The following is a 57,671-nucleotide window of genomic DNA, read 5'->3' on the forward strand; positions in this document are numbered from 1 at the left end:
GCGTACAAAAATAGAGTGCCAGATATACTGGTGTTATAAGGGTACCGAGAAAAACTTGACACAAACCATATGCAATGTATTGTATTCGTTTTCATGTTTTAATAATAAAAGGTTTTCTAAAAACGCTTTGAATAAAGCATGATAGCGATAATAATTCCCTTCCCCTTCTTCAATAAACAAATTCTGTTTAACGAGGCCTGCGAGTATCTCCTCTGAGCCATTAATTTGCAATACATGGTCACAAACCTCGGGTGATAATACTTCCATAATACTGGACTGCATTAAGAATTGTTGAATGATTAGAGATTGCTTTGATAGAACTTCATGAGCCAAGTAGTCGAACAAATCCTCTAAAGACTTCTGACGATTCAGAAATATTGTTTCAACTGAAGTCTCCGTATGTAATTGTTGTACTAGCATATTAAACGCTATCGTCCATCCCTCTGTAAGTGTATGAATTTTAGCTACATCCTCGTCACTCATGTTTAACTGATGCATATCTTCTAAAATGAAATTCATTTCAGCAGGGGATAAAGTTAAGTCTCTTTGTGTTATTTCCAATAAATCTCCTTTTATTTTATATTTAGACATTACATCCCATTCAGGCCTATTCCTACTAGATACAACCATATGCAAATTAGAAGGAATATGTTGTAATACAAATAACATCCATTTTTCAATTTCGGTGGAATGTTTAACATGGTGAAAATCATCTAAAATCAAAATAACTGATTCCTCTAGCGACATAATCTCATTAATAAAAGAAGATGCAAGTGAATAGACTTTCTCTATTGTTATATAGTTATCCAGTTCCTCCAACTCTTCTTGAATTTTGTTCCCAAAAAAGGAATGATTTTGTTTAATAGATTGAATTAATTTTGTTAAAAAGGGGAGAATGTCATCATCATTTTGTGAAAGCGTATACCAACATATATCTGTATTCAAATCATGGGCAAACAAGGATAAAGCAGTACTTTTTCCATAACCTGCACCAGCATATAATAATGTTAGAGGATATTTTGGTATATGTATTAATTTTTTATTTAATTTACTGCGTCGAACAAACTGTTCTTTAATAGGCGGTGGCCTCAGCTGACTTTGGGTTATTGGAATAGTACTCATTTCTTCATCCTCCCTTTTTATTGATGGAATCTTCCGTTAATTAAAAATATAACTTCTTTTTCTCTTCATTCTATATGATAATCTCCTGTTTAACAAAAAATGAATAGATCATTTAGAAGAAGATCTATTCATTTTTATCCTGTTCCCTGTTAAAATCCGAAATAGTTGGTTCTACTTTCGCTTGGGCTTTAGACTGCTGTGCTGTTGTCTTTGCCGTAGCCTCATTGCTATTCTTATGATTAAATAATTTCCCTCTACGAACTTGCTTGACCCAGAACCCTCCATTAATTTGCTTCGGTTCATATGAGATAATGAATGCCTTTGGATCAATTATTTTTAGTGTCTCATAAAGTTTTAACTCATATTTTCTAGGTGTTAGAATTTGCATCGCCAAACGATCACCTTCCATACCATAGGCAAACCAGCTTGTTACACCATAACCTTTATCACGCAATTTACGAGTAAATTCGATATCTGGATTGGAAGAAATAACATTCACAGTTATATATCCCAATGCAAGTTTCTCTTCAATTTTCGTACCAATTACCACTCCAGTACCGAACCCTACAGCATATGCCACCAGATTCTGTATTTGATCTAGATTATCCAGTACTAATCCAAGACCTACTACGTAAATAACAACTTCAAACATACTGACAGTTGCAGCTATATATCGTCGTCCTTTTAGAGTTAAGATCATACGCACTGTAGATAGAGATACATATACAATATTTATCAAAAGAATGATTGCGACCATTATGAATGCGTTACTAAGCAAAACAAACCCTCCTACATATCCTATCTTTTAAGAATACCTTATTTTTAATTCTTATGAAACTATTTGGATAGCATGTACACTTTTTTAAAACTTGGCTTTATACAGTAGATAAGTTTTTCTATCTCTAGAAAAATGATGAAATCACCTATAATAGTTATAGCGCATATAGTATTTCATATTCTATATATAACAAATGGGGTGTTATGATGGATCCATTTAAACAAATGGGTGATTGGAAGAAAAACATGGATCATTTTATGGGCGATAACTTTTGGAATGAATTTGAAGGAATTATTAAACCCACTATTCCACAACTAAACATATATCAATCTGACCATGAACTTTTTTGCATTGTAAATGTTCCCGGATTAGATGATATTAATAAGCTCGATATCTACGTCGATTATGCCACTCTCGAACTTAAAGGTGTAATAGATATTAGTCACATAGGTGGTACAGTAATTAAGGAAGAAATTTTACAGGGTGCTTTTGAAAGAAGCATTACCTTACCTTTTCCAGTTAGGGCCGATAAAATTAAGGCAACCTATAGAAACGGGCTTGTTTTCATTCAACTTCATCGTTTGATATCAGAAACCAGTAAAAGAAATAAAGTAAACGTACGAATGTTGGAAGATGATTAAATTTCACAAACGTAATGCCACCTTTCTACAACTACAATCGATTGTACTTATGAGAAGGTGGCAATAAGACTGAAAAAGATTATTTATTTGGTCCAAATACCCGCTTTTCCACATTAGATTCCTGACCACGTAACCGTTTATGTAATGTACGCTTCCAACTATCAGCTAATAAGTGACATGAAGCAAGATCGTCTGAACGACGTAGATCTTCTTTGTCTATGTGCATGACTTCATTGCATGCGGCGATAGACCACTCTGGATATGGTCGTTCTATCAATTGCATGTCAGAACCAGCTTTAATATGTGCTTCTTGCAACACACGGAAGTACCAGCCTGTGCGTCCACTGTGTTGAATTCGTAAGGCAAAGTCCATCACACGGAAACGACGTGCTGGTTTCCAGCACGGTTGACGCGGTTGGGAAACTTGAACAATTGCCTCTCCAAGCTTGTAGGTGTCACCAATGCAAACTGAGAACTCATCCATTTCAAGCACTGCAAAGTTTTCACCCATAGCTCCTATGTCGACAAAGTCTGAATGCAGATCGTCTTTCCAGTATGTATAATGTTTTATCGGATATGCAAATACGGCTTTCTCGGGACCACCATGGTTCTTTTTATCGGCAACCTCATCTTCTGCAAGTCCAGACTTACCTAGCCAGACCTTTCCATTGACCTCCCGTTTAAACATACCACTTTCCCAACGCTTGTCCATATGACTTGCTCCATTTGAACTTCCGATCTGTTGTACTTTCCCCGTAAGAATTTTATGTACATATGGTTCGTTCATTGTTTCACCTGCATTCTATAATATGGTATAGTAATAAAATATCTATCTTTAATTCTACTTGAAAAATCATTATTTCACCAGCAACTGGAGGATGAATTATGACTACAAACTATAAAAAAGCAACATTTGCGGGCGGGTGCTTCTGGTGTATGGTAAAACCATTCGATCAGTGGGACGGGGTTATCCGTGTAGTTTCAGGTTATACGGGTGGACACCTAGAAAACCCTACATATGAAGAAGTGAAAACAGGTAACACAGGCCATTATGAAGCAGTTGAGATTACGTATGACCCGAGTATCATATCTTACGAAATTATAGTAGATTTATACTGGCGTCAAATTGACCCAACAGATGATGGAGGCCAGTTCCAAGACCGTGGTAACTCCTATCGAACTGCTATTTTTTATCATGATCATAAGCAAAAGTCGTTGGCAGAAACATCAAAGCAAAAGTTGGATAATAGCGGAAAATTTTCAAAGCCGGTTGTCACTCAAGTGTTACAGGCTGATACATTTTATCCTGCAGAAGAATATCATCAAGAATATTATAAAAAAAATGAAAAAGCTTACCAAGAAGACCGCAAAAAATCCGGACGCGATGAATTTATAGTAGAAACTTGGAAGTAATTAGAAAACTTGGCATTCGTTAAAGGGATTCTTGGTAAGCGTACTTTGCTTTCTTAGAAGCCCTTATGCTTTGGAGTGCAATCCTTTATGGCGAAATGACCTAGTTGCACTTATGCAGATAAGAAAGTTTTATACTTTCTTATCTACCTATATAAACTATCATCTTCTAATTCTTCTTGCGCGAGGAATGGTTCTGCTTTGGTTCGGATATAGACTTCTCTCGCATCCGAGCTATCTGGTAAGTCCTTATAGTTAATAGTATACGTCGCTTCTTTATATTCCTTCCCAAACACAATAGATTGCTTTATTTCGCCATTCCCACTCCATCCAACCAAGATAATTAAACTGATAAGTAGTACCAACAAGACTTTCTTCACCAGACTCTCCCTTAACTGATTTATTAGAATAATCCCATATATCTTTACCAAGTATATCGGTTTCCGTTTTGTCATGCAAAGTAGTATAATCATTTTTTAGAGAGTTTTATGGTAGTTAGGGGCGTCGATTATTTTGTCAAATAGTGAATCTTTAGTACCACTGAAAATGCTTTTATTCAGTTTTCATGCTACAAACACCATTATCATTAGTTTCCTACCTTTGTATTTAGAGTATAAAGGGTTAAACGGTACTGAAATAGGATGGGTACTTGCAATCGGACCGCTTGCTTCCATTTTTGCACAGCCATTTTGGGGTTATATGAGTGATAAATATAAAACCGTAAAACGTATGTTATTAATTTGTATCGTAGGACTTTTAATCAGTAGTGTTTTATTTTTTCAAATGAACACACTTATTGCCATTCTGTTAATGGGAGCTGTTTTCTACTTTTTCACATCGCCAATTGGAGCACTAAGTGACAGTTTGGCTCAGCGACGTGCAGACGATTTACGTGTATCCTTCGGGACAATTCGAACATGGGGGTCAATTGGTTTTGCTACCTCATCGCTTATTGTAGGTGAGATCCTTGATAAATTTGGCATTCAATTTATGATCTGGCCTTATTTACTTTTTGGCACAATCGCATTACTAGTTATTTTCCGACTAACTGATGTGAAAGTTGATTCAGAGCCAATTAAATTAAGAGATGTTAGTGTATTGGTTAAAAATAAACCATTTATTATCTTTTTACTATTTATTTTATTCATAACGATTTCGCACCGTACAAATGATAGTTTTATGGGGTTATATATTACACAACTTGGTGGTAGTGAAAGATTAGTTGGACTGGCATGGTTTGTTGGCGTAGCAAGTGAAGCCGCGGTATTTGCGTTTGCAGGATTTTGGTTCAGGAAATTTCATTCTTTAGTATTTATAATCATTGCTGGGATATTGTATAGTATCCGCTGGTTTATATACTCCTCAGTGGAGGATCCTATGTATATAATTGCACTTCAAGGTTTGCATGGGTTAACCTTTGGTGTATTTTATCTAGCAGCATTTGATTATGTGACGCGGTTGATACCAAAATTATTACAAGCAACAGGCCACCTTGTATTTTTTGCGACATTCTTTGGAATATCAGGTATCGTCGGATCATTAATGGGTGGAGCTTTGATTGATTCATTTGGTGGTGGGGTACTTTACTTTGTTATGGGTTGTTTTGCATTACTCGGTACAATTAGTATGACGATCTATCACGTACTTCCATATGGAAAGGAAAAAGTACGCGGTTAATTTATATGAGCTCGATTGTGTTGAGGGATAGTTCCATTCATCTTCTGTTAAAAATGGTTCAACTTTCTCCTCAGCATGCTTCACCAATCTACGTATTTCCTCAGGAACACTCTGATATTCAACGGTGTAAAGAAAACTTGGGCTTATCATTCAAGCCTTAGTTGCTATGTAGATAAATGTACAAAACTTCCAAGTTATATACTTTTTAGAAAACTTGGCTTATCGCCAAGCCTTAATGGCGAAAGCCTTAGTTGAACTTATGTAGATAAGAAAAGTTTTATACTTTCTTATCTACCAAAAAAAGGCTAGTGCAATTTTCTGCACTAGCCTTTTTACTCCTATTCAATTCTAACTTAAGAAAATGAAATACAAGATAAATATTACAAACAAGAAGTACATAATCGGATTAATTTCTTTTATGCGTCCTTTTAAAATCATGGTGATGGGATAAAAGATAAATCCAATTGCAATACCTGTGGCAATACTATACGTTAATGGCATCATAATAATGGTTAAGAATGCCGGAACTGCAATCTCAAATTTATCCCAGTCAATATTTTTCAATGTTGATGACATTAACACACCTACGATAATTAATGCTGGGGCTGTCACTTCTGCTGTTACAATACTTAATAATGGCGAGAAAAATAATGCTAGAAGAAAGAATCCTGCTGTAACAACTGCTGTAAATCCAGAACGCCCACCAGCTGCAACACCAGCGGTTGATTCAATATAAGATGTCGTTGTTGATGTACCTACAATTGAACCTGCTACGGTTGCTGTAGAATCAGCAAACAACGCTTTACCAGCACGTGGTAATTTATTATCCTTCATCAATCCAGCCTGCGTTGCAACTGCAACCAACGTTCCTGCTGTATCAAAGAAATCAACGAATAAAAATGTCAGTATAACAACGAGCATTTCTATCGTGAAAATATCACCAAAGTGTAAGATTGCTTGACCAAATGTAGGTGAAAGACTTGGAACTTCTCCTACAATGCCACCAAGTCCTGCAGGTGGATCAATTAATCCAACAATTATACCTAGAACTGCTGTTATAATCATCCCGTAAAAAATTCCGCCTTTTAAATTAAGGCTTAGTAAAATAACAGAAATAACAATCCCAAAAATTGCTAATAACACGGTTGGAGATGTTAAATCACCAATTGCTACCATTGTCGCTTCATTACCAATGATAATCCCTGCATTTTGGAAACCAATAAAAGCGATAAATAAACCAATACCTGCTCCAACTGCCAATTTTAAATTAGCGGGAATTGCATTAATTATTTTTTGGCGTAAACCGGTTAACGTTAAAACAATAAAAATAAGTCCAGATGCTAATACGCCAGCTAATGCTGTTTCCCATGGAATACCATACCCTAGTACAACGGTATAAGCAAAAAACGCGTTCAAACCCATACCTGGAGCAAGGGCAATCGGATACTTCGCGAGAACCCCCATAACTAAAGTACCAATTGCTGCTGCGATTGCAGTTGCAGTAAATACAGCACCTTGATCGATTCGAGTCACTCCGTCTGGAAGTTCCTCAATTCCTACCAGCGCTAGAGTTGCAGGATTCACAAATAATATATATGCCATTGCTAAGAACGTGGTTAACCCTGCCATGAATTCCCTTTTATAATTTGTCCCTAATTCTTCAAAACGAAAATAATTTTTCATTACCTCTCCTCCTTCTATTTCTTATATATTAAAAACACTCTTGATCTAGAACCAAGAGTGCTACCTTCTATGCAGGAAGAGTAATAAAAAAGAGAATAGGGCATCTACTTTATAGTAAATGTGCTATCTTTAACTTTACTTAAACCTGCGTAGTCAGGCCATTTACGGTAGCCTGGTAGAAACCCTGAGCCTTATTCTCTTAATTATACGCAAATGATTATTTAGTTATTCATGAATTTCTATAAATACAATACTATCATACTCTATTTTTGTCAACAAAATACGAACGATTAATAAACTATAGTAATTTAATGTTCGTTTTATTCCCACTCAATTGTTGCAGGTGGTTTACTTGTAATATCATATACAACACGATTTATATGCTGAACATCGTTAACGATTCTAGTTGATATTTTTTCTAACACGTCCCATGGAATCCGTGCCCAATCTGAAGTCATGCCATCAATCGACGTAACTGCTCGTATCCCGATTGTATAATCATATGTGCGCGCATCTCCCATTACACCAACACTTCGAATATCAGGTAAAACGGTAAAATATTGCCAAATATCACGATCCAAACCCGCTTTCGCTATTTCCTCACGTAAGACCGAATCTGATTCTCGAACAATGGTCAACTTTTCTTCCGTTACTTCACCTAGCACACGAATTGCAAGTCCTGGTCCTGGGAAAGGCTGACGCCACACAATTCGATCTGGAAGACCTAATTGAGTACCAAGTTCCCTAACTTCATCTTTAAACAGAGCATTTAAAGGTTCAATTAGTTCAAACTGCATGTTTTCAGGAAGTCCACCAACATTATGATGTGACTTTATCGTTTGGGCAGTTTCCGTTCCGCTTTCGATGATGTCTGTATAAAGTGTTCCTTGAGCAAGAAAGTCAATATCCGTTAATTTAGCAGCTTCGTCATCAAATACATAGATGAACTCATTTCCAATAATCTTGCGTTTCTTTTCCGGATCGCTAACTCCTTTTAACTTCGACAAAAAACGCTCCTGGGCGTCAATCTTTAGTATATTCATTTGCATGTCATCAGCAAAAACATCCATCACTTCACTTGCCTCATTTTTTCGAAGTAAACCATGATCAACAAAAATACATGTCAGCTGATCACCAATTGCTTTGTGAATTAATGCTGCTACAACAGATGAATCTACTCCACCACTAAGTGCACACAATACATTACGATTGCCTACTTGTTCTTGAATTTTTTCAACTTCCATATCGATGAAGTTCTCAATCGTCCATTCACCCACACAATGACACGCGTCATAAACAAATTGCTTCAAGATGTGATTACCATATTCAGAATGGCGTACTTCAGGATGAAATTGAACACCGTAAAGATTACGCGTAGTATCACTCATTGCAGCAATTGGAGTAGATGGACTTGTTGCATCAATTTGAAAGGAAGATGGCATCTCCAATACTTTATCCCCGTGACTCATCCAAACGGTTTGATGTTCTGGTGTGTCTTTAAATAATAGTGTATCATCGTTAAGGTCAATTAACGCTTTACCATATTCCCGATTTTTTGCTTTAGCAACGTGCCCTCCATAATGAAGAGCCATTAGTTGCATACCATAGCAGATACCTAAAATAGGAATGTCGAGCTCAAATATCTCTTTATCACAACTAAAACTATTTTCGTCATATACGCTATGTGGACCTCCAGATAAAATAATACCTTTTGGATTCATGCGCTTGATCTCCTCGGCGGTGAGCTTATGTGAATGCAGTTCACTATAGACCCCCTGCTCGCGTATACGTCTGGTGATTAATTGATTGTATTGGCTTCCGAAATCTAACACTAAAATCATTTCATTGGTATCCATATTTATGCTCCTAACTGTTTATCTTTGTGAGTAGGTTAAACTTAATTAACAACTCCAATTTGTATTTTGTCCATAAAAAAAACCTGAATTCCTTTCTTTTTGCATACTACAATTTACATAGCTACAAAAAGGCAGAAATCCAGGTTGAAAATTCATAAATCTATCGGATATATTCTGCCTTCATAGTCAGAGCATTTATGGTGCTCCGGTAGAAACTTTCGAACCATATTATCGAGGATATACGAACGGCAACATTATTCAATTTGAATTCAATATCTTACTATTTTACTAATCAGCTATAACAAGGTCAAGCCATTATTTCTTTAATTAAATTTTTCCATATTTGTGTTAATTGTTGGGCTTCTTTGTCATCCACTTCATTTTTATATAATATTCGCTCATAGTAATTTGTTAGATGACTCATAGCATCAGTACGATAGCGTAAATCAATTCGTTTTGAATACTCACGTAAAGTCTGATCCGTATCTTTTGGCATTCCTCTATAAGATAAAAGCTTTAATAAGTGATGATATGCTTGCTGGTACGTTTTTCCATCACTCTTATTCCTGAATTTCATAGCTACAAGCAGTGTACTCCAGCGAAAACGTGTTTTATATAGAACCAATAGTAAGATCAGCAAAGCTACTATACCAAATGTTACAAACCACCAGTTGACGTTAGGGTTATTGTTTTCTGATGCAACTGCTGCTGCATCTGTATCTTCATCTTCTTCTGATAGATTTGGCTGTTCTTCTGGAACCTCTGTTTCTGGCTGTTCCAGTGGGTCTTGTTCATTATTATCTAAGTCCATATGAAAATCTGATAAATTCGAAAAGCCTTGTGTAGGTTCAAAAGGTACCCACCCTACCTCTGGAAAATATACTTCCACCCATGAGTGTGCATTTGCATTCGTTACTTCATATACATCAAAAGAGCTATCTGCTCCCCCAACATCATCACCAATTACTTCTCCACTGGTAAAACCTTTTGCCCATCTTGCAGGAATATCTAATGTTCGCAGCAAAACAACCATGGAAGTAGAATAGTTGTCACAATATCCAGCTTGAGAGTCGAACAAAAATTGATCTACATAGTCTTCACCTGAGCCCGGAACAGGTACATTACTTATTTGATAAGCAAAACCACTTCTACCAAAATACCCCTCGACAGCACGTGCTTGGTCATAACGATTGTCTTCTGAATCTACTATTTCTTCAGCTAGTTCACTTACACGTTCAGGTAATTGAGATGGTAGCTGCGTGTATCTTTCTTTTATTTCTTGGGGATCTTCATTCCTTTCTGCTGCTTGTCGTAATTCATTAATCTCAAACGATGGATTTCCATAAGTAATCGTATAGTTTGATAAACTAGCATCATTACTATCTATTTGGGTGTGAATAGCTTCTGAATGTACATCTAATTGGTATTGAGCCTCCACTGGTGAACTTACGTGCTCAATCCCATACGGATAAACCAATTTGTTTATTTCCGTATTTCCTTGGAAATCAATCATTGTCTCTAATTCTTCGGTTTCTACACTCCCAGAAAAAGTATCAAGTGAGATATCCCCATTAGATTGTTGACTAAATTCAGGGTCAGATGAAGTTTCCCAGCCTTTTCCGGTGTATACATCCTTCGTTTCAATCCGCCAATAATGCTCTTCTGTGGCTGCAGCTTGAAATACTGGCGTATAATCCTGAACAAATGAACCACCCAATCGTGAATCATCTTCTCCGTAACCAACTTTTTGGATAGATCCGCCACCCCTGGAACTCCCGGCATTTTCAGCTGTACTTGTCAAAAAGGGTACAGGGTCAGGCCATTGCGCTTCATATTTTGGAGATGCATACCCTACAAGGGATGAAAATAACACAACAGAAATCATTGGCATCACCCAAACTGGTGTTTTCTTGATCCATGAAAACCGTACCGATTCCCGTGTTATTTCCTTTAAAAAGTTTGTAACTCCTAAGGCAACAAATGAGAGTATAAATGTTCTAATTATCGACATGTCTGCTTCATACATTGTAAACGTGTCTAAAACAGCTATATAAATAAACGTAAGAAAAACGAAAAGGAAAATCTGCTTCATCGTGACAAACCAATAATATAATAAGTAGCTCATTAACCAGATTAATAACAAGAACAATATACTGCGAAATAACGGTGTTAAATCATACCATTGCTGAAATATAATTGCGTTAAGATTAAATGACAGATCCATATACAGTTGTTCAAACCAGAGACTGCTTAAAAATGTCTGAGAGAAAAATATTCCATCTATGATGAACAATAATCCAAACCCTTTTAACAAGAAAGACAGAATCCAATTTATCTGTAGCATAGAAATAAAGAAACAAAACAATGTATATATAATAAAAACATTGATATTACTTGTTTCTGTAATTTGTTGAACAGGATATAACCATTCCAAAAATAAAAGAAATGCACAAACATATAAAATGGAGGTGTAGAGTGCAGGTATTCTGTTGTTGTCTATGACTCTTTTGCTCACGATACACTCACCTCAATGGTATTCTGAATTAATTGTTGTTCCGTTAACACGTTGATTACAACACCTTCATATCGAAGTTGTTCCACGATCGTATGCTCATGTTTAGTAATTAAGCGATTGGATTGGATAAATATGACGATAACTTGCTTCGTTCGTTGTTTAACTTGTTTAATAGATTGTCTAAATGCTTCATCCATATTCGTTGTAATAACAATTATGATGTTGCCTCCAGACATCTTCATTGCTTCTTCTTTTAATTTTACCGGAAAAGAGTATTCTCCACTTGGCTGAACTCGTGTTAAATGCTGGCGAATCCATTCCATTTTAGTTGGGTCATGATGAAGTGGGAAGAATACCGTTTTTTCTCCAATAGATAAGAAGCCTACTTGTGATGATTTTTTACGAATGACTTCCATTAATGAAACTGTGATTTCAACAGCTGCTTCAAAAGCTAATACATTTAAACCTTTGTGATTAATGCCATTTAGAATTAGAATTATATCCGTACTTTTTTCTTGCTCGAACTCTTTAGTCATCATGCTATTTTTTTTCGCTGTTTGTTTCCAGTCAATCCATGAGAATTTATCACCAGGCATATATTCCCGAATACCTGTAGCCACATTCGTATTTTTTAAATTCAAGCTGTAGGATGAAGTCGGACCTTGTTCAAAACTGCTAATCCGTTCCGTGAATTTTACTGGGCGCTCAACTGGGTATGCCACCACAAGATCTTCAACTGGAAATATATACTCCTTTTTAACGAATCCAAATACATCTCCAGTTTTAATTCGAATAGCCTGTAACACATGTTCCCCACGTGCTATCTGCTCTATATAATAAGGCATCTCAATATCACGACGGAATCCGGGGAATATGATTTTTTTTATTTTTCGATTTATCTTTAACTTCTCTGGTTGACCCATATAGCGGAACTTATCTTTCTGATTATCTACTTTATTTAACGTATCGGGGAAAATTTCCTCACAGATACAATAGTATAAAGGATATGGAATAGATCTTTTAATTTTAACAGTCACTTTGACACTATCTCCCGCTCGTATTACGTGATGCGAAAGCTGCCGTGTTACCTCCCACTTACTAATGGGATATAAAAGTAATCCTAAATGATATAGGAAAATGGGAAGAAAACTATAAAATAGAAACCAACTAACAAAGCCACCTTGAAACATCGCAAAAGAAAATAAAACTAAAAACAGAAAAACAATGAAGATGAACTTGCCTAAAAATCGCATTGTTCCAGTCATTAACGAAATTCCTTTCGAATAGGAATATGCGTGTTTTTCACAATAGAGACTATAATTTGTTCACTGGTCATCCCATCGTATTTCGCCTCTGAATTTAAGATAACCCGGTGCGGGAGAACATAAGGTGCTAGATATTTAACATCATCTGGCAATACATAATCACGACCATGAATATAAGCATACGCTTTTGCAGCTTTCATCAAAGATATCGAGCCACGAGGACTAACTCCAAGGTAGATTGCCGAATGCTTTCTGGTTCCAGTTACTAGATTGATAATATAACGTTGCACATTTTGGTCAATATACACATCTTTAACTGCTTCTTGAATGGAAATTAATTCTTCTTTGTTGATGACGGAAGTGATTTGCTCAATTGGATGATCTTTTGATGTTCGTTCGAGTATTTCCAATTCTTGTTCATACGTTGGATAACCCATCTTTAGCTTTAAAATGAAACGATCAAGCTGTGCTTCAGGTAGTGGATAAGTTCCTTCATATTCAATTGGGTTCTGTGTTGCCATAACAAAGAAGGGTTGTTTTAGCGGAATTGTGCTCCCGTCAACAGTAACACTTTTTTCTTCCATTCCTTCTAGAAGGGATGATTGCGTTTTTGGAGAGGTACGATTAATTTCGTCGGCTAAAACAATATTCCCAAGTATTGGGCCGCCACGAAACTCAAATTCTAGTTCTTTGGGATTATAGATAGATATACCTGTTACATCAGAAGGTAATAAATCTGGAGTAAATTGTATTCTTCTAAAATCACAATCTAATGATTTGGCCAATGTACGAACTAGCATTGTTTTTCCAACACCAGGTACATCTTCAAGCAGCACATGACCTTGTGCTAATAGTGCAACAAGACTCAGTGTAGCCACATCCTCCTTACCAATCATTACTTTATTTATATTTGCTAACACTTTTTCAATCTTTTCATTGAATATAGTTGTTTCCTGCATCATATAATAGACCCCTTTCTCCACTTCCGCTAATTTTTCTGCTACTATTGCTACTATAACTATACTAAAAATGACCTATGAAGTAAAAATAAAATATTACATTAGAATTAGGATATACAAGCATATATTGTTTTATACGTAACAAAAGTACAAACCCGGGCGTGACCGCTCCTTTTGTTCAAGAAATAAAAAAGAACCTTCCATAGCAAGAGATGGATTGACGAAAAAGGGAACCAAATTGAATGGAACCGCTATAATCATGCAGTTATTATAACAGGCCTAGTTGAAGAAGATGTCATCGTAAATGACCCATACACAGGTGAAAAAGAATATTACGACCGGGAATTATACTAACAGAAACGCGGAATAAATGCATGAAAGCACGGAATTCGAGTACACAATCGCGGAATAACAAACAAAACCGCGGAATTATTATATAAATCACGGAATTACAGGATAAAACCGCGGAATCAACCGTGCAGGCTATCGCCAGTGCTTAGAAAACTTGGCTTATCGTTAAAGGAATTCTTAGTAAGCGTACTTTGCTTTCTTAGAAGCCCTTATGCTCTGGAGTGCAAGCCTTAATGGCGGAATCCTTAGTTGCATTTATGCAGATAAGAAAGATTTATGCTTTCTTATCTGCTAAAAAAATCCTTTCACTTCTAAAATAGAAGCAAAAGGATTTCAGTAAAACATTAATTAGTTATTATAAAGGATCGGTGAACCAGGACCTAAGTCAATTCCTAAGAACATCCAAACGATTAGAACTACCGTCCATCCAACTAAGAAATAAATTGTATAAGGGAACATAACAGAGATCAACGTTCCGATTCCCATCTTCTTGTCATACTTTTGAGCAAACGCAATAATGATTGCAAAGTATGTCATTAATGGCGTAATAATATTAGTAGTCGAGTCAGCTACACGGTAAGCCATTTGCGTTAGCTCTGGTGCATATCCCAACTGCATCATAATCGGTACAAATACAGGAGCCATCATAGCCCATTTGGCTGATGCACTACCAATGAATAAGTTAATAAATGCCGCAATCAGGATAAACAGCAAAATTAATGGAATTCCAGAGAGATTGATGCTTTGTAGGAATTCAGCACCATAAACACCTAGAACTAATCCCATATTTGTCTCTGCGAAAAACGCTACGAATTGACCCGCTGTAAATGCTAACACAATGAACATTCCCATGGAAGCCATCGTATCGGATAACTGATTTGCAACATCTTTGTCATTTCGAATATTTTTCGTTACTTTCCCATAAACGAGGCCGGGAACAAAGAATAGTAATGTTATTACTGGAACTAGTGAACTCATGAATGGGGATTGAATAATCGCCCCGTTTTCTCCACGCATTGGCGCATTTTCAGGAACAATTAGTAATGCCACTAAAGCTACCGCAACTCCAACTGCAACTCCTGCCCAGATAAGTCCTTTTTTCTCAATAGCCTTAAGACCTTCTAGCTTCTCACGATATTCACCTTTATACTCACCTAAACGAGGTTCAACAACACGTTCTGTTACCCATGCGCCAATAAAAGTAAGCACAAATACAGAAACGATTATAAAGTAATAGTTCATTGCAATGTTCATGGTATCCGCATATGCTGGATCAATAATCGCTGCAGCAGCTATAGTCATCTCACCTAGCATAGCATCTGTTGCGGATAAAAATAGGTTTGCACTAAATCCTGCTGACACACCGGCAAATGCTGCAGCCAGTCCTGCTAATGGATGTCGTCCAAGGGCAGCAAATATAACTGCACCAAGTGGTGGTAAGACTACATATCCAGCATCAGAAGCAACACTAGACATAATACCCGCAAAAACTAAACCTGCTGTAATTAAACGATTTGGTACCGATAATACAAAGCCACGTAACATAGCACTAATTAGCCCTGTACGTTCTGCAACACCTATACCAAGCATTGTTACAAGCACAACTCCAAGTGGTGCGAAACCAATAAAGTTGTCTGTCATACTTGTGAAAATATATTGAATACCCTCTGAACTCAATAAATTAGTAATTTCAACGGTTTCGCCTTCTTCTCCTGGATGGTCTACACTAATCCCCAATGGAGCTAAAATAGCCGAAAGAGCAACCACTAATAATGCTAAAATTGCGAATAATGTTACCGGGTGAGGCAATTTATTCCCTAACGACTCAATTCCATCCAAAAACCGTTGGAAAAGCCCCTTCCTTTGCTTGTCCATATATGAAACCCCTCTCTAGTTGTATGATTCGACAATATAGTTACGCTATACCTTGTCAAATAATTGGTTGATAAATAATATTCTGACAATAATGCTGGTAGCTTTAAACCATATTTTATTATAAAGGGGGTTAGTAAATTTTTAAATACGAAATCAATAAGTAATAATAATGAAATTATTCATAAGGTTTACGCTAGGTAAATATCTGTTTAATAGTAATTTTACCAACTTTTAATTATTCGTTTACGATTCAAATAGTGTTTGAATTTTCCACATGCATTATGTTTTCCAAAAGGTAAAAAGCAACCCATTTTAAAAATGGATTGCTTTTTAAACCTTCCCATATATCACTTTGTTCCAGTTGATAAGCAAGCTTCAGTAACCGATCTTCTTCACCCTTTGAAGCCATTACTTGAACACCTAAAGGAAGGCCTGTTTTGGACATGTAAATAGGTACTGACATGGCAGGTTGTCCTGTTAGATTAGCGAGTTGAGTAAATGGCGTATAGGTTAAGCTTGGTAAAAACATGTCATAAACCAATGCCTGTTGTCTATCTTTATCTAACTCATTCACCTCATATCGAAGTCGTTCTTGCGCTGACTTAGAATGAGTTAACTCACCTACTTTTGGAGCGGTGTAGGCTGTTGCTGGTGTAATGTAAAAATCATAGGATTGATGAAATGCAGCCATCTTAGCAGAAGCAACATCCCATGAAGAAAGACTAGCTGAAAATTCTGCCGCCGAAATGGATTTACCAGCCTGATTCAATACCCACGTTTCTATTTCTACATCATCCGCCTTTATAGATCTGCCGATTGTCTTTTCCAATTTTTGAACGACAGAAGAAATCTCTCCACTGTTCATCACATAATAGTCCTTCATTAATTGTACGCCGTCTACACCATTTTCCTTTTCTTCAACGAAGTGACCTTCTTTTTCTAACCATTTTACCAGTTTCATTACCGCTGATTTTGCGTCCTCCGAAACGGTGGTATCTACTGGAGATTTAGTTGTGTATGCGATCCTCAAAGGTTTATGAAATGTTTGCCTCATTTCATCTCTATACCGACCTTGGAATAATGGAGTTTGAAATGCCGCTTCTGGTTGGACAACCTGTAACCTGTCCAACATAGACGCACTATCCCGTACACTACGGCTTAAAACAAAATCAATGGAAGCACCTTGCCATTGTCTTCCTGTCCCTGGTCCTACTGGAGTCCGGCCTCGTGTTGGCTTCAATCCAAATAAACCAGAAAATGAAGCAGGGATACGAATCGATCCGCCCCCATCACTTGCTCCCGCGATAGGTATTATACCTGAAGCTATTGCTGCTGCAGCTCCCCCACTGGAACCACCAGGTGAATAGTCCGTATTCCATGGGTTTCTTGTAGGTCCGTGAAATACGGGTTCTGTAATATTTTTCAATCCAAATTCAGGTGCATTTGTATGTCCCATAAATATAAACCCTGATTCCCGGATCTTTTTAACAAGGTTTGAATCTTCACTTGCCACAAACGATTTCAAAAGTTTAGACCCGGATGTAAGGTGTGATCCTTTTAGTGCTTGTGATATATTTTTCAATAAAAAAGGTACTCCTGCAAATGGAGTCTCATCGACGTTAATGCGTTTTGCCTCTTCCAAAGCATGCCTTTTTCTACTATCTATAACAGCGTTTAATGAGGAATTTACTTTTTCTAATTGTTGAAAGCTCATTTCCATTAGTTCTACTGGTTTAACCTGTTTCCTTTTCATAAGATCTTTCATTTCAGTAGCGTCCATTGACAAGTATGTTTCTATATTCATTCGTTCACCTCATGTATCCATCATTGTCCATCAGTTTATCATTTATGCCAAACGAATCAATCATTATGGGCTCGTACCTTCTAAACTTCAAACATATCCATCCATTAACATGAATATAATACTACCATTGCTATACCTTGTTCAAGAATTAGAAGAAGCTACCTGAAAAGTATTGCAAATATTTTAAATTATGATATAATTTCGATAGTAATTTAGGCCGTACATGTCATACATACAATTTAATTGGGGTGAAGCGAATGACGCAAAAACCAGTATTAAGTGTTGAAGGCTTAAAAACTTACTTCTACCTAGACGATAACTTAGTTGCAAAAGCCGTAGATGGCGTTGATTTCACGGTCAATCCAGGAGAAACATTGGCAATTGTAGGAGAATCAGGTAGTGGCAAAAGCATCACATCCTTGTCCATTATGCAATTAATTAATAAGCCAGGAAAAATTGTTGATGGCACGATAAACCTAGAAGAAGAAAACCTCTTGGATAAGACTGGAAAACAAATGACAAAAATCCGTGGTAACGACATCGCAATGATTTTCCAAGAACCTATGACAGCTCTAAACCCCGTATATACAATTGGTAATCAGATTATGGAAACCATAATTAAACATAAAAAACTTTCGAAAAAAAATGCGCGAGAAAAAGCAATAGAATTATTAAATTTCGTTGGATTCCCAAGAGCAAAAGATGTAATGAATGAATACCCTCACCAATTATCAGGAGGCATGAGGCAGCGGGCAATGATTGCCATGTCCATCTCATGTGAACCAAAACTCTTAATTGCAGACGAACCCTCCACCGCATTAGATGTCACCATTCAAGCTCAAATATTAGATTTGTTGGCAGATATGAAAAAAGAATTAAACATGGCTATCCTCCTCATTACACATGATTTAGGTGTTGTTGCCGAGTATGCTGATCGCGTATTGGTCATGTATGGTGGGCAAATTGTTGAGGAAACTTCTGTTGAGCAAATCTTTGAAGACACAAAGCACCCGTATACTACAGGTTTACTTAATAGTTTACCTAGTCTTGAAAAAGATATGACAAGATTAGGCGCTATAAAAGGCACCGTTCCACCAGCACATAACTTTCCCAAAGGCTGTCGTTTTTCGACACGTTGCCCTCATGTAATGGATCGTTGCTACACTGCTAATCCAGAATTACTAGAAATTGGATCAGATCATAAGGTTCGTTGTTATCTCTACGAATAAGGAGGGACTACATAACATGGCACTTTCTGAGCAAAAAGTACGCAATGATAAATCTGAAAATACAGAAAATGAAGTACTTGTTAAAGTAAGTCATATAAAAAAATACTTTCCAATCAAAGGCGGGGTATTGAAACGTACGATAGGACACATAAAAGCAGTTGATGACGTGTCTCTTGAAGTTAAAAAAGGTGAAACTCTTGGTGTTGTTGGTGAATCAGGATCAGGGAAATCGACACTTGGTCGAGTGATTCTCAGGCTACTAGAACCAACAGAGGGTGAAATCATCTTTGAAAACAATAACATATCTCATTTAAGTAATCGCAAACTTCGGGATTACCGTAAAAATATGCAAATCGTCTTTCAGGACCCCTTCGCCTCACTTAATTCAAAAATGAGTGTCGGTGAACTGATTGAAGAACCATTACTCGTTCAAACATCTCAAACCAAGACAGAGCGCAGAAAAAAGGCTATTAATCTACTAGAAAAAGTAGGCTTGCGGGAAAGTGATCGTTCCAAGTATCCACATGAATTTTCAGGTGGCCAACGCCAACGAATAAGTATTGCAAGAGCTTTAGCACTTAATCCTAAATTTATTATTTGTGATGAGCCAGTATCAGCTCTTGATGTATCGATTCAAGCTCAAGTACTTAACTTAATGGCCGATTTGCAAGACGAATTTAATTTGACATATCTTTTTATTGCCCATGACTTAAGTGTTGTTAAACATATTTGTGATCGAGTTGCTGTTATGTATCTTGGGCGCATCGCTGAGATCGCACCGAAAAAATCTCTTTATGATAACCCGCTTCACCCATATACACAAGCGTTACTTTCGTCAGTTCCTTCAACGGACGTTCGTCATCGTCGTGAAAAGATTCATTTAACTGGGGATTTACCAAGTCCAGCCAGTCCACCATCTGGGTGTGTCTTTCGAACACGATGTCCTCAAGTACATGATCGTTGTTCGGTGGAACGTCCAGAGTTAACCGACATGGGGGACGGTCATTATGTGGCTTGTCACCTATATGATTAACCTAGCATTTAAAAGGCGGGTATTTTTAAACTATTGGAGGTGATCAAGGGTTAAATAATTGTCTCTCGTATTGTCGTCATGGTGAAAAAATAAAAGGGGTGATAGTTTGAAAGCAAGAAAACATTGGTTACTATTGTTCATGATTGTTTTAACTATTGGCATCGTGTTGGCTGCTTGTAGCAGTGATACAACAAACGAAGAGGATCCTGATGAACCTGAAGACACAGAAGAACCAGCTGAGGATGATTCTGAAGATGAAGCTGAGGATGAACCCAGTTCCGATGAACCGCAAATGGGCGGCACATTAACTGGTGCAATGGATACAGCTCCTTCTGGTGTATTTAACCCGATATTTTATGAAGAAGCATATGAAGCAAATATTTTAGATTTTACACACGAATCACTTGTTAGCCAGAATGAAAACCTAGAATTCGAAGGGAACTTGGCAAGTGAATGGGAAATAAACGACGACCAAACTGAAATCACATTCACGTTAGAGGAAGGTGTAACGTGGCATGACGGGGAACAGTTTACCGCCGATGATGTTGTCTATACTTACAAGGCAATTGCCAGTCCTGGCTATGTTGAAGCAGGAGGGGTTCGTACAGATTACGTTGTTAGATTAGTTGGATATGAAGCATTCAATAGCGGGGAAACAGAAGAATTCGAGGGTGTTGTCGCTGAAGACGATTACACCGTTACGTTTAAGTTTGCTGAGTCAAACGTTACAATCCTAAAAGATGTGGCATTCCCAATTATACCGGAGCATATCTTCGGTGAAATACCGATAGCAGAAATACCGGAGCATTCAGCAACACTTGATGCTGGAGCAGTTATCGGTACTGGACCATTTCAATTTACAGAAATGCTTGAACGTGAACAGTACGTTCTTTCAAAAAACGCAGACTATTGGAAAGGTGAACCATATCTAGATCAAATCGTCTGGCGCATTGTCGACCAGTCCGTCATGCTTGGTTTATTAGAAAATGGGGAAATCGATTTTATCTCTGACCCTAACGGTGTTCCAGCAGCAGACTATGAGACAGTAGCAGGGCTTGATCATATTGAGATCATCGAACAAACCGATTTCGGCTATCAGCTTATGGGCTATAAAGTTAACCATAGACCAGATGCTGACGTTGAAAGTGGCGCGATTGAACCAGATAACTGGATACCTAATGAAGATGTAGGTGAACAACTAGTGCGACAAGCAATGGCATACGCTATTGACCGTCAAGCAATTGTTGATAACCTATTATACGGACATGGCTCTGTAATTAATGCACCGATCGCTCAACAGTTCTGGGCATATGACGAGAGTGCTGTAACAGCCTATGAATATGACCCAGCACAAGCAGGAGCACTACTTGATGAAGCAGGCTATGTTGATACAAATGATGATGGTTTTAGGGAAACACCTGAGGGCGAAGAATGGGTCGTGAACCTTAACTACCCAACAGGTAACCAACTTCGTGAGAATTCAGCACCCATTCTTGCTCAATTCCTTGAAGAAGTCGGTATTAAAATTGACTTAAGACAACCAAAAGAAATGTCGGCATATGTGGAAGATTTAACAAATGATAACTCTGATTGGGACCTTTATTTACTTGGTTGGAGCTTAGGAAGCGGGGATCCAGATCCATCTGGTCTGTGGCAATCAAGTGCAGCCTACAACTTCTCGCGCTGGAACAACCCAGATTCTGATCAATTAATGTTAGATGCCATGCAAGCACCAGAAGCATTTGAACAAGAGTACCGTGAAGAGAAATATAGCGAATGGCAGTCTGTCTTCTCTGAAGACTTACCAGCCCTTCTACTATACGCACAAAACAAGATTTACGGTTTCAATGAACGCCTAAATGGTGTTGACCCAATGCCATATTCATTTAATAACGATCCTGAGTTATGGTGGGTATCTGAGTAAGAAGTTAGTTAGAGCGTGCGGATTACGCCGCATGCTCTTTCTTTTAATCATTTTTTAAGTACAAGTCTGATCACACTCGAGAATAACAATAAGCAATTATTTTAAACCTTATAAAATGTCCTGGTTTAATCAGGGGGGAGATTTATGTATAAATATATTATCCGCCGTGTACTTGTCTTTATTCCAATGCTTTTTGCCCTGACCATTATTGTATTTGGTCTTGCTCAATTAGCACCTGGTGATGCATTAACAGGTCAATCACTCGCTGACCCGGACGTTGATCCAGAAGTATATGAGCAGCAACGAGAGGCATTAGGATTAAATGATTCTATTCCTGTTCAATATGGCCGCTGGATTAGCGCTGCTGCACAGGGTGATTTTGGGAAATCCTTAGTTTTTAATGGGCGATCAGTAGCTGAGTTAATAGAAGCTCGCTTTCTAAACACACTATATTTAGGCCTCTTTTCACTGGGGATTACCATTATCGTAGGGATCCCAATAGGAATTTATTCTGCAAGACGCCCCTATTCGTTACTGGATTACGGTGCAACAGGTTTTGGCTTTCTCGGCCTTGCGATTCCAAACTTCTTTTTTGGCCTAATCGCTATTTATGTGTTGTCGATTAACTTAGGGTGGTTCCCAGCACAAGGCACACTTTCAGCACCAGGAATCACTGGTTTTGAAGCATTCGTAGACCGCATTCACCACATGATATTACCTGGAATTACACTTGGCCTAGCGGGGACGGCAACATACATGCGTTATATGCGCTCAGAAGTGCTCGATGTTCTAGGAAGCGACTATATCCGTACCGCAAGAGCAAAAGGAATGAGCGATCGTAGCGTCCTCTACAAACATACACTACGCAATGCACTTATTCCGATTATTACATTGATGGGATTTGAAATTGGTGTATTGTTGAGTGGAGCCGTTATTACCGAACAGGTCTTTCAGTACCCGGGTCTTGGAACGTTGTTTTTAAGTTCGGTCACCAACCGTGATTTTCCAGTAGTTATGGCAATTGCAATGATACTCGGAATACTCATCCTTGTAGGTAATCTACTGGCCGATATTTTCTACAGTATAATTGATCCAAGAATCCGATACGATTGAGGTGATATCATATGCTACCGAATTCACATGAAACTTTATCAACACAACCAGAGAATACTCCTGACGAGCAAAAAAGTAGAAGCCCCTTTAAACTTGCTTTAAGAAGGTTTATGCGAAATAAACTAGCAGTCATAAGTGTATTCGTTTTATTGGCGATTATTATAATATGTACCATTGCACCTTTACTAACAGATCTTGATCCAGAAAGGGCAGACCTATTATTGATTGAGAAAGGCCCTAGTGAAGAGCACATTTTAGGAACAAACGGACAAGGTCAAGATAACTATGCCCGACTATTATACGGCGGTCGTATATCCTTAATTGTTGGGTTTAGTGCCATGTTTTTCACACTCGCCATAGGGGTTACCCTAGGATCACTCGCTGGTTATTATGGTAAAAAAGTGGATAGTGTCATTATGCGTGCGACTGATATTATGCTTATGTTACCTTTTCTAGTACTTGTACTGACAATAATGGCGCTTATAGATAAAGTAACAATTGGTCTTTTCGTTACCATTATAGCTTTAACTTCCTGGCCCAACTTAACGCGTATTATCCGGGGAACATATTTATCGCTGCGTGAACAGGAATTCGTCCTTGGTGCACGAGCGATCGGGGCAAGTGACTTCCGTATCATATTTAAGCACTTTATCCCGAATGCGATTGGGCCGATTGTCGTTAATGCCACGCTTATGATGGCAGTCTACATTATTATTGAATCAGGGCTGAGCTTTATCGGTTTTGGTATTCCAAATCCAACACCAACATGGGGAAACATGATTTCTGAGGCGCAGAATATCCGGATTCTCCGTAATCATCCGGAAGCCTGGATTCCACCAGGTCTTGCCATTCTAATTACTGTTCTCTCCATAAACTTTATTGGTGACGGTCTTCGTGATGCTTTTGACCCTAAAAGTAAAGCTCGCTAACATGGTTGCTGCGAGTGTTAATTTTCTTCTTTCTTCCAAGGAGGGTCTCCATATTTATGGAGACTCTGATTAATTTTATAAATGAAAAATGGAACCGCAAAAGCTAAGATAGTACATATAATAGTTGTTACATCTGGTAGTCTTTCCATTAGCATTTTCCACATCATTTATCACTCTTCTTCTTTCACTTGATCGGAAGCACCACTTCCCTTAATTTTGACTGTGGCTGATACTTTAATAGGGGTTTGTGAAAAATAATTTTCACCTGCATCCCAGTCACCCTTTAATTCCTCCCATAAATTATAGTGTCTTTGTCTAAGAATATCACTGAATCCAAGGACATCAACGTTTAATTCCTCTTGTACTTTTTTAATTGTTTTGTTTGCTATTTTTTCTATTTCATCTGCCATTTTTTTCTCAACTTCCTTTACATAGCTGGGTTGTAATACACTTTTTGTTCCAAATTTTTCCTCTATTCTTCCTTCTACGCTAATATCCACAGATATCTCAAGACTTTCTTTGGTCTTTCCTTCTATCTTAATATTACTTCCAGCACCTTTAATTTCCATTACATTTAACTTACCATCTACTTCTGCTTTTATACTGCCTCCTTTAACTGTACCTGTTATGTAGTTTAGCCCCTCTGTTTCCTCACCATTTAATATTCCAACCATTTGGTTAGTCTGTCCTTGAAAGACTCCTGCACCCTTATAGTCTATATTGTCTTCAGTCAAAACTACTCTCGGAATAACATAACTTCGATCCCTTAACAGATAGCCATGAACTTTACCAACTCGTACCGGCTCGACCGCTTCTGCATTCTTCTCACTATTTTCCATAATTTCCTGAATAAACATTGCTGGAAGATCTTCAATTTCTGGTTGTATATCGAGAACTTTTTTCGCCTCTCCCTCTGTAATCACCACACTTACTGACCTACGCATCTCATGATCCCTAATAAAGATATCCAATATACTGCCGATTAGATTAGGTTCTTTTGCTATATCTGCTGAAAATACAATAACTTGTAAATGTGGATAAAACAGCGCACGACTTGTGAGTAAAGAAATTTCACGAATAATCTCAAACATACCTTTCCCGCTTGCTGACAAATTTATAAATGCTTCTGTTTTGCTTCCCCCTTGTGATGGAGTACCTAGCCCTGAAGGCACAACTACCTGGTTAGTCATGGTCAGTGTATATTCTTCATTTTGTTGTTTCTCTTTTAAGTCAATAGCAATTCCAACAACAAATCCGCGTTCTTCAATTTCCACTCGATCCCAACAACCTACTAGAAACACAGGAAGCATTAAACTAATTAATAAACAAACCCACATTCGTTTATTCATTTCATTTCGCTCCCTTGATTTTAGAAATTAGTATAAATAGAATCGTGACGGTTAGAGTTAAACCTAGGAGGTAATAACCTATAAACGTTCCAAATGTTGAAACTTCGTTATGATCCTGCATAAACATACCGATAAAATAAACAATCGGTGATAAAATCAATAGTACTTTTATTTTTTTTGTATTCTTAAAAATTGATGTAAAGGCTAAAACAGCAATGTCTAAAGCCATAGCTGTTGTATTAAATATGGCCATAATCCAAATAACAAAAAACACTGATTCAAATCTCTCAAAAAACCCCCCTGGTATTTTTATTTCTTTTGCTAGCTCAATAGTTGGGTAAACCAAGTCGGCAGTAGTCTGACCACCAAACACACCAATACATGTTATAAATAAGGTTAAAGATAGCCCTACTACTAATGTCATACCCACTGCAGCCATTTTAGGAGCTTTTTCTGGCTCTCTCACAAGGGGGATATAAAATAGTAATATAGCACCGAATCCAATAAAAGATGTACTGTTAACTTTAAGTCCTTGCAGGTGTTGACTAAAGCTTGATTCAAACATCGGCAGTAGATTCGTATAATCGACCCAGCCTAATGAAAATATAACAACCACCAATGCAATAAACATAATGATCGGAAAAAACATCGTATTTAACCGCAACAATCCGACTCTTGATCCTGAGACAGCATAAACTACTACAAGTAAAAAACAAAGTCCGATTACCTCCATTGGAGTATTATCAAACAAATATTCACTTGAGATTCCTGCAATGACACGTACCTCATAAGCTGATACGATAACTCCATTGATCACAAATAGAAATGTGATAGCAATGGCCACAGGTTTCGTAACCAATGAAGTAGCATAGGTCAAGAATGACTGGTTAGGAAAACTAGCCGCTAACTTAGCTACTACCCATGCTAAAAAGATAAATAATATACCCATTATTGTTAATGGAATCCAACCATCCGATGACGTCGTTGCTTTTGCTAATTCTCTTGGTAAAGAAAGTATTCCTACAGCAACTACCATAGAAGGAACAGCAATCATGATCTCCTTATCAGTTATTTTTTCATCTGCATATTCAAAATTCTTCATGATTACTACTCTCCTTTGTCTGCAGATTTTTCATCACTTGTTTGCATATATTCCGGCCGTTTCGTCAGCATGGGAATGGGTGCGCGTAATACGAGATCTTTCCAATCATTTATAAAACTAGGTGCAAAAGGAGTGGAATATGGTACACCGAAACTTTTTAAATTTACGATATGAATATTGATCATTATGTACACAAGTATAATTCCATAAAGACCTAAGATAGCAGCTGCAATCATGAATGCAAACCGGAGCATACGAAATGATATGGCGACACTATATGATGGAAGTGTAAATGAAGCAATAGCAGTGAGTGCAACAGCAATAACCATGATTGGACTAACTACTCCAGCTTGTACTGCCGCTTCCCCAATAACCAAACCTCCAACAATCCCAATTGTTTGTCCTATCGTTGTAGGAAGCCTAGCACCTGCTTCTCGTAGCAATTCCATCGTTATGCCCATAGCTAGTGCCTCAATAAACGCAGGGAAAGGTACCCCTTCTCTTGTTGCAGCAATTGAAAACGCTAGATCAGAAGGGATCATTCCTTGATGATAAGAAGTTAGTGCAATATATAAGGATGGTAAAAACATGGCAATAAATGAAGCAAGATATCGTAACAGGCGCAGAAGTGTACCTATAGACCATCGTTCATAATAATCTTCTGGAGAATGCAACATATTTCCTAATGTTGATGGAGCAATTAATGAGAAAGGCGTTCCGTCCAACAAAATAACAAACTTCCCTTTCAATAGTGCTGTTGCAGACTTATCTGGTCTTTCCGTATTAATCATTTGGGGAAAAGGTGACAGGAAACTATCTTCTATCCATTGTTCGATAAAGCCTGATTCAGGTGCATCATCAATATCAATCGTTTCCAGACGACGATTAACTTCTTTTACAATGGCAGGATTAATGACTCCATCAACATAGGCGACAACTAACTTTTTTTTAGACCGGCGTCCTATTTGGTATTCTTTAAGGCGTAAATTAGGGTCCCTTATATAGCGACGTATAAGAACCGTATTCGTTTGTATATTTTCAACAAATCCTTCTCGTGAACCACGAATTAAAGATTCTGAAACCGGTTCTTCTATACTACGACTTTCCCAGCCAATTGTAGCCATGACTAAAACGGTATCAATGCCATCTAAAAAGAGCACTGTACTGCCTGAGAGAATAGCATGGGAAATATCATCTAACGTTGTTCCTTTATTAATATTCGTTACCGAAATAATTTCATTATAAATGTCATCAAGTAGTTTCGTTGTATCTGTTGGCAATTCCTTATCTTGTACTTTGAGTTGCATATTTTTCATGATGTTATTATGTACTAATTCCTTATCAATTAAACCAGCTATATACGCAATGGCACACCGGTGATTTGTACTCCCAAGAGTAAATTCACGAATGATTAAATCATTTGGATTATCTAACATTTTTCTTAGGTTATCTAAATTATCATCAAGCTTTTTGTAGATCACCAGGCTGAAATTTTCCTCTGGCGCTTTTACTTCAGACCTTTTTTTCTTTCTAAACATTCTATTTAACACCATATATTCTCCTCGTTTTTTCCATTACCGTTTCCCTTCTGTTTCCCATTTGTTCATGTTTTTATACAGGGCTGTTTTCGTAAAGTTTGTTGCTTTTTGAGAGAATAGGTATAAAACACGACGTAACATAACGTCGTGATTTCCACTCCGGGCAGTCGCTTTCCGCGGGCGGCTGGTGAGCTTCTTCATGCTGATGCATTTTTAGAATCTCACCTATGCCTATCCTCCCGCAGGACAGGGAAGGTTATGAAAGTGATACATCGCACGAAGGAAATGTGTAGGCATTTTCGAGGAGTTGACTGCCCACAGCTCCAATCACTGAGGTGAAAATGAATGTAATAGGGTGAATCAATCCTAGCGAAGGAATAATGCGGATACAGAAAGAGAAAATCCTTAAGTTAGTTAGAATAATGAATATAACTGTTTATTCTCGACAAACTAAAAAAAGGGTACTTATGATATTAGGAGGAACATACTACATGGTAATGGAACAAAAAATAAATGTAACATCTGCAGAATTGTCTCAAATATGGGAAGCTTACATGGATGCTAGTATTACGTCTACAGTTCTTTCCTATTTTATTGAAAAGGTTGAAGATGAGGATATAAAACCCGTTTTACATGATGCTCAATCGTTGGCAATTTCACACATGCAAACACTTTCTATTATTTTTGAACAAGAAAATAAGCCTATACCATTTGGATTTACAGATGAAGACGTAAATATTGAAGCTCCTAGATTATACTCTGACAACTACTTTCTTCAATACATGTTGCAAGTGGGGAAATTTGGGTTACTTTTCTTCTCAAGAGCTATTACTATGTCTACAAGAGAAGATATAAATAGCTTTTTCTCAGAAGGACTCCGACAGTTTAACGACCTGCACCGAAAAGCAACAGTAGTTGGTTTAAGGAAAGGGTTATACATTAAGCCTCCCACTATCCCTACAAGATGAAATAGACTTTATTAAAAAACAAAGCTTCTTAACTGGCTGGTTTGGAGACCGTAGACCCTTAACAGCGTTGGAAGTTACTAATCTGTTCTCAAACATGCAACGTAATAGTTTAGGATGTGCCACATTAACAGGCTTTAATCAGGTAGCAACATCTACAGAGGTAAAAGAATTCATTAAACGTGGAATCGACATATCTAAAAAGCATGTTAACGTGTTCCACTCTATTTTAGAGGAAAATGATGTACCTACACCAACGGGAGCTGATTCCATGGTGACAGACTCAGCTACTATCTCACCTTTTTCTGAAAAATTAATGATGTTTCATATTATAGGAATGAATAACCTAGGAATTGGTTTTTACGCCATGAGTATTTCAACAAACCTTAGAAGAGATTTAGTTACACATTATACACGTCTCAGTGGAGAAATCGGACTATATTGTGAAGATGGAGCAAATATAATGATCGAAAATGGTTGGACAGAAGAACCACCGCGTATGGTAGACCGTGATGAGTTAGCAAAATCTTAGAATGGAAAGGAATAAGTTATATGGAGAACACAGAACATCATGTAGGATTAACCTCAGGTGAAATTGCCAGCCTTTGGACGACATATCAAAATGAAACAATGACAATATGTGGTATTACCTATTTTTTGCAACATACTGATGATGATCAAATTCGATCTATTCTGGAAATCACCTTAACGTTATCACAGAAACACAAGGAAAAAATAACACACTTATTTGGTGAAGAAGAATATCCTGTTCCTCAAGGTTTTTCGGAACAGGATATTAACCTACAGGCACCTCGGCTTTTCTCCGATAGACTGTATCTTGAATTCGTGTTAAGCATGACAAACTTATCACTCATTGCATATAGTGAAGCACTAAGTTTTGCTGAACAAGCAAATATTATCAAATTTTATTCAGAAGTAGTTAGGGAAGTACAAGATCTTCATGTCAAAACAAAGGATTTGGCAAAAGAAAAAGGGATTTATATCCGAGCACCTAAAATTCCGAAGGCCAAACAAATTGATTTTGTTAAGAAGCAAAACTTTCTATCAGGTTGGTTTGAGAGCCGTAGACCACTTCTTGGTAGTGAAATTGCACATCTTTCCTTTCATGCTAAGCGTAATGCTTTAGGACAAGCAATTATAGCCGGTTACAGTCAGGTTGCAACATCCAAAGAAGTTAGAAAGTATTTTGAAAGAGGAAGAGATATTTCGGGAAAACATACAGAGATTTTCACATCTATTTTACGTACTAATTATTTATCTGGTGGGGCAATATTACTGACATCTGAAGTAACGGATTCAACCACCCCCCCATTCTCCGATAAACTAATGATGTATTTTGTCACCGTTCTTATAGCTTCTGGCATTGGCCAATATGGGGTTGCGATGTCAACTAGCCCACGACACGACCTTGGGGTGCATTATACACGCTTAATAGCAGAAATAGCACATTATTCAGATGATGGGGCAAACATCATGATTAATAATGGTTGGATGGAACAACCACCAATGGCAGTAAATAGAAAAGAACTAGCTAAATAGGTATATTTATGGGAAAACAATTTGGAACAAACAAAGACAAATTAGCTAAATTGCTGTGGAGCATTGCCCTACCTGGATTCGGACAGTTACTTAATCATAAATACATTAAGGGAATATTGTTTATTGCACTAGAATTTATCGTTAATGTTATGGGTAACTTTAATCAAATCATTTTACTAAGTTATCACGGGCGAATACAAGAAGCTATTGACCAGACGGATTACCAGTGGCTAATGTTCTATCCATGTTTGTATTTTTTCGCCATGTGGGATGCCTATAATGATGCAGAAGGAGAGGATAAACCTTATATGTATCTGCCATTTGTCTTTTCTGCTTATTTTGTGACACTAGGGCTAATTTTATCGCCGACATTTACCATATTTGGATATCTGATTGGGCCGATGTGGCTTCCAATGCTGTTTTTATTTATTGGATTAATCGTCGGTGGGTTGATTAGATGGACCTTATTAAGGTTAGAAAAGCAAAAGGCAAGAGCATAAAAAGGATTCCCATCACATGGCCGATGAGAATCCCTTTTTTAATTAAGACGTTACTTTTGGTTTTCTTGCTAAACTGACAATTCCTGCAACGAGATATGCTATTCCTCCAAAGATACCCATAAAGACAGTAGCAAGTGTTCCGATAACAGCTGTTACAATCAAGATGATTCCTGCAGCCTTTGGTTTTTTGTTACCTACAAGAAACAGAATAGCTAAAATACCTAAAGCAGCACAAACCCCTGTTACAATAAGTAGATACAGCGAAGCTCCGTTTATAAAATCAATAATCTGAGCTACATTAACCGTCTCAGGTATTTCCCCAGTTTCTTGCTGATCGATAACTGTTCTTATAGCTTCCTCTAACTCCGAATCTCCTTGCGCGTTGAGAAATGCAGTACTTCCTACTAACAATATACCGAACATTATAATACCGATAACAGTAAAAATGATTTCAACTGTACGCTTCATCATACACCCTCCTGAAATAGTAACTAATCCGTGTTGGTTAAAACTATGAACCAATTCCTTATTCTAGAACAGTTGGAGCTACAAAAGAAACTGTTCTCCTTTTATAAGATAAAATAATTTTATCATATATACGAATATACTTGGGTATATAAGATACGACTTCGGTTTCATTAGTATTGAACGGAGGGAAATCTAACTACTTCCATTTTTATCAATCGGTATAAATACAAATGATTTTTCATTTGGTTCCACATATAATTTCAGTTTATTACCCTTGTCTAAATTTAATAGATTTCTTATTTCTGATGGAATACTCACATTTTGCCGAGCAGTAATATAGCGTACATTTTCCGTCGTTTCTTCTTGATAGTGAGATATCCAAATTTCTCTATTTTGTATACGGATTTCAACCAGTTCTCCAAGGTGAAATCCAAATTCTGCTACCCATTTCTTTGGTAGGTTAATCATTCCATTATTACCTATCGTTTTTGTTTTTTGTAGGGAATACATCATTATTCACCTCTATAACGTGTGATTTCCTTATTTTTAAAAACACAAACCTAAAGAAGCGAATAGAATCAAAGTTTACATCAAAAGACCTAATTTATACCCTTTAGCATAGTAGCTTTTCCGTTGGTTAAGCTAGTAATGGGAGGTGTTTAAAAATGACTGAGAAGAAGGATAAAACTCCAAAAAATGTAAATGCTGAACTCGGTGGTATGGGACTTTACGGAACCACTGGAACTCAGGAAGTTGCTGGTTATAAGATGTCAGGAGATATTGAGAACGCTGGTCAACTTGATAAAGGGTTTAAAAAGGAAAAAGGGAGCGTAGGAGCAACGGCATCTTTAAAGGACAATACACAAAGGGATTAACTAATCCCATTTCCTATAGTATAATTTTGACTACTAGTTGTAAGAGGATTCCTGCTTAAATTCTACACCTTCTTAGCAATCACTTTAATCTTCAAAGAAGGCTTACACTAAAATTAGTGTAAGCCTTCGATTTGTTTTATTTGGCTGTTTTCACACGCATTATTGCTTTTTCATCTTCATAGTTGATATATAATGCGTCGTAACTTTAGGCTTACCTCTATTGCCGCCGTCCGGGATCGCTACGGACGGATGCTTTCCGCGGGCACGGCCTCAGCCTCCTCGAGAAAACCACTCTGCGGGGTCTTCGGACACGTGCTGTTCCCGCAGGAGTCACCGCCCTCCGCTCACCCGAACTGGTAAGGTGTTTTATTAATACAGATACAGTCCCATGACAGTAACGGAAATAACAGCGGAGGAAATACACGTAGACTCCTTGAAAATACAAACCGATTTTCTGCGTGCGATGTCTAGCTATGTTGAGACCCCGCAGAGCGTTAGCTCGAGGAGGCTCATCAGCCGCCCACGGGTAGAAGACACTGCGCAGTGAAACGAAGCAGATGTCGCACTTGTACCCGGATGGGTGAAAGCGAAGTGTATTTCCGTAGCGGTAGGTTAACCGTCACATAAAGTTACGTCGCATTTTATATCTATTGTGACAAAAGCAACAATCTTTACGAAAATAACCTTTTATTTTAAATATGTTGCATAATAGCGGGTGATAGCTACTGCGAAATCGGCACGAGTCATTGTTTCCTCAGGTTCAAAAACTGCTTCAACAGTTGGTTCTATGTCATAACTGCCTTGGGAAACCGAAAATGTTGCATTTAATATATTCAGATCTAGAGCAAGCTGAATGTAGCCTTTAAATTGTTCAGAAATCTCCTCAGAGTCGTTTAAAGTAATTCTTTCATCCCCATATTGAACCGTGACCTCTCCTGTATGTTCTTCAGCTTCTTCCTGAAGTCCAAGACTTTGTACGAGACTATACGCCAGTTCTTTCCTTGTAACACTTTGATTAGGTGCAAATTTATTATCTTTTACTTCAAGCATTACCCCATTAAACACTTGGTTAGTATCCTTTAAAGCTGCACCTCTTGCTATAACTGCTTGGATAAATGCCGCATCCTCATCTTTTATATCACTAGATGGATCCTCACTCGACTGCCGGATACCATTTCCAACCGCTAAATACTTTGCTAGATCTAGTCGGGTTAAGTGTTGATCTGGTTTAAACTTACTGTCATTATAACTATCTAATAATTGATTATTTATCCCACTCTTAATTGCATCTTCTGCCTCATGGCCATTAATATCGTCTAGTCCCGAAAATTGACCTGAACGTTTAAAGGTTAGTTCTCCATTGATTTCTTCAGGAAGCGCTAAGCCTCCCAAACCTTCTAGTTTCATTTTCCATGTCCCTGGAATAGGAGAAAGCACTTGAACAGTTCTGTCAGTATAAAGAGTGAAAAGAGCCGAAATCCCTGAACGGTATTCGTTACCTTCTGGATCTATAAGAATTAAATTGACTGGATTACCCGTCTCCTCTAACAAACCTTTTGCATTAACTCTTGCAAGTAATTCCGAGAGCCCTTCTTTTACTTCAAATTCGATACTGTTACCGTTTAAAGAAAGAGGATCGTAGTTAATCGTTACATCTTCTCTTTCAACTTTTAATTCTGCACTTGCATTAAAGTCATAGTTCATTTTTAACGCATCACCGTATTCGGTACCATTTAAAATATGATCTATAGCCGCATAAGCGTTTACATACCCTGCACCAACTTCCCATGCTTGATAGCCTGGCATATTCGTAGCAGTCATTTGAATAATCTCTTTTACATCTAACGGTGAAAGGGTAGGATCTGCTTCAAGCATTAAAGCAACCACACCGGCTATATGAGGAGCCGCCATAGAAGTACCACTCATAGTTGTGTAGTATGGAAGATAGGCTGTTTCAATTACTTCCGCATCTTTTTCTGCTGCCAATACAGATAAAGGTGCTGGTACACGAGCAGAAATGATGTCCACGCCTGGAGCTGTTACAGTCGGACGATCCTCCCAAGTCCACTCTTCTCCATCCATGATTACTGTTCCTGACTTGCCTTGAACACCTCTTGATGAGAAATCAGCCAGATTACCTTCTTTTGTGCCAGCAGCTACTGTAATAACCCAGGGAGCTTTTTTATAATTTCCGGAAATAGTAGACTCACCCGGACCTGAGTTACCTGCTGAAAAAACTGTTACTATTCCCCTGTCATAAAGCCTCTTTGTTGCAACGTTAATAGGATCATTAGGGTTAAAATCAGTTCCTGCATCTGCCGTAGCTCCCCAAGAATTAGTTATGACGCGTATATCATAACTATGCTGGTGAGTTAGTGCATAATCGAATCCTCCAATTGTATCTAAAATTGCTATCCCTGCTCCAGATCCATAGCCCACAAGATCCGCTCCAGGAGCCACTCCTTCATATTTACCTGCTGACTGTACACCAGTGCCACCAACTGTGCCTGAAACATGAGTTCCATGGCCTGAATCAGAATCAGTATTTGGAACGTCCTCCGTATAAGTAACTGGCAGAAGATTACTTACAGCATTTAAGTTGGTTGCACCTAAAACATTCTGGATCAGATTTTCACCAAATTTAAGGTCATTATGTGTCCCATCAACACCACTATCGTTTATTACGACACCAACACCTTCTCCTGAAACAGGAAATCCACCATTAGCTTTTCTGAGTTCATCATCAGTCCGAACTTTATCTACTCCTGTAATGGCTGTAGAGGAAGCATTTTCATATTCAAGCTTTACATTTAAGAATAATGAGCGGATTTGTTTAGACTCTTCTAAAGAAAGAATTTGATCTTTTGTTGCCAATACCCCTGCTATGGGGAGATTATCCATTGTTATTCCTGTGTCGATTCCCAAGGTTTTTAATAAATTAACATTCTCCTTCGAGGGAGCTCCGTCACCATGGAATGTAACGATAACTTCCAATGGGCCAGTTGCAGTGGTAAGCTCATCCTTTAACTTTTCATCCATGATTTCTGTTAAATCTGTCTCTGCATTGGCTTGTGAACCCATTCCTATTGAGATCGTTACCGATAAAATTAATAAAAATGTGAGTGTTATTTTCAGCAAATTTTTAATATTATTTCCTCCTGACCATAATTTTTTAAATCTTTACTCTAATATAACAATTTAAACATAGGTAATCTATTCTTCAGAAGGATTAAACTAAACAACGGAAGTTCTATTTTTATATAGAACTAAAGTAGTATTTTAATTAGATATACCAATTATTTTGTTATACTAAAGGAATAGTGGAAGGGATCAAAAACCTCAATCACTATTAAATATAGTCAACTCATAAGGAGAAATTACCATGACATTCACACTTACTGAAGCCACCATTTCCAACATGCAGGATGAAATGGAATGTGGCAATCTATCGGCAAAAAAGCTTACCATGATGTATTTAGAACAAATAGCCAAGCACAATAACGAAATAAACGCTATTGTGGAAATAAATCCTGACGCCTTACATATTGCAAAAGCACTAGATGAAGAAAGATCTCAAAAAGGATCTCGCGGAGCTCTTCATGGGATTCCTATTCTATTAAAGGATAATATCGGCACAGGGGATAAAACGCACACAACTGCTGGCTCTCTTGCTCTTAAAAATAACTATGCAAAAGAGGATGCCTTTCTTGTAAAAAAACTACGCGGAGCTGGTGCTGTTATTCTAGGTAAGGCTAACTTGACTGAATGGGCTAATTTCATGACTGAGGGAATGCCAAATGGTTACAGCTCACTCGGAGGCCAGGTATTAAATCCATATGGCCCAGGTAAGCATGATGTTGGCGGATCAAGTGCTGGATCTGCAGCAGGGGTGGCTGCAAACTTTGCTGCTGGCGGGATTGGCACAGAAACCAGTGGATCAATACTTAGTCCAGCAAGTAGTAACTCACTTGTAGGGATAAAACCTACTGTAGGATTAATCAGTCGCACTGGTATTATCCCGATATCTAATAGCCAGGACACAGCCGGTCCGATAACTCGTACCGTTGAAGACGCAGCAATTATGCTTGGTATACTTAGAGGTGTTGATGAAAATGACCCAGCTACATCTATTTATCCTCAAAATAATACGAAGGACTATACTGCAGCACTGGATACAAAAGGATTAGAAAAAACTAGAATTGGAATTTCTCGTGATTATATGGAAGGGCTGGATAAAGAAGAACTTACTATTATCAACTCCGCTTTAACGTCCATAGAAAAGTTAGGTTCTAAGCTTATTGATCCGGTTCGTTTACCAACAAATTTGCACGATGTGAATGTACTCCTTCATGAATTTAAAAGTGGAGTAAATGCATATCTACATAATTCATCAAATCAATTGCCTGTTCATTCATTGGAGGAAGTTATTACGTTCAATAATCTTCATGAAGAATCAGCCTTGAAATATGGACAAACACTTCTCAAGTTATCCAATCAAAAAAGCGGCAAACTTACGGAATCCGAATATATTAACGCCCGGTTAAATGATCTAGAACGTTCACAGGAACAAGGAATCGATGAGGTTATGGATAGACATAATTTAGACGCTTTACTATTTGCAAATAATTATGGAGCCGTTATTGCTGCAAAAGCAGGTTATCCTTCGATAACTGTTCCAGCAGGGTATACATCAACAGGAAAGCCAGTAGGCATAACTTTCACAGGAAGAGCATTTTCTGAATCTAACTTAATCAAATTAGCCTTTGCTTTTGAACAAGCAACAAAACACCGAACAGCTCCTGAACTCGACTAGAACAAAAGCGCAAGCGCCCGTTTAGCGACGTATGGGCTGCGCCCGCGCATCGCGGGTGGGTCGACGTTGCCGCGCAAAGCGGCGAAGTTAGTCGATCTTCCAAATCCGCATGAGATTCACTCCAGAGTATAAGATTCACTCTGACTTTCGCCATTATTGGCGAAAAGTCAAGTTCATCTAAAAGGAAACATGCCCCTTCATAGGGGTATGCCGACGTTGGGCCGGGAGCCCGCTTTTAGTCGGCCTTCCTTTGCTAAGCGATTCGATGTTGACTTATCGTAAGGAGGATCAGGAAGCCCACTAACAGCACGGGCGCTGGAGCTGGACGTGGTTTAAGCAGTAAATAAATTATCCACAGGCTCCTAATTTTATAATTTCCTAGACTATTAAAAAGCCCCCCGCGTGAGGGGTTAATCTACATATACATCCAACACATGGTATAAGTTAATTCTTGTATCATCATCGAAAAGTAACATAGTTTGATCAATCTTAGCTAATTTACCTTTTTTGGTGAGATAATCACGCCCAGAAAAATGTTTAACCTCAATCGTTAAATTATCATGGATGGCTAATTGCAGCTGCGTGTTTATCTCTTCTTTTATATCCTCTTCAAGAATGGGCTTATCTTTTTGGCTCTTTTCTTCCCACATTTCACGAAGTAAATTCACATGTTCAGGCAGCATCATCGAAGTCCATTTAATTGTGCCTCTATCGTTTACACTCAACCTTTACGCCTCCATTCGTTTGCCTGGTAATCCAACTGAAAGGATGTTGTTTAATTTAAATGTCCTTATCTTCCTACGCCAATAGCAGTAGGCCAAAATTGTATCTTCATTAAAATTAATTACTCTAATAGATCGTTTGGTAACTGTATTGTCTTTATCCATGTAAAAGATAACAATCTTTTCCTTATTATCAATCGAACGCTGCAACATTCCTCTCATTTAAATACCACCTTTTTAGAACGTTTGTTCGTATTATAACATAAAAATGAAACCACGTATAGATTGATTTATCCTAATCATTATCCTCTTTCTCTTGTACCCCTGGTTCCTCTTCATTAGCTGTATTAACGTCTTCAAGGTCAAGCCACGAAAGCATCTCACCAACAACGTTATTTATCTTGCTATTAACCATTTCATCGCCATATTTTTTCTTGGCTTTTGTGATGTTATCTGCAACATCATCTTTAAAATCCACAAGAGGAAGGTCATCTTCAAGCTCATTAAATAAATCAATCATAGCTTCGTTCCCTTGCTGAATTTGATCGATGGCATCACTATATTTTTTATAATCGCTCTCGTTTGCCTTCATATTTATCACCCAATAATAGGGTGTCCAATTTGAGACCGATTAAATAATTTTTAATTGCATTAGTACTAAAAAAGAACAAAAATGCAAGTACACTTATCTACTAAAAAAGGACACTTTCAACAAATATGAATTTGTAAGAAAACGCCCCTATAAAGATGAATATTATTGTGATATTAATTGTTTAAACGAAATGAAATGTTACAAACAGTGATGTAACAAGGTTTTAACACCTACATTACATCATCAAGTCAACTAAAAGTAGCTTTGACGAAGAAAGCAAGAAACTATTTAGAAAGAGTGATTGATGATCACACCCCAAGCAAAGAACCGCAAGAAAGGAAAGAAGAAAAAGAGAAAAGGAACCGATCATTTAGTTCTAAAGAAAATCCATCAACTTTCATTGTTTAGAGTTGCATGAAGAAGAGAAATATTCCTTACGATGTAGTTAGAGACTTTGATTTAATGGATAGAGGAGGTCCTTCTGCCCCACCACAGTTTATTGTGAAAATGTGGTGGACAGTATTATAAAGGCGTAAATGGTCAGGAACATAAATTGTCGGATGTACTCTAACTAGGAAAAGGATCGGACAGGTTTAACCCGGTTTCTTCACAAAGTCCGGGGAGATCAATTTAATTGCAGAATAACAACGCAAATCTACTAACACTTTTTCGTTTGTTGGTATAACAAAATCAACATCACAAATCATTGCAGGCTCCACACAATTTACTTCATGATCTATAATAGAAACATTAGGTTCTAACAATTGCAAAACTGCGCAATTCTCTTTACAGTCTACTTTTATCACTTTAAAAAATACCGTAGCAAAACAATCCTCAGATCCTACTTTTCCCCATGTAAAGAACGGGTGACCATATGGCGTTTGTAGTAGAAAAGGAATGATACTATGGAACGGTTTTTTTCTAACATTTTGTAAAGAACATGTTCTGTTAAACTTTCTTTGATGCTCTGTTTGTTCCTCCACTAACTTGGATAAGAGGTCACAAATGCAATGTTTACAATCCATCATCTTATCATCAAATTTCAATTCATCTGAACCTATATCTTTTTTATCAAATTTTAATTCATCTTCTAGAACTACATTCTTCTCATCATCTAACAATGAGTTCACTCCTCTCAGTAAATCACTCTTATCAATAACATATTAATATTAGTCCTAACTGTAGTGGGTATCAGCCTGTATTTTTAAAAATGGGGCTAATGTGGATTTTCCCTATAACGCATACCATGTATAAGATAAATACATAGGATATAAAAAAACTGGTTTATGAGGTGAAAAAATGTGTAAACATTGTGGCCATATTCATTGCAATTGTATCGGTCCACCTGGTAAAAAAGGCAAGAAAGGACTTAAGGGGGATCAAGGTAAGCAAGGACCACGAGGAAGAGTAGGACCTATTGGACCACCGGGAGACAAAGGGGAGAAGGGGGAAAAAGGACCACGTGGCAAACAAGGGCCTCCGGGGCCTAAAGGAGAAAAAGGAAAAACAGGACCTCCTGGACCGCCTGGACCTCCAGGACCAAAGAAAAAGGATTTATGTTGTAGGTTATTAGTAGAACATTCTACTCAACTGGTTCCACCTGCTATACTAGGCAGTACAAATGTAACGAAAGACCTCTTTGTAGAAATTCAGAAAGTATGTGATGAGGTTGTTGTTATTTGTGGAAAGATAAGAAAAAAAATTATGTATCATACTGTTATAGATAATGATATTGTACGTGACTATGAGCTTATCGACGAAGTACCATTTACTTGTCTCATAGATCGAGAGGACATTAAATCGGATGATCAGTTTAGCATAAGCAAATCTAGTATTATTTGTGAAGTAGAAGAGAGAGAAGCAAACTTTGCAACAAATAAAGAAACCGGAAAAAAAGTTGCATTCCGATTTATTGAAAAAGATGTTATTAAAGTTTGTATTGATAAAAAAGAAAAGAAAATAGAATTACACTCCTATGAACATCAATAGGAGTGTAATTCTATTTTTTTGCTATTATTTACATTAAGAAGATAGCATTGGTTTCAATTGATTATACCAAATCCATTGTGGACTATAACGTTGTCTTGCCATCGTCTTCGCATGAATTACTGGATTTCCCCTCACCATGTTTGTTACAATCTCTGCATGTTCCTTCAAATACGCTTTTTCAGATGGGTGGTATTTCTCATGTGAATTAAAACCAAAGTTTCGCGCATCCCATCTCATAAAATATGCATGAAGATTTTTTCCAACTTCCTCTAATGCTGGTACTCTTTCATTTAAAACCAAGAAATTACCCTTACTTGCCGCTTCTAATACAGTGAGCCCAAATGATTCGGAAAATGATGGACAGATAAATAAATTGGAGAGTGAAAAAAGTTCTAAAACAGCTTTTCTCGGAAATCCATGTTTATACTCCTCGATATCAGAGGTGAAAAATATATCCTTCTGTTCCAAGCCTGATGATAAACCAACCGATCTTATTAAGGACTTATATTTTTCAGGCTTTATATCGGCACTTGGAAAATCACAAAAAATTACTTTTACACTTTTTTCACAGTTTTTCTTAATGGCTCCACTTAAAGCAGCAACTTTTTCGAATTTCTTCCCTGTTGTTAATCTCCCTGGATATACAACAAGAATATCTGGTGATAAAATATCCATTTCGTTTGCTACTGCCTTTACTTCATCACTCATAAAACTTAATATATCCAAGCTGTTATTAACAGCTCTACAATTACCTTCTGGTACATTGTATTGTTTAGCTAAGGCTGGGATTCCTGATTGTGTTGGATACACATATGTGGTGTTTGGCATTGGAGTAAAACGTGCAGAAAGTGGCCACTCTGTTTTTGGGGGTCTATTCACTGGTGCCGAATGAGTAAACGCAATAAACCGTAAATCTGGTAACCTTTTTTGTGCTTTTCTAACTGCTACGTTATGAATTAAATGCCAACCTTGGTAATGAATATCATGCATGATGCAAGCGTCTACATCTTCTAATTTTTCAACGATATCATCGGCAATAACATCTGCTTCTTTAAAGAAGGTGTCATGAACTGTGCCTGTTGCTTGGGTATAGTCCCGCCAATGGATTTGTTTTCCATCTACTTGATTAACCACCTGTCTCCATTCAATACGTTCATCTAAAAATATACCCTGCCTAGAATCAAGTGGACAATGTTCTGTGACAAGCATGATTGGTTTCATATCATCTTCTAGCATCATTCTAATTTGTTCTGCTACAACATTTACCAAAGAGTAAGTACTATCTAAGCCATTAAACATCGTTAAAATTGCAAATTTCATGATCATTCGCCTCCTTTTTCACCATTTATTTTCCACTTCCAATTATTCATATTCTCGAATATTGTCCATTGCTACCTCATCATTAATAGTTTACTTGCGATAATTATATGCACGTTTAAACATATCAGTTTATAAAAAGTCATTACGTGTGTTGGGATTACAAGTATAGTAATAAGAAATAACTTTATCCTAAGGAATTCGGTCAGAGCAATACTTCTCGTCAATAGAACTGATTTTAAAATATCACCCTCACCACAATATGGTGATAAGCTAATTTCAACATCGCTTTTATAAAAATAAATCTATATTTACGAAACAATTCATTTTGTATATCACTTTTACTAATAAAGAGAATAATAGAATTTACCCTCCGATATTGTAACCGTATAGATAACAGAAGTTCTCAAGTTCCAAAACTAACCCTTTGTTACAGTTTTTCTTAATAAATGAGAACGTTAATTCAGTATGATTTCTAGGGTTAATTTTCCTCGTAATCTTAGTAACAGGTTCTTGAAGTGAAATATTTTCAAACCGTCTCAAAAAGTAATACATTTCTCTTTCCGGATTTTTATCAATACAAACCTTAAAGTTAGGCCTTTGTAACTCTATTAATCGATACCATTCAAGTACACTTTTCACAGCCATTTCCACTTGATTTAGCCCATCTAATTCAATATATTTGTTTCGGAAGGTAAAGCTTCTTTCCCTAACATTTTCCGTAAAATAGGTACTACTTATCATATGAAGGGGATGCCGTATATTCATAACAATAAAGTCAAACTCAAAGTCTCCTCTCCTAAGCTTTGAATCACCAAATACCTGTCTCTCATTTACAGCAAACATCCAACTACTAATTCCATCCATCCCTAACCTTTCATGCCCAACATCATATCCATGTCTTTTCATTAATGCCGACATAAAACCAGTACCACTCCTTGGGTGACCTATTATCAAAAACTTTTTCCGTTCCACTTATGTCCCCCCTTCTTCTATTACTAGTATTAATTTAAATTATTCCATCATACTTCTCCTTATTTCCACTTGGTTCTTAATTGCCTCTTTTCCTTTGCGGTAGTGTCTTAGTAATTCTCTGTTTTCTTTATAGTTAGTCAAACTACCTCGTTTATGCCATAGATGATACAGAGTTCCGTCCATTCTTTTTACATATCCACATAAGGAATTTAGGGAAGCTGCAAACGCATCATCTTCCCCTCCCCATCCTACGAATCTTTCATCAAATCCGCACACTGCATCAAAAAGTTCTCGGGGAACAATGTTTATCCCTCCCATCGCTGCATGCGGACGTTTTTTTGTATCAACAGGAATCGGGATTGGCCATTGGGGTTCTTCTTCAAGTAACTTCTGTGTAGATTCTTTAGAAATATTTAATACTTTCCGAAAAGGAATAACCCATGCATGAGAATCAAGTTTTTTAATAGATTCTTTTAACAAGTTTGGATCATATATTAGATCCGCATCCGCAATAACTAAAATATCACCATTAGATTCTTTTACAGCTTTATTAATTACCTTGGCTTTTGGAAACGGTTGCTCATCACTTGCCCCTATACATAGCTCATATTCTGGAAACATTTTTTCATAGAATGCTTTAACCCATTTAAAACTTTTGTCCCTGGATTCAATATTTTTGCTAATAGGAATAATAATCGATACACTCTCCACAAAAACACCTTCTTCATTAACATGTTATTTATCTACAAATAATCATATTTTCTCATAACCATTCCACATTCTTTTATAATGAAATCCTCCTCAGACTTTGCAATTTGTCTTGGAGTACTCCATATTTTCTTAGACAGAACCGTATTTATTTCTTCAGTTTGTATTTTCCCTAAATTTGATATTGTTTGGATAGCAGTCATATCCTTATTCACCATATCCTCGTATTTAATTAGATGACTTTTGGAATCGTTTTTGGACAGCTGGAGATAGTATAAAGCATGTTTCTTCCACTTTTTTACGAAATGATTAATATTTTGACCTAATCCAGCTCCCACCATGCTTTTCCATACATCAATAGGGTTACGAACTAATAGAATAATATTTGCATCAGGATAGCATTTACGAAATAACGTTAATTCATCATTACCGTATCTAACTTCTTTAAAACCAATCATGTCATGGTCATCTCTTTTTTGTTCGTATAATGAATTTAATAATACCTTTAAAGAATCAGAAACTGCTTTATCAACGTACTTAATTTCAGGATTCATACACGCAATCCAATAATTGGGATCTTCACCATTATCAAAGTAGTCTAAACGTTGTTTTATAAGATTCTCTGAATAGTGCTTTAAGTTCCTGTGTATTTGACAAAACTTAGTTAACAACCCGTCCTGTTCACCCCATATTAACGTTTCTTTTCTTACGTTAAATACTCGTTGTAACAAAGTTGAACCTGAACGATGTGTAGCTGCTGATATTATAATGTCCATTCTCTTACTTCACCCTTCCCCTTAGTAATAATCCATTCACATTAAGGCAACCTTCCACCTTACGATTTGAATCGAACATAAAAATGTCCTTCTTAACATTTATATGAACCAGAAAGGTAGGGTGTATGGTTATCAATCTTGCTTTGCTAATATTATATGAATAAGGTAAGACCTCAACCATCTCCATTTAAAAAACTGGTTAGTTCACCAGTTTTTTAAATATTATATAAGCCTTTCCACATACCCACCCTTACGTATAAAATTAATTACAACTTCGCTACATTCTTCTACTGACATATTTTCTGTATCGATTGTAATATCTGGGTTTACGGGTACCTCATAAGGAGAAGAAATGCCTGTGAATTCAGCTATTTCTCCATTTCTTGCCTTTTTATATAAACCTTTTGGATCTCGCATCTCACAAGCCTTTAAAGAACATTTTGTATAAATTTCAATAAATTCGTTTTCACCTAATAAATTTTTTACCTTTTCTCGATCATCTACATAGGGAGAAATAAAGGCTGTCAATACAACAATTCCGCTATCCACAAATAATTTGGCAACCTCTCCTATCCTTCTAATATTTTCCATACGATCTTTCCCGCCAAATCCTAAATCCTTATTTAATCCATGCCTCACATTATCTCCATCCAATAAATAGGTTGAAACCCCAAGGTTGTGTAACTTTTCATCTACTTTACTGGAAATGGTGGACTTTCCAGATCCTGATAACCCAGTAAACCAAAGCACACAACTCTTTTGCCCAAGCAGTTTTTGTCGATCAATCTTGGATATTTCCGTATTATGCCAAGAGATATTTTCCTTTATATTATTTTCCATGTTTTATTCCTCCGAACGCAAAAAAATCAGTATTATATAGCGCACTAGGTATTGGCCAAGTCACTCTGCTACATAACCTCATATGATACATTACTCGTTTCTTCCACTTCTATTCTTGTAGACCATGCAGCACTAAAAATCCTCCATGTTATCTTCGGAAATTACTTTCCCTATAAGGTATGACGCTATGAAAATTTTGATTAGACGTTTGAGGTGTTATAAAATTGGTTCTTGAATTTATCGTAATTGGTTTTGTAATAGGAGGGTTAGTTGGCTTAACTGGAGTTGGTGGAGCATCTTTACTAACTCCAATACTAATTTTCATGGGAGTACAACCATCAATTGCTATTGGAACAGACTTTTTGTATAACTCCGCTACAAAAGTTGTCGCTACTTATCAGCATATTCGTCAAAAAACTGTAAAATTTACTCTAGTTAAATATATGGCTATAGGAAGCCTACCTGCTGCAATAGTAGCAAATGTGTTATTTTACACATTTTTAGTAAATTATTATAATGAAGAACTTATTTTAGACCTACTAGGTTTCGTATTGATTACAATTTCACTAATCACCTTCGTGCAAATCGTTTCAAAGAAAACTACAAACCGATGGAAGCAAAAATCATTTCAAGAAAAAAAGCGAGTTACTATTCTAGCAGGATTTATTATCGGAGCAATGGTTGGCTTAACATCTGTTGGGGCGGGAAGTCTTTTTGCGTTATTTATGCTATATTTCTTTAACATCAAATCATCGGAATTAGTAGGAACCGATATTACACATGCGTTTTTACTAACTTTTATAACTGCGATATTAATGGCTGGATTTGGAAATATAAATTATTTATTAGCAATAAATCTTTTAATTGGATCCATACCAGGAACAATCATTGGTAGTAAACTAACATTAAATATCCCTCCCAACTATATCCGAATATGCATTGTTGTTATTATCCTCTTTAGTGGTTTTAAACTAATTCTTTAGTATTAATTTGGATAGGTAAAAACACAATACTACTTTTATAGGATTGTAATCCATGCAATATGTTCCCAAAGGAATAGTATATGATGAAATGGAAATAAATAAATTTCTATTTAATAAAAACTTTAAGGAGGAAAGTTTATGGTAAGAATTGCAATGATCTCAGGAAATGCGAATTGCCCCCCAAATAATCCACTTTTATCTGCAACTGTAACAGTTGAGCAGGTAACTGACTTTTGCGTTAGACTAACAATAGAAAATGATGAAGATAGCGCTGGATCTATTGGTTTCTTCTGTCTAGATGTCAATAATACAGGTGATTTCGTGGTTATTGGTCCTGGTCAAGTACAAGTTCAATGTCCCGGTGCTTGCGATATTAATGCGAACATTTCCAGAAACTTTACTAGTGATGCAGAAAAAGTTGATCCTGGTGAAGATGCAGAATGGATTATTTGTTCAGATGAACCACTAACAGAAGAACAATTTGAAAGAGTAGCTTTGTTTTTCCAGGAAATCGAAGGATGCCCTGAGGAAGATGATAGTGAATGTTTAGCAGACAATTTCATGGATATGACAACTTCAACTACTAGTTCTACAACTTCAACTACCAGTTCTACTACTTCAACTACTAGTTCTACAACTTCAACTACCAGTTCTACTACTTCAACTACTAGTTCTACTACTTCAACTACTAGTTCTACTACTTCGACTACTTCGACTACTAGTTCTACAACTACGACCAGTACAACTACGTCTACAACTTCAACTACCACCACGACAACAGTTTGTCCTATTCCAAACCCACAAACTTGCTGCCAGCATGTAGTTGAGTTTAAAACACAAATCGTACCACCAACATTGGGAGGAATCGAAAACGTTGAAACGGATGTATTCTTCTCCGATCCACCTGTAGTGGAAGATGTTTGTCCAGAAAAAGTAATTATCTGCGGTAAGTTAACTAAAGTAATCCGATATACAGCTGTTGCTGATGATGGAGCGCAAACACAAAATATGTTGACCGACGAAAGATCCTTCCAATGTGTCATTGATCGTGATGATGCAAACGAAGGAGACGAATTTGATGTTGTTGGATTTGATGTATTATGTGAAGGAACTCCTAGGTTACAAAATAGAGGAACACGCCCAGTGGGAGCATCATCAACTGGAACAGTGAATGTATTCTGGAAGCTACTTGAAAAAGATATCATTAAGGTTTGTATCCGAAAACACATTTAATGAAAGTTCCCTATATGGGAACTTTCTTTTTTTATGCCAGCGCCAATTTTGTTTTTTCCTTACCTAATTATTGTTAATCATATTTTATATGCCATCAGTAGAACAGGTTTAAAAACCTGTTTCATCCGTCCAACAATAACTTCAATTCCTGCATCTTCAAGTTCCTGAAACAACCGGATTAGGATCGAGGGTGGCAATAACCATTCTTTTTAATCCTGCTTCTCGAATTGCAACAGCGCATGGACCGGCTCTACCATAATGAGAACAAGGCCAAAGAGTGGCATAAATAGTGCCACCTCTTGCCTTTTTACCTGCCATACGAAGCGTATGAATTTCAGCATGAGGTTCCTCCGCTTTAAATGAGTACCAATGCCTACTGCTCGATTATCATTAACAATCACAGATCCAATGTTTGCCCATTCAATCCCTGTACATTTTATAAGGCCAAATCCATATAGTATTCGTGGCTAGTCATTACAACAAGTTTCCTCGTCTTTGATGTGACCGGCACGATTTACTTTTGTCTCTAAATATTTTTCATTATACTCAGACCTATCTCCCCATAATGCCTCTCTTCCGGATACGGGTAAACCAGCTTCTCTTAAAGCCTTTAACTTTTTTGGATTATTGGTCAAGAGGGTAACAGGTTTACTTCTTAATGCTTTTAATACCGCTATCGCATCGCTATAATTTCTGGAATCATCCACAAATCCAAGGGCTTCATTTGCCTCAACGGTATCATAGTCATTTTCTTGGAGGATATACGCCATTGCTTTACTAAATAAGCCAATACCTCTTCCTTCATGATTCGCTAAATAAAATAATGCACCAGCTCCATGTTCCACAATACTACTCATTGATTGTTTCAATTGAAATCCACAATCACACCTTTTGCTTCCAAATATGTCTCCAGTATGACAAATAGAATGGAAACGAATAATCGTATCATCGCCATTTTCAAAGTCTCCATAAACAAGGACACTGGATTGTTGAAGTTCAGCTAAATTAATGGAAGATAATTTATCAATAATTCTTTCGTAATCCTCCGTTACTTCTTCACAGTTTAGCCAGCAATACCATTGGAAAATAACTGTCTCCCCATACAAATTAACAGGAAGTCTTATAGGCCCCACTAAATAAATACCGCCTTTCTCTGTTTTAATTAATCGAATTTTATCTTCAAGTATCGAAAGAATCTTTGGTTTGATTTTTACTTGTGTCATCAGTTTTCCGCCTTTTTTTACTAGTTTGTAGTATAGGTTGTTTTTTATATAAGGAAATAAATGGTTATTCCTCTATTCAGCCATTTCACTTTTTAATGTATTTCCTATTGCATAATGATTTTTTGGTATTTCATTTACAATAACCCGAACACTAGATAAAGGTACTCCAAGTGATTCGTGAACAGTTTGTGCAACATCACGTATACATGTTTCAATCGTTTCTTGTTTTCTGCCTTCAAGTAGATTGATTTGAATAATAGGCATTTTTACCCTCCTTTATCATTTGCAAAAAGAAAGCACTACCTCTGGAATAGAAGTAATGCTCCTTTAGCTACATTAGTTTACAGTAGTTGTGTTCCCGATTTTTTTCCTTTTAACATGACTTGATCAAGAGCATATGCCTTGGAGCCGTTAACCGCAATAAATACTGCCATTGCTAAAAATGCTAAATCAAGTTCATATCCAGCCATTTGACCATTTCCTAAAAAGCCAACAGCTAGTTTTACTTTTAGGATAGATCCAACCATAAGTAGAACTAATAAACCAGAGACAATTCTACTAAAGAATCCAAGTACTAACGCAATTCCACCAATGAGTTCTAATAATGCAACACCGTAAGCTAAGAATCCTGGTAATCCAATGCTATCAAACCAGCCAACTGTATTTTCAATTCCACCTTGAAATTTCACTAATCCATGAACAAAGAATGTCAAACCTAATACCACTCTTAAAATTAATGTACCAATTTCATATTTATTTATCATTTTATAATCCCCCTATTTGTTTTTTGAAATATGTTATTTTAAACTAAATTATTGTGATTCCCCGAATTGCCAAACGCTGTGACTAAGATTGCCATATCGATAACTTCGGTGTAATAATTTTGCACTCTTATCACCGTCTGCTGCTCCCATCGCATAAAAAATGGGAATAAAATGTTCATTACCATAAGGTGGTACTGCTAATTCAGCACTTGGAGCTAAGGCGTTATAGTTGATAAGAGCATCTATATTCCATTTTGTTAATTGTTCCTCTAACCATGTATCAAACTCTTGCGCCCATGGATCTATCGTTCCATCATCTTTACCCATTTTTAATGCTCCTAAGTTATGAACTGTACCGCCGCTTGCGATAATTAAGATGTCTTGTTCTCTTAATTTGGATAGAGACTTTCCAATATTATATTGCTCCATTGGTGATAAGTTTGGGTTAACAGACATTGATATAACCGGAACATCTACACTTGGATAGATCATTTTTAGAACTACCCATGCTCCATGGTCTAAACCACGATTTGTATCTAAATCATAAGGTATTTCTTGTTTTTGAAACACCTCTTCTATTTCTTTTGTAACGGAATGATCCCCAATGGCAGGATACTTCATGCTATATAATGCCGCTGGAAAACCACCAAAATCATAAATTGTTTCAAATTCATCTACCTTACTCACTTTTTGAGTTTGTGATTCCCAGTGTGCTGAAAACAATACAACAGCTTTTGGCTTCGAGAATTCCGTACCTAATTGCTCTAAAAACTGTGTATACTCATTATTCTCAATGGCTAATAATGGTGCTCCGTGTGCAACAAATAAAGATGGTAGCATGTGTCATTCCTCCCTAATCTAATCTTCGGCTAAATCTCCAAGCAGCCAATTCGTAAAATCTTGTTTATTTTCTAATGAAACTGTATGTCCTTCTGAGTAGGTTTTAAAGGTTGATTGAGCATGTATGCTATTAAAAAACTTTTTACTTTCAACTCCCCATTCATATGGTAGAATGTTGTCAAATTTACCATGTGAGATAAATAAAGAAAGTTGCTCAACTGGTTTGATGTTGTAATCTTCCTTGACGAAATCAGGAATATATCCACTTAAAGCTACAATCCCCTTTATTTTATTTCCTAACGCAAGTCCTAGCGTCATAGATACAATTGCACCCTGACTAAATCCTAATAAGTACAAATGGTTATTATCCACTTGATACTGCTCTACTGCATAATCAATAAAGTTTTGCAGTTGATTGATTCCATGATCAAATACTTCTCTATGCGGTTTTCCATATCCCTGAATTGTAAAATAAGCGTAACCCGGTGGTTGTGATAAATGACCTCTAACACTAAAAATATAAAAATGATCCTCAAGCCCATCTACTATAGACAGCATATCCTGTTCATTACTCCCGATTCCATGGAATAAAAATAAGGCTGGATATTTTTTATTTGGTTCCATTTGAGATGGTTTACGGACTTCATAAATCATTGGTGAATTCAAATCTAATTCCCCTTTCATCGTAAATTCTATATATAAAATACTATTAAAAATAAATTTAATCTATATAGATATAAAATATTCTTATTTGTAAACTTTATGAGTAAAAAATATGTTTTCAAATATGAATATTTGTTACTCATAAGATAACAAATTAGGTTATAGCTTGTCAATGTTATTTTTGCTAATATATAAATATGTGTTTATAAGTGAACATTGGAGGTGATTAAACTGGATATTGGAACTAAAATTCGCGTGATTCGCAAAAGAAAAAAAATTACCATTGCACAAATGTGTGAAGGAACCGACCTTTCAAAGGGATTCATTAGTAATATTGAAAACAATAATACTTCCCCTTCAATTAGTACATTAAATACAATAGCTTCATTTCTCGGAGTTCCCTTGCCTTACTTACTTCTGGAAAAAAAGCAACATATGCATGTAGTCCGCCAAGATTCAAGATCAAAATCAACTTTTAATAACCTGAAAATCGAGCATCTAACCTCAAAAGGTGGATTAAGAATGATGATTGTAGAATTCCCACCAGGGGCAACGATAGGGGAGCCACATGCCCACGAAGGTGAAGAATGCCATCTAGTATTGGAGGGAATAATCCTAGCTGAACAAGGAGAAGATTGTGCTATTGTTGAAAAGGGTGACTCCTTTAGCTGGAATGCAAGTGTTCCACACTTTGTAAAAAATATCGGAGATGAAAAAGCAGTAGTATTAATCTCGATTCATTCAGACACTGAGTTAACCGATGTTTTATAGAAGATAGTAGATCAGCGCATTGGGAAATTATTACCCTTAGTTGGAGGTATCCTTAACTAAGCTTTTTTCTATAAGAATTTTATAAATCTAACTTTGAAACTTTAAGCTGAGAAAAGATTAGAAAACTTGGCGTTCGTTAAAGGGAATCTTAGTAAGCGAACTTTGCTTTCTTAGAGTCCCTTATGCTCTGGAGTCCAAGTCTTTATGGCGAATGACCTAGTTGCACTTATGCAGATAAGAAAGTTTTATACTTTCTTATCTGCCAAAAAAGAGACTGCTCTAGAGTTTGGAAACTCATTGAGAAGTCTCTTTTAACCTTATGTCAGCATGATCCGAAAGTGTTAATTTGATTAAATTCTAATTATATTTTTTTGCTGGGTTCTGGCCGGTCACAAACGTATTGTGCTTTTGCCCAACCCTGTTTCACACCATGTTCGCACTTACGTTCCACATTGGCTGCCGGAACACCAGGGGTATCCTTTAACACCATCTGGGTATTCAATGCCTTGAACTGTAACACCGCCAGCCCGTTATAAACTACTCCTCGGTTACCTGCTATTATTATTCCTCCTGAAAGAACAATGTGATCTGCTCTTTTTAAACTAATTTATCAAATTCTTCAACACCCGCTTTTGCCAACTGTACATCATTTGGAACAGAGCTTCCACTTACCCAAGATAAATGACGTCTTAATGCATAAATATTTATCAGCTTTGTATGTTATAATACATAATGAAGTTTATAAAAAGTCTGCAACATTGCAGCAGAGGTTCTAGCTACACCCTCTATAAAAAACTAAGGTTGGAACTGTACCTGCCTTATAGGTATGGTTTTTTACGTTTTTTGGGTGAGTAGGATTCTCTTTTCTATTTGGAAGGAGGATTTTTTTATGGAAAAAAATAATAAAGCTGTCGTCGTATTTAGCGGTGGTCAGGATAGTACCACCTGTTTATTTTGGGCTCTAAAAAAGTATGATCAAGTAGAAGTGGTGACATTCGATTACAATCAACGTCACAAAGAAGAAATTGAAATAGCAAAAGAGATTGCTAATGATCTGAATGTACGACATCATGTGTTAGACATGTCCCTTTTAAGTCAATTAGCTCCTAATGCTTTGACACGTGATGAAATTGAAGTGAAAGATGGAGTGAATGGGGACTTACCTTCCACATTTGTACCTGGACGTAATCTGCTCTTTCTATCTTTTTCCACTATTTTGGCAAAACAAATTGGGGCAAAGCACATTATTACTGGGGTATGCGAAACAGACTTTAGCGGTTACCCAGACTGCCGTGATGTTTTTGTTAAATCACTAAACGTAACCCTAAACCTATCCATGAATGATCAGTTCGTTATACACACGCCGTTAATGTGGCTCGACAAAGCAGAAACATGGGGTCTTGCAGATCAGCTGGACGCCTTCAACTATATTCGTGAAAAAACTCTAACCTGTTATCACGGGATCCGTGGTGATGGATGTGGAGAGTGCCCTTCATGTAAGTTACGTAAAAATGGACTGGATACGTATCTGCAACAACTTAAAAAGGAGAATTCCTAATGTACGGATTTACCATCGTAGAGAACTTGCAGAAAATAGACAAAGACATTAAACGTTATGAACTAAAGTATCATCGAAAACGGGTGATAGTAAGTAAAGAATTTACGTTTGATGCTGCCCACCACCTCCATTCATATGAAGGCAAGTGCAAAAACTTACATGGGCATACGTATAAAGTCATTTTTGGTATCAGTGGTTATGTGGATGAGATTGGAATAGTCATTGACTTTGGCGATATTAAAAACATTTGGAAGGAACAAATTGAAATCCATCTTGACCATCGCTATTTGAATGATACCCTACCAAACATGAATACTACTGCCGAAAATATGGTTGTTTGGCTATATGAAAAAATGGAGAAAGCACTACGTAACAAACCAAATAAAAGCCGAGTAGAATTCGTCAAACTTTATGAAACGCCAACAAGTTATGCCGAAGCAAGACGGGAGTGGATGATTAATGAATAAGTTTCCTATACTTGAAATCTTCGGACCAACCATTCAAGGAGAAGGAATGGTTGTTGGTCGAAAAACAATGTTTGTAAGAACCGCTGGCTGCGATTACAGTTGCTCTTGGTGTGACTCCGCCTTCACCTGGGACGGAAGTACAAAAGAAGAGATTGAGAGGTTGACTGCCGACCAAATTATCACACGACTCCAACAAACTGGGGGTGACAGATTTGATCACGTAACCATCTCAGGGGGAAATCCAGCACTTTTAGCAAATCTCAGTGAACTAATACAAGCATTGCATGAATTAAATATAGAGGTTGCTCTGGAAACACAAGGTAGCCGCTGGCAGGAGTGGTTTCTTACGATCGATGATTTGACGATTTCTCCCAAACCTCCAAGTTCAAAGATGAATACGGATTGGGAAATTCTAGACTCTATTATCGCACATTTAAAAATTAATAACCGACTTAAAAATACTAGTTTAAAAGTCGTCATTTTTAACGATGAGGATTTAACTTATGCAGAAGAAGCTCACGAACGCTATCCTAAGGTTCCTTTTTTTCTCCAAGTTGGAAATGATGATCTAAAAGAAAAGGATGCCTCTAAGCTTGCAAGTAAACTTTTAAATGAATATGAATGGCTTATTGATAAGGTGGTTGCATCAAACAAACTGAATCATGTTCGTGTTCTACCTCAAGTTCATGCCCTGATCTGGGGTAACAAACGTGGAGTATGAACCGAGTAGGCATCACCATTATTTTAGTAAAAGTTAATTTAGAAACTGAAAATGGTTGAGTAACGTTCCATAGTAATTTAACAAATATTTCCGATATCATTAATAAAATTAATGATATCGGGTTTGAGACGAAAAAATTTCAAATGAGTTTTCAATTTAATTTCACTCTGTTGGCACTGTTCATTTCCCTTTTATAATACGCTGAACTATCAATTAGTTACACCAAAGATTTAATAAGCTAATCTATTTACTAAGTTATTTTATTTTAAGAAATCATTCCACCAAATTGACCTATTGATTAAAAAATAAGAAGGTTGTCAAGTTATCTATATCTGTTAATTTCGCCTCTGTCCATCCCTTAACCATAGATCTTAATATGTTTAATTCTTCGGCAATTTTGCAAAAACTGATCCCTTTCTCCCTTATTTCACCTTTAGATTACATAAAGCTTCTTTTAAACATAAATCGCGTTAAGATTGTCTATATAATGGGCTTTTGGAATGTTGTTGACCTATGAAATATATTATGTAACAATAAACCTACCTACTGGTAGGGAGGATTAAATGGTCACTTCAATTAAAATACGTGATGTAGCCCTTCGTTATTTAGCCGATTATGATTACGATTCATTTTCGTTAAATCAAATCGCAAATGATGTAGGCATTAAAAAAGCTTCAATATATACCCATTATAGAAGTAAAGAAGACATTTTCTATGCAGTCTTAATGCATTCTATAAAATCCGGAAAGCACACAATCGTAAGTTTCTTTCATGACCATCGTCAAGAACCACTTGAAAAAACAGTCCAATCCTTTTTTTATTGGTTCTTGACTGAAAGTAAAAAGAATAAAGAGTTAAAGTTTTTGCTCCGAATTATGTACTTTCCCCCTAGTAACTTGAAGAATTACTCTTCCAACTATACAGGGACTTTATTGATTGAGCTTGAACGCTTGTTAAAGCGTTATATAAGGGAAAAGATACGACAAGAAAAACTGGACTTCTCGCAGCATGAAGGAGAAATCGCACTTTCATTTATTACAGTTGCTGAAGGTTGTTTAATTGAACTTTATTTTGCGGATAAACCACGCTATGAACAGCGGGTAGAAGCAATTTTGCCTATATTTTGGAAAGGCATTCAATGAAAGGAGTTTTAACCTTGAATGGGGGAAAAATTAGAATATAAAGGTATCGTTGTTGTCATCTTAGCAACAGCGTTTTTATTTTCATTTAGTCAATTCCTATTAATTACGGCATATCCAACGATTATGAACGAATTTGATGTGAATGCAACTCAAGTACAATGGCTAACTACGGCTTTCTTACTCACAACAATTATTTTTATCCCAATGACAGGGTATTTATCGAATACCTTTACAGCGAAAACCCTCGTTGTTTTTTCACTTTCATGTTTAGTAGTTGGTACAGTAATCGGAGGTTTGTCACCAAACTTTGATACTTTAATTTTATCAAGAGTCGTTCAGGCCATTGGTGCAGGCATCATTCTACCACTGGTGCAAGCAATATTATTGAAAGTATATCCATATGAACGAAGAGGGTTTGCAATGGGACTTTTAGGAGCTGTTGTCAACGTAGCACCTGCAACTGCACCGTCAATCTCTGGTATGATTATTGATTTTTTCAGTTGGCGCTCACTTCATTGGATGATACTTCCAATAGTAATCGGCACCTTAATTTTAGCCATTTTTATTATGAGAAATGTATTAGAGAAACAAGAAGTGAAGCTAGATCTTTTTTCAATCATACTTTCTGCAATCGGATTTTCTTTTTTTATTTTTGGTTTAAGTAGTATCAGTGTAGTAGGATTTACAGACAAACAAGTCATCATACCAATATTAATTGGCGTTATAACCCTTTTCATTTTTGTGCGCCGTCAAATAATTTTATCCTTACCGGTTCTTAATATAAAATTGTTTCATAATTCCACATTTCGTTTGGCAATGATTCTTGTCTTTATTAATATGATGCTTCTTTTATCTGCGGAGACAATACTACCAATGTTTGCACAGGATGTTCTTGAAACTAGTGCATTTTTATCTGGATTTATTCTAGTACCGGGAACCGTCCTTCTATCTATCGTAACAATTATTTCCGGAAATCTATATGATCGTTATGGAGGTAAGAAAATCATCCTTATTGGCTTTTCGTGTACACTCACATCTTTAATATTATTGAACACCGTAGGCATGGAAGGTTCGCCTTACTGGATTATGGCCCATTTTTGTTTATTTATGGCCGGTTTTGGATTTACACTTATGCCACTTGTTACAGTGAGTATGAATGCATTGGAGGATGCAGACATTTCCCACGGATCTGCCATTGTAAATACTGTACGCCAATTTGGAATGACTTTCGGTATTATCGTTCTCTCGACTATTATTAGTGTTACTACTTCAACCATGGACACTTCATATGAAGTTGGCACATATTGGGGAACAACCTATGCATTTATTGTGATGGCTGTGCTAGCTTTAATAGGACTTACACTTACAATGTTTATAAGTGAAAAGAAGAAAATAAATACCTAAAGTTCTACAGCCACGTTTATTATTAAATTTTGTTCAACTTTCAATCACAACTCGTAGTACATTTAGGGTGTTCTTGCCTAATAAAAAATCAAGTCTAAAATGAAAGCATATCAGATAGTTTTATCTGCTAAGCAAATTTTAATAACATAAAATAGACTACTTCCTTGTTTTAATGAAGTAGTCTATTTTTTTAAAAAAAGTCATTTATATGACCAAATCTTTAAATGAGTGCAAAATAGATTTAACTATTTCTCAAACAAAAGCCTTACATCATACCGTCCGTAAGATGAGAGTGTGTAATACCTATTATTACGTGTATTAAAAGTGCGGTATGTCAAGGTTTTGTCAAACTATCCTGTTACATCTTTAACGGGATTTGACCGTTATTCACTGGATTGTGTTCGCAAAATGTTAGCTTTTACAAGCAAAGCATTCTGTAGTGCAACTAACCTATCTACATTTCATTAAGTACAATTAATGTTAAATTGTATTCACAGAAACGGTGTATTAGTTTTCACCTTTTTATTGGTATTCATGTTGATTCATCATAATACTGCTACTAATTACACTTCAATATTGTTAAGTTGAATTGAAAATTACCATTAATTCAATATTTCTTGTATTTTAAGAAGTATGATCATCAGCTTTG

The 57,671-nt window shown here is 36.8% G+C and carries 56 protein-coding genes, 3 pseudogenes and 2 riboswitches (1 of these 61 running past the window's edge); of the genes and pseudogenes, 24 read left to right on the plus strand and 35 right to left on the minus strand.

Going from position 1 to position 57,671, the window contains the following annotated elements; translation table 11 throughout:
- Window positions 1-33: 33 nt before the first annotated feature.
- Both ACFQ3N_RS10910 and ACFQ3N_RS10915 read right to left on the minus strand, forming a co-directional pair.
- Entirely contained in the window at window positions 34-1,122 is a 1,089-nt protein-coding gene (locus ACFQ3N_RS10910) for a hypothetical protein (protein WP_390362313.1), read from the minus strand.
- Window positions 1,123-1,246: 124 nt separating this feature from the next.
- Window positions 1,247-1,900, minus strand: a complete 654-nt coding sequence (locus ACFQ3N_RS10915) for a DUF2179 domain-containing protein (RefSeq protein ID WP_390362315.1) — start codon at window positions 1,898-1,900, stop codon at window positions 1,247-1,249.
- A gap of 206 nt (window positions 1,901-2,106) precedes the next feature.
- Here ACFQ3N_RS10915 and ACFQ3N_RS10920 point away from each other — a divergent pair, with 206 nt between their 5' ends.
- Window positions 2,107-2,541: an Hsp20/alpha crystallin family protein gene (locus ACFQ3N_RS10920; RefSeq protein WP_390362317.1), complete on the plus strand. Its 435-nt coding sequence runs from the start codon at window positions 2,107-2,109 to the stop codon at window positions 2,539-2,541.
- A gap of 79 nt (window positions 2,542-2,620) precedes the next feature.
- On the opposite strand, the gene ACFQ3N_RS10925 is transcribed toward ACFQ3N_RS10920, so the two are convergent.
- Window positions 2,621-3,328, minus strand: a complete 708-nt coding sequence (locus ACFQ3N_RS10925) for an MOSC domain-containing protein (RefSeq protein ID WP_390362319.1) — start codon at window positions 3,326-3,328, stop codon at window positions 2,621-2,623.
- A 98-nt stretch (window positions 3,329-3,426) separates the two neighbouring features.
- Between ACFQ3N_RS10925 and msrA the strand changes: the two genes are divergently transcribed.
- Window positions 3,427-3,954 (plus strand): peptide-methionine (S)-S-oxide reductase MsrA, encoded by a 528-nt coding sequence (gene msrA / locus ACFQ3N_RS10930; RefSeq protein ID WP_390362321.1) that lies wholly within the window; start codon window positions 3,427-3,429, stop codon window positions 3,952-3,954.
- 143 nt (window positions 3,955-4,097) lie between these two features.
- Here the strand turns inward: msrA and ACFQ3N_RS10935 are convergent, their stop codons facing one another.
- Window positions 4,098-4,382 (minus strand): hypothetical protein, encoded by a 285-nt coding sequence (locus tag ACFQ3N_RS10935; protein ID WP_390362323.1) that lies wholly within the window; start codon window positions 4,380-4,382, stop codon window positions 4,098-4,100.
- Window positions 4,383-4,464: 82 nt separating this feature from the next.
- On the opposite strand from ACFQ3N_RS10935, the gene ACFQ3N_RS10940 reads away from it, so the two are divergent.
- A complete protein-coding gene (locus ACFQ3N_RS10940) occupies window positions 4,465-5,628 on the plus strand; it encodes an MFS transporter (protein ID WP_390362325.1) in 1,164 nt (387 codons plus the stop codon).
- Between the two features lie 348 nt (window positions 5,629-5,976).
- On the opposite strand, the gene ACFQ3N_RS10945 is transcribed toward ACFQ3N_RS10940, so the two are convergent.
- The 7 genes from ACFQ3N_RS10945 to ACFQ3N_RS10975 all read right to left on the minus strand — a co-directional run bounded on the left by ACFQ3N_RS10945 (window position 5,977) and on the right by ACFQ3N_RS10975 (window position 17,936).
- On the minus strand, window positions 5,977-7,311 hold the full coding sequence (locus ACFQ3N_RS10945) for an NCS2 family permease (RefSeq protein WP_390362327.1): 1,335 nt from the start codon (window positions 7,309-7,311) through the stop codon (window positions 5,977-5,979).
- 130 nt (window positions 7,312-7,441) lie between these two features.
- Window positions 7,442-7,542: riboswitch (purine riboswitch) on the minus strand.
- A gap of 89 nt (window positions 7,543-7,631) precedes the next feature.
- Entirely contained in the window at window positions 7,632-9,167 is a 1,536-nt protein-coding gene (gene guaA / locus ACFQ3N_RS10950) for a glutamine-hydrolyzing GMP synthase (protein ID WP_390362329.1), read from the minus strand.
- Between the two features lie 163 nt (window positions 9,168-9,330).
- Window positions 9,331-9,432: riboswitch (purine riboswitch) on the minus strand.
- 42 nt (window positions 9,433-9,474) lie between these two features.
- On the minus strand, window positions 9,475-11,682 hold the full coding sequence (locus ACFQ3N_RS10955) for a DUF4129 domain-containing transglutaminase family protein (RefSeq protein WP_390362331.1): 2,208 nt from the start codon (window positions 11,680-11,682) through the stop codon (window positions 9,475-9,477).
- On the minus strand, window positions 11,679-12,719 hold the full coding sequence (locus ACFQ3N_RS10960) for a DUF58 domain-containing protein (RefSeq protein ID WP_390362333.1): 1,041 nt from the start codon (window positions 12,717-12,719) through the stop codon (window positions 11,679-11,681). The genes ACFQ3N_RS10955 and ACFQ3N_RS10960 overlap by 4 nt, the downstream gene beginning before the upstream one ends.
- A 227-nt stretch (window positions 12,720-12,946) precedes the next feature.
- A complete protein-coding gene (locus tag ACFQ3N_RS10965; protein WP_390362335.1) occupies window positions 12,947-13,909 on the minus strand; it encodes an AAA family ATPase in 963 nt (320 codons plus the stop codon).
- Between the two features lie 696 nt (window positions 13,910-14,605).
- On the minus strand, window positions 14,606-16,132 hold the full coding sequence (locus ACFQ3N_RS10970) for an AbgT family transporter (protein WP_390362337.1): 1,527 nt from the start codon (window positions 16,130-16,132) through the stop codon (window positions 14,606-14,608).
- 250 nt (window positions 16,133-16,382) lie between these two features.
- Complete coding sequence (locus ACFQ3N_RS10975) at window positions 16,383-17,936, minus strand: amidase (protein WP_390362339.1); 1,554 nt, start codon at window positions 17,934-17,936, stop codon at window positions 16,383-16,385.
- A gap of 257 nt (window positions 17,937-18,193) precedes the next feature.
- On the opposite strand from ACFQ3N_RS10975, the gene ACFQ3N_RS10980 reads away from it, so the two are divergent.
- From ACFQ3N_RS10980 to opp4C, 5 genes are all read left to right on the plus strand, one after another.
- Window positions 18,194-19,165, plus strand: a complete 972-nt coding sequence (locus ACFQ3N_RS10980) for an ABC transporter ATP-binding protein (protein ID WP_390362341.1) — start codon at window positions 18,194-18,196, stop codon at window positions 19,163-19,165.
- Between the two features lie 16 nt (window positions 19,166-19,181).
- Window positions 19,182-20,198, plus strand: a complete 1,017-nt coding sequence (locus ACFQ3N_RS10985; RefSeq protein WP_390362343.1) for an ABC transporter ATP-binding protein — start codon at window positions 19,182-19,184, stop codon at window positions 20,196-20,198.
- Between the two features lie 106 nt (window positions 20,199-20,304).
- Window positions 20,305-22,122: a peptide-binding protein gene (locus ACFQ3N_RS10990; RefSeq protein WP_390362345.1), complete on the plus strand. Its 1,818-nt coding sequence runs from the start codon at window positions 20,305-20,307 to the stop codon at window positions 22,120-22,122.
- 144 nt (window positions 22,123-22,266) lie between these two features.
- Window positions 22,267-23,235 (plus strand): ABC transporter permease, encoded by a 969-nt coding sequence (locus ACFQ3N_RS10995; RefSeq protein WP_390362347.1) that lies wholly within the window; start codon window positions 22,267-22,269, stop codon window positions 23,233-23,235.
- An 11-nt stretch (window positions 23,236-23,246) separates the two neighbouring features.
- Complete coding sequence (gene opp4C / locus ACFQ3N_RS11000) at window positions 23,247-24,164, plus strand: oligopeptide ABC transporter permease (RefSeq protein ID WP_390362349.1); 918 nt, start codon at window positions 23,247-23,249, stop codon at window positions 24,162-24,164.
- 17 nt (window positions 24,165-24,181) lie between these two features.
- Here opp4C and ACFQ3N_RS11005 read toward each other — a convergent pair whose 3' ends face one another.
- Genes ACFQ3N_RS11005 through ACFQ3N_RS11020 form a run of 4 tightly spaced genes read right to left on the minus strand, consistent with a single transcriptional unit; the run spans window position 24,182 to window position 28,168 of the window.
- Entirely contained in the window at window positions 24,182-24,331 is a 150-nt protein-coding gene (locus tag ACFQ3N_RS11005) for a hypothetical protein (protein WP_390362351.1), read from the minus strand.
- Window positions 24,332-24,334: 3 nt separating this feature from the next.
- Window positions 24,335-25,513 carry a Ger(x)C family spore germination protein gene (locus ACFQ3N_RS11010; protein ID WP_390362353.1) on the minus strand — a complete coding sequence of 393 codons (1,179 nt, stop codon included), beginning with the start codon at window positions 25,511-25,513 and terminating at the stop codon, window positions 24,335-24,337.
- 1 nt (window position 25,514) lies between these two features.
- Window positions 25,515-26,615, minus strand: coding sequence for a GerAB/ArcD/ProY family transporter (locus ACFQ3N_RS11015; protein WP_390362355.1), 1,101 nt, complete (start codon window positions 26,613-26,615; stop codon window positions 25,515-25,517).
- A gap of 5 nt (window positions 26,616-26,620) precedes the next feature.
- Window positions 26,621-28,168, minus strand: a complete 1,548-nt coding sequence (locus tag ACFQ3N_RS11020) for a spore germination protein (protein WP_390362357.1) — start codon at window positions 28,166-28,168, stop codon at window positions 26,621-26,623.
- 476 nt (window positions 28,169-28,644) lie between these two features.
- Between ACFQ3N_RS11020 and ACFQ3N_RS11025 the strand changes: the two genes are divergently transcribed.
- Genes ACFQ3N_RS11025 through ACFQ3N_RS11040 form a run of 4 tightly spaced genes read left to right on the plus strand, consistent with a single transcriptional unit; the run spans window position 28,645 to window position 31,178 of the window.
- Complete coding sequence (locus ACFQ3N_RS11025) at window positions 28,645-29,121, plus strand: DUF3231 family protein (protein WP_390362359.1); 477 nt, start codon at window positions 28,645-28,647, stop codon at window positions 29,119-29,121.
- A gap of 10 nt (window positions 29,122-29,131) precedes the next feature.
- On the plus strand, window positions 29,132-29,650 hold the full coding sequence (locus tag ACFQ3N_RS11030) for a DUF3231 family protein (RefSeq protein WP_390362435.1): 519 nt from the start codon (window positions 29,132-29,134) through the stop codon (window positions 29,648-29,650).
- A 20-nt stretch (window positions 29,651-29,670) separates the two neighbouring features.
- Complete coding sequence (locus tag ACFQ3N_RS11035) at window positions 29,671-30,678, plus strand: DUF3231 family protein (RefSeq protein ID WP_390362361.1); 1,008 nt, start codon at window positions 29,671-29,673, stop codon at window positions 30,676-30,678.
- 8 nt (window positions 30,679-30,686) lie between these two features.
- On the plus strand, window positions 30,687-31,178 hold the full coding sequence (locus tag ACFQ3N_RS11040) for a hypothetical protein (RefSeq protein ID WP_390362363.1): 492 nt from the start codon (window positions 30,687-30,689) through the stop codon (window positions 31,176-31,178).
- A 42-nt stretch (window positions 31,179-31,220) separates the two neighbouring features.
- Here the strand turns inward: ACFQ3N_RS11040 and ACFQ3N_RS11045 are convergent, their stop codons facing one another.
- Together ACFQ3N_RS11045 and ACFQ3N_RS11050 are read right to left on the minus strand one after the other, a co-directional pair.
- On the minus strand, window positions 31,221-31,646 hold the full coding sequence (locus ACFQ3N_RS11045) for a DUF4064 domain-containing protein (RefSeq protein ID WP_390362365.1): 426 nt from the start codon (window positions 31,644-31,646) through the stop codon (window positions 31,221-31,223).
- Between the two features lie 192 nt (window positions 31,647-31,838).
- Window positions 31,839-32,159 (minus strand): AbrB/MazE/SpoVT family DNA-binding domain-containing protein, encoded by a 321-nt coding sequence (locus ACFQ3N_RS11050; RefSeq protein ID WP_390362367.1) that lies wholly within the window; start codon window positions 32,157-32,159, stop codon window positions 31,839-31,841.
- A gap of 152 nt (window positions 32,160-32,311) precedes the next feature.
- On the opposite strand from ACFQ3N_RS11050, the gene ACFQ3N_RS11055 reads away from it, so the two are divergent.
- A complete protein-coding gene (locus tag ACFQ3N_RS11055; RefSeq protein ID WP_390362370.1) occupies window positions 32,312-32,521 on the plus strand; it encodes a hypothetical protein in 210 nt (69 codons plus the stop codon).
- Window positions 32,522-33,208: 687 nt separating this feature from the next.
- On the opposite strand, the gene ACFQ3N_RS11060 is transcribed toward ACFQ3N_RS11055, so the two are convergent.
- Window positions 33,209-35,659, minus strand: coding sequence for a S8 family serine peptidase (locus tag ACFQ3N_RS11060; RefSeq protein ID WP_390362373.1), 2,451 nt, complete (start codon window positions 35,657-35,659; stop codon window positions 33,209-33,211).
- A 244-nt stretch (window positions 35,660-35,903) separates the two neighbouring features.
- On the opposite strand from ACFQ3N_RS11060, the gene ACFQ3N_RS11065 reads away from it, so the two are divergent.
- Window positions 35,904-37,334, plus strand: a complete 1,431-nt coding sequence (locus ACFQ3N_RS11065; protein WP_390362375.1) for an amidase family protein — start codon at window positions 35,904-35,906, stop codon at window positions 37,332-37,334.
- 410 nt (window positions 37,335-37,744) lie between these two features.
- Here ACFQ3N_RS11065 and ACFQ3N_RS11070 read toward each other — a convergent pair whose 3' ends face one another.
- The 3 genes from ACFQ3N_RS11070 to ACFQ3N_RS11080 all read right to left on the minus strand — a co-directional run bounded on the left by ACFQ3N_RS11070 (window position 37,745) and on the right by ACFQ3N_RS11080 (window position 38,648).
- A complete protein-coding gene (locus ACFQ3N_RS11070; RefSeq protein ID WP_390362377.1) occupies window positions 37,745-38,059 on the minus strand; it encodes a YolD-like family protein in 315 nt (104 codons plus the stop codon).
- A gap of 3 nt (window positions 38,060-38,062) precedes the next feature.
- Window positions 38,063-38,278, minus strand: a complete 216-nt coding sequence (locus ACFQ3N_RS11075; protein WP_390362380.1) for a hypothetical protein — start codon at window positions 38,276-38,278, stop codon at window positions 38,063-38,065.
- A gap of 73 nt (window positions 38,279-38,351) precedes the next feature.
- On the minus strand, window positions 38,352-38,648 hold the full coding sequence (locus ACFQ3N_RS11080) for an atypical membrane-integrating protein (Mistic protein) (protein WP_390362381.1): 297 nt from the start codon (window positions 38,646-38,648) through the stop codon (window positions 38,352-38,354).
- A 252-nt stretch (window positions 38,649-38,900) separates the two neighbouring features.
- On the opposite strand from ACFQ3N_RS11080, the pseudogene ACFQ3N_RS20460 reads away from it, so the two are divergent.
- Window positions 38,901-39,066: pseudogene (locus ACFQ3N_RS20460) on the plus strand (IS91 family transposase); the annotation flags it as partial.
- 175 nt (window positions 39,067-39,241) lie between these two features.
- Here ACFQ3N_RS20460 and ACFQ3N_RS11085 read toward each other — a convergent pair.
- On the minus strand, window positions 39,242-39,769 hold the full coding sequence (locus tag ACFQ3N_RS11085; protein WP_390362383.1) for a CotY/CotZ family spore coat protein: 528 nt from the start codon (window positions 39,767-39,769) through the stop codon (window positions 39,242-39,244).
- Window positions 39,770-39,947: 178 nt separating this feature from the next.
- Here ACFQ3N_RS11085 and ACFQ3N_RS11090 point away from each other — a divergent pair, with 178 nt between their 5' ends.
- Complete coding sequence (locus ACFQ3N_RS11090; RefSeq protein ID WP_390362385.1) at window positions 39,948-40,637, plus strand: collagen-like triple helix repeat-containing protein; 690 nt, start codon at window positions 39,948-39,950, stop codon at window positions 40,635-40,637.
- Between the two features lie 33 nt (window positions 40,638-40,670).
- On the opposite strand, the gene ACFQ3N_RS11095 is transcribed toward ACFQ3N_RS11090, so the two are convergent.
- The 5 genes from ACFQ3N_RS11095 to cysC form a co-directional block, all read right to left on the minus strand.
- Complete coding sequence (locus tag ACFQ3N_RS11095; protein WP_390362387.1) at window positions 40,671-41,957, minus strand: glycosyltransferase; 1,287 nt, start codon at window positions 41,955-41,957, stop codon at window positions 40,671-40,673.
- Window positions 41,958-42,320: 363 nt separating this feature from the next.
- On the minus strand, window positions 42,321-42,929 hold the full coding sequence (locus ACFQ3N_RS11100) for a hypothetical protein (protein WP_390362389.1): 609 nt from the start codon (window positions 42,927-42,929) through the stop codon (window positions 42,321-42,323).
- 39 nt (window positions 42,930-42,968) lie between these two features.
- Window positions 42,969-43,640, minus strand: a complete 672-nt coding sequence (locus ACFQ3N_RS11105; RefSeq protein WP_390362391.1) for a galactosyltransferase-related protein — start codon at window positions 43,638-43,640, stop codon at window positions 42,969-42,971.
- A gap of 32 nt (window positions 43,641-43,672) precedes the next feature.
- Entirely contained in the window at window positions 43,673-44,413 is a 741-nt protein-coding gene (locus ACFQ3N_RS11110) for a sulfotransferase (protein WP_390362393.1), read from the minus strand.
- Between the two features lie 222 nt (window positions 44,414-44,635).
- Complete coding sequence (gene cysC, locus ACFQ3N_RS11115) at window positions 44,636-45,253, minus strand: adenylyl-sulfate kinase (protein WP_390362395.1); 618 nt, start codon at window positions 45,251-45,253, stop codon at window positions 44,636-44,638.
- A 224-nt stretch (window positions 45,254-45,477) separates the two neighbouring features.
- On the opposite strand from cysC, the gene ACFQ3N_RS11120 reads away from it, so the two are divergent.
- Both ACFQ3N_RS11120 and ACFQ3N_RS11125 read left to right on the plus strand, forming a co-directional pair.
- A complete protein-coding gene (locus tag ACFQ3N_RS11120) occupies window positions 45,478-46,236 on the plus strand; it encodes a sulfite exporter TauE/SafE family protein (RefSeq protein WP_390362397.1) in 759 nt (252 codons plus the stop codon).
- 138 nt (window positions 46,237-46,374) lie between these two features.
- Entirely contained in the window at window positions 46,375-47,469 is a 1,095-nt protein-coding gene (locus ACFQ3N_RS11125) for a hypothetical protein (RefSeq protein ID WP_390362399.1), read from the plus strand.
- A 95-nt stretch (window positions 47,470-47,564) separates the two neighbouring features.
- Here ACFQ3N_RS11125 and ACFQ3N_RS11130 read toward each other — a convergent pair.
- From ACFQ3N_RS11130 to ACFQ3N_RS11155, 6 genes and pseudogenes are all read right to left on the minus strand, one after another.
- Window positions 47,565-47,923, minus strand: a pseudogene (locus ACFQ3N_RS11130) (bifunctional diaminohydroxyphosphoribosylaminopyrimidine deaminase/5-amino-6-(5-phosphoribosylamino)uracil reductase RibD); the annotation flags it as partial.
- A 13-nt stretch (window positions 47,924-47,936) separates the two neighbouring features.
- Window positions 47,937-48,692, minus strand: coding sequence for a GTP cyclohydrolase II (locus ACFQ3N_RS11135; protein ID WP_390362401.1), 756 nt, complete (start codon window positions 48,690-48,692; stop codon window positions 47,937-47,939).
- 72 nt (window positions 48,693-48,764) lie between these two features.
- Entirely contained in the window at window positions 48,765-48,956 is a 192-nt protein-coding gene (locus tag ACFQ3N_RS11140) for a 2-hydroxymuconate tautomerase (protein WP_390362403.1), read from the minus strand.
- A gap of 77 nt (window positions 48,957-49,033) precedes the next feature.
- Complete coding sequence (locus tag ACFQ3N_RS11145; RefSeq protein ID WP_390362405.1) at window positions 49,034-49,456, minus strand: DoxX family protein; 423 nt, start codon at window positions 49,454-49,456, stop codon at window positions 49,034-49,036.
- 48 nt (window positions 49,457-49,504) lie between these two features.
- Window positions 49,505-50,296: a dioxygenase family protein gene (locus tag ACFQ3N_RS11150; RefSeq protein WP_390362407.1), complete on the minus strand. Its 792-nt coding sequence runs from the start codon at window positions 50,294-50,296 to the stop codon at window positions 49,505-49,507.
- An 18-nt stretch (window positions 50,297-50,314) separates the two neighbouring features.
- Window positions 50,315-50,962 carry an alpha/beta hydrolase gene (locus ACFQ3N_RS11155; protein WP_390362409.1) on the minus strand — a complete coding sequence of 216 codons (648 nt, stop codon included), beginning with the start codon at window positions 50,960-50,962 and terminating at the stop codon, window positions 50,315-50,317.
- Between the two features lie 228 nt (window positions 50,963-51,190).
- Between ACFQ3N_RS11155 and ACFQ3N_RS11160 the strand changes: the two genes are divergently transcribed.
- Complete coding sequence (locus tag ACFQ3N_RS11160) at window positions 51,191-51,730, plus strand: helix-turn-helix domain-containing protein (protein ID WP_390362437.1); 540 nt, start codon at window positions 51,191-51,193, stop codon at window positions 51,728-51,730.
- 424 nt (window positions 51,731-52,154) lie between these two features.
- Here the strand turns inward: ACFQ3N_RS11160 and ACFQ3N_RS11165 are convergent.
- Window positions 52,155-52,289: pseudogene (locus tag ACFQ3N_RS11165) on the minus strand (formaldehyde dehydrogenase, glutathione-independent); the annotation flags it as partial.
- 330 nt (window positions 52,290-52,619) lie between these two features.
- On the opposite strand from ACFQ3N_RS11165, the gene queC reads away from it, so the two are divergent.
- From queC to ACFQ3N_RS11190, 5 genes are all read left to right on the plus strand, one after another.
- Window positions 52,620-53,288: a 7-cyano-7-deazaguanine synthase QueC gene (queC, locus tag ACFQ3N_RS11170; RefSeq protein WP_390362411.1), complete on the plus strand. Its 669-nt coding sequence runs from the start codon at window positions 52,620-52,622 to the stop codon at window positions 53,286-53,288.
- Window positions 53,288-53,755 carry a 6-carboxytetrahydropterin synthase QueD gene (gene queD / locus ACFQ3N_RS11175; RefSeq protein ID WP_390362413.1) on the plus strand — a complete coding sequence of 156 codons (468 nt, stop codon included), beginning with the start codon at window positions 53,288-53,290 and terminating at the stop codon, window positions 53,753-53,755. The genes queC and queD overlap by 1 nt, the downstream gene beginning before the upstream one ends.
- Complete coding sequence (gene queE, locus ACFQ3N_RS11180) at window positions 53,748-54,476, plus strand: 7-carboxy-7-deazaguanine synthase QueE (protein ID WP_390362415.1); 729 nt, start codon at window positions 53,748-53,750, stop codon at window positions 54,474-54,476. Before queD ends, queE begins: the two co-directional genes overlap by 8 nt.
- A gap of 563 nt (window positions 54,477-55,039) precedes the next feature.
- The gene (locus ACFQ3N_RS11185; RefSeq protein ID WP_390362417.1) at window positions 55,040-55,618 is read left to right on the plus strand and encodes a TetR/AcrR family transcriptional regulator; all 579 of its coding nucleotides are present in this window, start codon (window positions 55,040-55,042) and stop codon (window positions 55,616-55,618) included.
- Window positions 55,619-55,636: 18 nt separating this feature from the next.
- The gene (locus ACFQ3N_RS11190; RefSeq protein WP_390362419.1) at window positions 55,637-57,022 is read left to right on the plus strand and encodes a DHA2 family efflux MFS transporter permease subunit; all 1,386 of its coding nucleotides are present in this window, start codon (window positions 55,637-55,639) and stop codon (window positions 57,020-57,022) included.
- Between the two features lie 624 nt (window positions 57,023-57,646).
- Here the strand turns inward: ACFQ3N_RS11190 and ACFQ3N_RS11195 are convergent.
- On the minus strand, window positions 57,647-57,671 hold the final stretch of the coding sequence (locus ACFQ3N_RS11195; protein WP_390362421.1) for a hemolysin family protein. It continues 1,253 nt past the right edge of the window; 25 of the gene's 1,278 nt are visible here — the last part of the coding sequence; its start codon lies beyond the right edge, outside the window; its stop codon occupies window positions 57,647-57,649.

Origin of the sequence: Virgibacillus byunsanensis (assembly GCF_042675965.1) — a bacterium.
GTDB lineage: Bacteria > Bacillota > Bacilli > Bacillales > Amphibacillaceae > Virgibacillus_R > Virgibacillus_R byunsanensis.

Excerpts from the sequence above, each read along its gene's own strand:
- guaA (WP_390362329.1), bottom strand. The coding sequence starts at position 9,167 with ATGGATACCAATGAAATGATTTTAGTGTTAGATTTCGGAAGCCAATAC.
- ACFQ3N_RS10970 (WP_390362337.1), bottom strand. The coding sequence starts at position 16,132 with ATGGACAAGCAAAGGAAGGGGCTTTTCCAACGGTTTTTGGATGGAATT.
- ACFQ3N_RS10945 (WP_390362327.1), bottom strand. The coding sequence starts at position 7,311 with ATGAAAAATTATTTTCGTTTTGAAGAATTAGGGACAAATTATAAAAGG.
- ACFQ3N_RS11145 (WP_390362405.1), bottom strand. The coding sequence starts at position 49,456 with ATGATAAATAAATATGAAATTGGTACATTAATTTTAAGAGTGGTATTA.
- ACFQ3N_RS11135 (WP_390362401.1), bottom strand. The coding sequence starts at position 48,692 with ATGACACAAGTAAAAATCAAACCAAAGATTCTTTCGATACTTGAAGAT.
- ACFQ3N_RS10980 (WP_390362341.1), top strand. The coding sequence starts at position 18,194 with ATGACGCAAAAACCAGTATTAAGTGTTGAAGGCTTAAAAACTTACTTC.
- ACFQ3N_RS11095 (WP_390362387.1), bottom strand. The coding sequence starts at position 41,957 with ATGAAATTTGCAATTTTAACGATGTTTAATGGCTTAGATAGTACTTAC.
- queD (WP_390362413.1), top strand. The coding sequence starts at position 53,288 with ATGTACGGATTTACCATCGTAGAGAACTTGCAGAAAATAGACAAAGAC.
- ACFQ3N_RS10910 (WP_390362313.1), bottom strand. The coding sequence starts at position 1,122 with ATGAGTACTATTCCAATAACCCAAAGTCAGCTGAGGCCACCGCCTATT.
- ACFQ3N_RS10920 (WP_390362317.1), top strand. The coding sequence starts at position 2,107 with ATGGATCCATTTAAACAAATGGGTGATTGGAAGAAAAACATGGATCAT.
- ACFQ3N_RS10965 (WP_390362335.1), bottom strand. The coding sequence starts at position 13,909 with ATGATGCAGGAAACAACTATATTCAATGAAAAGATTGAAAAAGTGTTA.
- ACFQ3N_RS11045 (WP_390362365.1), bottom strand. The coding sequence starts at position 31,646 with ATGAAGCGTACAGTTGAAATCATTTTTACTGTTATCGGTATTATAATG.
- ACFQ3N_RS10975 (WP_390362339.1), bottom strand. The coding sequence starts at position 17,936 with ATGAATATAGAAACATACTTGTCAATGGACGCTACTGAAATGAAAGAT.
- ACFQ3N_RS11065 (WP_390362375.1), top strand. The coding sequence starts at position 35,904 with ATGACATTCACACTTACTGAAGCCACCATTTCCAACATGCAGGATGAA.
- ACFQ3N_RS11040 (WP_390362363.1), top strand. The coding sequence starts at position 30,687 with ATGGGAAAACAATTTGGAACAAACAAAGACAAATTAGCTAAATTGCTG.
- ACFQ3N_RS11015 (WP_390362355.1), bottom strand. The coding sequence starts at position 26,615 with ATGAAGAATTTTGAATATGCAGATGAAAAAATAACTGATAAGGAGATC.
- queE (WP_390362415.1), top strand. The coding sequence starts at position 53,748 with ATGAATAAGTTTCCTATACTTGAAATCTTCGGACCAACCATTCAAGGA.
- ACFQ3N_RS11020 (WP_390362357.1), bottom strand. The coding sequence starts at position 28,168 with ATGGTGTTAAATAGAATGTTTAGAAAGAAAAAAAGGTCTGAAGTAAAA.
- ACFQ3N_RS11025 (WP_390362359.1), top strand. The coding sequence starts at position 28,645 with ATGGTAATGGAACAAAAAATAAATGTAACATCTGCAGAATTGTCTCAA.
- ACFQ3N_RS11190 (WP_390362419.1), top strand. The coding sequence starts at position 55,637 with ATGGGGGAAAAATTAGAATATAAAGGTATCGTTGTTGTCATCTTAGCA.
- ACFQ3N_RS11090 (WP_390362385.1), top strand. The coding sequence starts at position 39,948 with ATGTGTAAACATTGTGGCCATATTCATTGCAATTGTATCGGTCCACCT.
- cysC (WP_390362395.1), bottom strand. The coding sequence starts at position 45,253 with ATGGAAAATAATATAAAGGAAAATATCTCTTGGCATAATACGGAAATA.
- ACFQ3N_RS10995 (WP_390362347.1), top strand. The coding sequence starts at position 22,267 with ATGTATAAATATATTATCCGCCGTGTACTTGTCTTTATTCCAATGCTT.
- opp4C (WP_390362349.1), top strand. The coding sequence starts at position 23,247 with ATGCTACCGAATTCACATGAAACTTTATCAACACAACCAGAGAATACT.
- ACFQ3N_RS10985 (WP_390362343.1), top strand. The coding sequence starts at position 19,182 with ATGGCACTTTCTGAGCAAAAAGTACGCAATGATAAATCTGAAAATACA.
- ACFQ3N_RS11140 (WP_390362403.1), bottom strand. The coding sequence starts at position 48,956 with ATGCCTATTATTCAAATCAATCTACTTGAAGGCAGAAAACAAGAAACG.
- ACFQ3N_RS11010 (WP_390362353.1), bottom strand. The coding sequence starts at position 25,513 with ATGAATAAACGAATGTGGGTTTGTTTATTAATTAGTTTAATGCTTCCT.
- ACFQ3N_RS10925 (WP_390362319.1), bottom strand. The coding sequence starts at position 3,328 with ATGAACGAACCATATGTACATAAAATTCTTACGGGGAAAGTACAACAG.
- ACFQ3N_RS11005 (WP_390362351.1), bottom strand. The coding sequence starts at position 24,331 with ATGATGTGGAAAATGCTAATGGAAAGACTACCAGATGTAACAACTATT.
- ACFQ3N_RS11110 (WP_390362393.1), bottom strand. The coding sequence starts at position 44,413 with ATGGACATTATAATATCAGCAGCTACACATCGTTCAGGTTCAACTTTG.
- ACFQ3N_RS11075 (WP_390362380.1), bottom strand. The coding sequence starts at position 38,278 with ATGAGAGGAATGTTGCAGCGTTCGATTGATAATAAGGAAAAGATTGTT.
- queC (WP_390362411.1), top strand. The coding sequence starts at position 52,620 with ATGGAAAAAAATAATAAAGCTGTCGTCGTATTTAGCGGTGGTCAGGAT.
- ACFQ3N_RS11125 (WP_390362399.1), top strand. The coding sequence starts at position 46,375 with ATGGTAAGAATTGCAATGATCTCAGGAAATGCGAATTGCCCCCCAAAT.
- ACFQ3N_RS11055 (WP_390362370.1), top strand. The coding sequence starts at position 32,312 with ATGACTGAGAAGAAGGATAAAACTCCAAAAAATGTAAATGCTGAACTC.
- ACFQ3N_RS11150 (WP_390362407.1), bottom strand. The coding sequence starts at position 50,296 with ATGCTACCATCTTTATTTGTTGCACACGGAGCACCATTATTAGCCATT.
- ACFQ3N_RS11080 (WP_390362381.1), bottom strand. The coding sequence starts at position 38,648 with ATGAAGGCAAACGAGAGCGATTATAAAAAATATAGTGATGCCATCGAT.
- msrA (WP_390362321.1), top strand. The coding sequence starts at position 3,427 with ATGACTACAAACTATAAAAAAGCAACATTTGCGGGCGGGTGCTTCTGG.
- ACFQ3N_RS11035 (WP_390362361.1), top strand. The coding sequence starts at position 29,671 with ATGGAGAACACAGAACATCATGTAGGATTAACCTCAGGTGAAATTGCC.
- ACFQ3N_RS11050 (WP_390362367.1), bottom strand. The coding sequence starts at position 32,159 with ATGATGTATTCCCTACAAAAAACAAAAACGATAGGTAATAATGGAATG.
- ACFQ3N_RS11185 (WP_390362417.1), top strand. The coding sequence starts at position 55,040 with ATGGTCACTTCAATTAAAATACGTGATGTAGCCCTTCGTTATTTAGCC.